General features: G+C 66.9%; 32 protein-coding genes, 3 tRNA genes and 1 other RNA gene. 16 read left to right on the top strand and 20 right to left on the bottom strand.

Annotated features, from left to right (window positions below; translation table 11 throughout):
* Positions 1-48: 48 nt before the first annotated feature.
* Entirely contained in the window at positions 49-1,056 is a 1,008-nt protein-coding gene (gene gap / locus AX708_RS08120; protein WP_066527904.1) for a type I glyceraldehyde-3-phosphate dehydrogenase, read from the bottom strand.
* 15 nt (positions 1,057-1,071) lie between these two features.
* Positions 1,072-3,051 carry a transketolase gene (gene tkt, locus AX708_RS08115; protein ID WP_066528012.1) on the bottom strand — a complete coding sequence of 660 codons (1,980 nt, stop codon included), beginning with the start codon at positions 3,049-3,051 and terminating at the stop codon, positions 1,072-1,074.
* A 201-nt stretch (positions 3,052-3,252) separates the two neighbouring features.
* On the opposite strand from tkt, the gene AX708_RS08110 reads away from it, so the two are divergent.
* The 5 genes from AX708_RS08110 to AX708_RS08090 all read left to right on the top strand — a co-directional run bounded on the left by AX708_RS08110 (position 3,253) and on the right by AX708_RS08090 (position 5,224).
* A complete protein-coding gene (locus AX708_RS08110) occupies positions 3,253-3,468 on the top strand; it encodes a hypothetical protein (protein WP_066527907.1) in 216 nt (71 codons plus the stop codon).
* A gap of 9 nt (positions 3,469-3,477) precedes the next feature.
* A complete protein-coding gene (locus AX708_RS08105) occupies positions 3,478-3,984 on the top strand; it encodes a cell division protein ZapA (RefSeq protein ID WP_066527917.1) in 507 nt (168 codons plus the stop codon).
* A gap of 11 nt (positions 3,985-3,995) precedes the next feature.
* A non-coding RNA gene (gene ssrS, locus AX708_RS08100) (6S RNA) lies at positions 3,996-4,168 on the top strand.
* A gap of 231 nt (positions 4,169-4,399) precedes the next feature.
* Positions 4,400-4,978, top strand: a complete 579-nt coding sequence (locus tag AX708_RS08095) for a 5-formyltetrahydrofolate cyclo-ligase (protein ID WP_066527923.1) — start codon at positions 4,400-4,402, stop codon at positions 4,976-4,978.
* Between the two features lie 3 nt (positions 4,979-4,981).
* A complete protein-coding gene (locus tag AX708_RS08090) occupies positions 4,982-5,224 on the top strand; it encodes a DUF2842 domain-containing protein (protein ID WP_066527924.1) in 243 nt (80 codons plus the stop codon).
* Between the two features lie 46 nt (positions 5,225-5,270).
* On the opposite strand, the gene AX708_RS08085 is transcribed toward AX708_RS08090, so the two are convergent.
* From AX708_RS08085 to thyA, 6 genes are all read right to left on the bottom strand, one after another.
* Positions 5,271-5,347: transfer RNA gene (locus tag AX708_RS08085), tRNA-Asp, on the bottom strand.
* A 120-nt stretch (positions 5,348-5,467) separates the two neighbouring features.
* Positions 5,468-6,034 (bottom strand): YdeI/OmpD-associated family protein, encoded by a 567-nt coding sequence (locus tag AX708_RS08080; protein ID WP_066527926.1) that lies wholly within the window; start codon positions 6,032-6,034, stop codon positions 5,468-5,470.
* Positions 6,035-6,067: 33 nt separating this feature from the next.
* A complete protein-coding gene (locus AX708_RS08075) occupies positions 6,068-7,351 on the bottom strand; it encodes a dihydrolipoamide acetyltransferase family protein (protein ID WP_066527928.1) in 1,284 nt (427 codons plus the stop codon).
* Positions 7,352-7,358: 7 nt separating this feature from the next.
* Positions 7,359-8,414 (bottom strand): alpha-ketoacid dehydrogenase subunit beta, encoded by a 1,056-nt coding sequence (locus AX708_RS08070; RefSeq protein ID WP_066527932.1) that lies wholly within the window; start codon positions 8,412-8,414, stop codon positions 7,359-7,361.
* The gene (locus tag AX708_RS08065) at positions 8,411-9,706 is read right to left on the bottom strand and encodes a thiamine pyrophosphate-dependent enzyme (RefSeq protein ID WP_066527935.1); all 1,296 of its coding nucleotides are present in this window, start codon (positions 9,704-9,706) and stop codon (positions 8,411-8,413) included. Before AX708_RS08065 ends, AX708_RS08070 begins: the two co-directional genes overlap by 4 nt.
* A 114-nt stretch (positions 9,707-9,820) precedes the next feature.
* A complete protein-coding gene (gene thyA / locus AX708_RS08060; protein WP_066527937.1) occupies positions 9,821-10,789 on the bottom strand; it encodes a thymidylate synthase in 969 nt (322 codons plus the stop codon).
* 111 nt (positions 10,790-10,900) lie between these two features.
* Between thyA and AX708_RS08055 the strand changes: the two genes are divergently transcribed.
* Positions 10,901-10,977: transfer RNA gene (locus tag AX708_RS08055), tRNA-Pro, on the top strand.
* A gap of 311 nt (positions 10,978-11,288) precedes the next feature.
* Here AX708_RS08055 and AX708_RS08050 read toward each other — a convergent pair.
* Together AX708_RS08050 and AX708_RS08045 are read right to left on the bottom strand one after the other, a co-directional pair.
* Complete coding sequence (locus tag AX708_RS08050; protein ID WP_197426363.1) at positions 11,289-13,652, bottom strand: EAL domain-containing protein; 2,364 nt, start codon at positions 13,650-13,652, stop codon at positions 11,289-11,291.
* Positions 13,653-13,751: 99 nt separating this feature from the next.
* Positions 13,752-14,234, bottom strand: a complete 483-nt coding sequence (locus tag AX708_RS08045) for a DUF3429 domain-containing protein (protein ID WP_082745510.1) — start codon at positions 14,232-14,234, stop codon at positions 13,752-13,754.
* Positions 14,235-14,310: 76 nt separating this feature from the next.
* On the opposite strand from AX708_RS08045, the gene AX708_RS08040 reads away from it, so the two are divergent.
* From AX708_RS08040 to AX708_RS08030, 3 genes are all read left to right on the top strand, one after another.
* Positions 14,311-15,084, top strand: coding sequence for an SDR family NAD(P)-dependent oxidoreductase (locus AX708_RS08040; protein WP_066527945.1), 774 nt, complete (start codon positions 14,311-14,313; stop codon positions 15,082-15,084).
* A 73-nt stretch (positions 15,085-15,157) separates the two neighbouring features.
* Positions 15,158-16,543 (top strand): AarF/ABC1/UbiB kinase family protein, encoded by a 1,386-nt coding sequence (locus AX708_RS08035; protein ID WP_066527948.1) that lies wholly within the window; start codon positions 15,158-15,160, stop codon positions 16,541-16,543.
* Positions 16,544-16,691: 148 nt separating this feature from the next.
* Complete coding sequence (locus tag AX708_RS08030) at positions 16,692-17,192, top strand: low molecular weight protein-tyrosine-phosphatase (protein WP_066527951.1); 501 nt, start codon at positions 16,692-16,694, stop codon at positions 17,190-17,192.
* Between the two features lie 15 nt (positions 17,193-17,207).
* Here AX708_RS08030 and AX708_RS08025 read toward each other — a convergent pair whose 3' ends face one another.
* The gene (locus AX708_RS08025) at positions 17,208-17,795 is read right to left on the bottom strand and encodes a hypothetical protein (protein WP_066527954.1); all 588 of its coding nucleotides are present in this window, start codon (positions 17,793-17,795) and stop codon (positions 17,208-17,210) included.
* A 76-nt stretch (positions 17,796-17,871) separates the two neighbouring features.
* Positions 17,872-19,947: an ATP-dependent DNA helicase RecG gene (gene recG, locus AX708_RS08020; RefSeq protein ID WP_066527958.1), complete on the bottom strand. Its 2,076-nt coding sequence runs from the start codon at positions 19,945-19,947 to the stop codon at positions 17,872-17,874.
* A 165-nt stretch (positions 19,948-20,112) separates the two neighbouring features.
* On the opposite strand from recG, the gene AX708_RS08015 reads away from it, so the two are divergent.
* The gene (locus tag AX708_RS08015) at positions 20,113-20,391 is read left to right on the top strand and encodes a succinate dehydrogenase assembly factor 2 (RefSeq protein WP_066528016.1); all 279 of its coding nucleotides are present in this window, start codon (positions 20,113-20,115) and stop codon (positions 20,389-20,391) included.
* A gap of 175 nt (positions 20,392-20,566) precedes the next feature.
* Positions 20,567-24,067: a transcription-repair coupling factor gene (mfd, locus tag AX708_RS08010; protein ID WP_066527965.1), complete on the top strand. Its 3,501-nt coding sequence runs from the start codon at positions 20,567-20,569 to the stop codon at positions 24,065-24,067.
* Here the strand turns inward: mfd and AX708_RS08005 are convergent.
* Positions 24,064-24,834 (bottom strand): transglutaminase family protein, encoded by a 771-nt coding sequence (locus tag AX708_RS08005; protein WP_066527967.1) that lies wholly within the window; start codon positions 24,832-24,834, stop codon positions 24,064-24,066. The two genes, mfd and AX708_RS08005, sit on opposite strands and share 4 nt — an antisense overlap.
* A 176-nt stretch (positions 24,835-25,010) precedes the next feature.
* Here AX708_RS08005 and AX708_RS08000 point away from each other — a divergent pair, with 176 nt between their 5' ends.
* Entirely contained in the window at positions 25,011-26,726 is a 1,716-nt protein-coding gene (locus AX708_RS08000) for an ankyrin repeat domain-containing protein (RefSeq protein WP_066527971.1), read from the top strand.
* A gap of 151 nt (positions 26,727-26,877) precedes the next feature.
* Positions 26,878-29,334 carry a PhoX family phosphatase gene (locus tag AX708_RS07995; RefSeq protein WP_067489908.1) on the top strand — a complete coding sequence of 819 codons (2,457 nt, stop codon included), beginning with the start codon at positions 26,878-26,880 and terminating at the stop codon, positions 29,332-29,334.
* A 124-nt stretch (positions 29,335-29,458) separates the two neighbouring features.
* Here AX708_RS07995 and AX708_RS07990 read toward each other — a convergent pair whose 3' ends face one another.
* A complete protein-coding gene (locus AX708_RS07990) occupies positions 29,459-30,292 on the bottom strand; it encodes an EAL domain-containing protein (RefSeq protein ID WP_066525471.1) in 834 nt (277 codons plus the stop codon).
* 32 nt (positions 30,293-30,324) lie between these two features.
* On the opposite strand from AX708_RS07990, the gene AX708_RS07985 reads away from it, so the two are divergent.
* Positions 30,325-31,242, top strand: coding sequence for an NAD kinase (locus tag AX708_RS07985; protein WP_255357984.1), 918 nt, complete (start codon positions 30,325-30,327; stop codon positions 31,240-31,242).
* Positions 31,243-31,400: 158 nt separating this feature from the next.
* Positions 31,401-31,475, top strand: a tRNA-Asn gene (locus AX708_RS07980).
* A gap of 175 nt (positions 31,476-31,650) precedes the next feature.
* Here the strand turns inward: AX708_RS07980 and AX708_RS07975 are convergent.
* The 3 genes from AX708_RS07975 to AX708_RS20825 form a co-directional block, all read right to left on the bottom strand.
* Positions 31,651-32,982, bottom strand: a complete 1,332-nt coding sequence (locus tag AX708_RS07975) for a surface lipoprotein assembly modifier (protein WP_066525465.1) — start codon at positions 32,980-32,982, stop codon at positions 31,651-31,653.
* Between the two features lie 34 nt (positions 32,983-33,016).
* Positions 33,017-35,683 (bottom strand): transferrin-binding protein-like solute binding protein, encoded by a 2,667-nt coding sequence (locus tag AX708_RS21305; RefSeq protein WP_197425855.1) that lies wholly within the window; start codon positions 35,681-35,683, stop codon positions 33,017-33,019.
* A 204-nt stretch (positions 35,684-35,887) separates the two neighbouring features.
* On the bottom strand, positions 35,888-36,325 hold the full coding sequence (locus AX708_RS20825; RefSeq protein WP_066525461.1) for a hypothetical protein: 438 nt from the start codon (positions 36,323-36,325) through the stop codon (positions 35,888-35,890).
* A 120-nt stretch (positions 36,326-36,445) separates the two neighbouring features.
* Here AX708_RS20825 and AX708_RS20820 point away from each other — a divergent pair, with 120 nt between their 5' ends.
* Positions 36,446-37,390: a YeeE/YedE thiosulfate transporter family protein gene (locus AX708_RS20820; protein ID WP_066525459.1), complete on the top strand. Its 945-nt coding sequence runs from the start codon at positions 36,446-36,448 to the stop codon at positions 37,388-37,390.
* Here the strand turns inward: AX708_RS20820 and AX708_RS07955 are convergent.
* From AX708_RS07955 to AX708_RS07945, 3 genes are all read right to left on the bottom strand, one after another.
* Complete coding sequence (locus tag AX708_RS07955; RefSeq protein WP_066525456.1) at positions 37,387-38,142, bottom strand: sulfite exporter TauE/SafE family protein; 756 nt, start codon at positions 38,140-38,142, stop codon at positions 37,387-37,389. The two genes, AX708_RS20820 and AX708_RS07955, sit on opposite strands and share 4 nt — an antisense overlap.
* Positions 38,143-38,182: 40 nt before the next feature.
* Positions 38,183-40,948: a preprotein translocase subunit SecA gene (gene secA, locus AX708_RS07950; protein WP_066525454.1), complete on the bottom strand. Its 2,766-nt coding sequence runs from the start codon at positions 40,946-40,948 to the stop codon at positions 38,183-38,185.
* 127 nt (positions 40,949-41,075) lie between these two features.
* The gene (locus tag AX708_RS07945) at positions 41,076-41,351 is read right to left on the bottom strand and encodes a hypothetical protein (protein WP_066525452.1); all 276 of its coding nucleotides are present in this window, start codon (positions 41,349-41,351) and stop codon (positions 41,076-41,078) included.
* Positions 41,352-41,509: the final 158 nt, after the last annotated feature.

Below are 41,509 nucleotides of genomic sequence, written 5' to 3'. Positions count from 1 at the left end.
CTCCACCATCCTGCGGATGGTCCCCCTCCCCTGAAGGGGAGGATCAGCTCACAAGAACTTCGCCACCACGCCGGCGGTGTCGATCATGCGGTTGGAGAAGCCCCACTCGTTGTCGTACCAGCTGACGACGCGGGCGAGCTTGCCTTCCATCACGCTGGTTTCCAGCGAATCGACGGTGGACGAGGCCGGGTAGTGATTGAAATCGCTCGAGACCAGCGGCTGGTCGGTGTAGTCGAGCACGCCCTTCATCGGGCCCTCGGCAGCGGCCTTCAATGCGGCGTTGATCTCCTCGGCGGTGGTCTCGCGCGAGGGCACGAAGACGAGGTCCACCATCGAGACATTCGGCGTCGGCACGCGGACGGACGAACCGTCGAGCTTGCCCTTCAGCTCGGGCAGCACCAGGCCGACCGCGCGCGCCGCGCCGGTGGTGGTGGGGATCATGTTGGTCGCCCCGGCGCGGGCGCGGCGCAGGTCCTTGTGGATCTGGTCGAGCATCCGCTGGTCGTTGGTGTAGGAGTGGATCGTGGTCATGAAGCCGCGCTCGATGCCGATGACATCGTTCAGGACCTTGGCGACCGGCGCGAGGCAGTTGGTGGTGCAGCTCGCGTTGGAGATGATCACGTCCTCGGCGGTCAGCGTTGCGTGGTTCACCCCGAAGACGATGGTCTTGGAGACGCCCGTCGCGGGCGCCGAGATGATCACGCGCTTGGCCCCGGCGGCGAGGTGCGGGCGCGAGGCCTCGTCCGACTGGAAGAAGCCGGTGCATTCGAGCACGATGTCGATACCCATTTCCCCGTGCGGGAGCTTGCCCGGGTCTTTCTCGGCGGTCACCGCGATGCGCTTGCCATTGACGAGGATCGCATCGCCCTCGGCCTTCACCTCGCCATTGAAGCGGCCATGGACCGAATCGTAGGCGAAGAGCAGCGCGTTAGAGGCGGCATCGGCAAGGTCGTTGATCGCGACGAGTTCGAGATCGTGATCTGTGCGCTCGAGAATGGCGCGGGCGACGAGGCGGCCGATGCGGCCGAAGCCGTTGATGGCGACTTTGGTAGCCATGAGAGGTACTCCTGCTTAGTTCTTGAGCTTGTTCATGATCTGGGGAACGATGGCCTCGGGGGTGAGGCCGAAATGGGCAAACAGGTCGTCCGCCGGGGCCGAGGCGCCGAAGCTGTCGATCCCGATGTTGAGCCCCGATGTGCCGGTGTAGCGCTGCCACCCGAAGGTGCTCGCCGCCTCGACCGAGACGATCAGTGCATCGGCGGGGAGGAGGTCGGCGCGGTATTCGGCCGGCTGCTCGTCGAACAGCTCGGTCGAGACCATCGAGACGACGTCGACGCCCACGCCCTGCGCTTCGAGCTGCACGGCGCACCTGGCGGCCAGCTCGACTTCCGATCCGGTCGCGAGGATCACCACCTTGCGCGCGGCCTCGGCGGATTTGATCCGGTAGCCGCCCTTGGCCGAGAGGTTCTCCGCCGCCGCCTCGAGCCGCAGCTGGGGCAGGTTCTGGCGGGTCAGCGCCAGCACGGAGGGGCGGTCCTTCTGCGCCAGCGCGATCTGCCAGCACTCCGCCGTCTCGACCACATCGGCCGGGCGCATGACCAGGAGGTTGGGCATCGCCCGCAGCGAAGCGAGGTGCTCGATCGGCTGGTGGGTCGGCCCGTCCTCGCCCAGCCCGATCGAATCATGCGTCATCACGTAGATCACGCGCGCGTGCTGGAGCGCCGACAAGCGGATCGCGCCGCGCGCATAGTCGGTGAAGACGAGGAAGGTGCCGCCATAGGGGATCACCCCGCCGTGCAGCGCCATCCCGTTCATCGCCGCCGCCATGCCGAATTCGCGAATGCCCCAATAGACGTAGCGGCCCGAATAGTCGTCCTTGGAGAAGGTCCCGATCCCGCCCGCGAGCGTGTTGTTCGAGCCGGTCAGGTCGGCGCTGCCGCCGATGGTGTCGGGCAGGCGCGGATTGATCTGGGCGAGCGCCATCTCGCTTGCCTTGCGGGTGGCGACCTTCTGGGGGTTGGCGATCAGCGAGGCGATATATTCGCCCGCCGCATCGCCATGCGGCAAGTCGCCCGCCATGCGGCGTTCGAAGTCGGCCTTGTGGGGGCTCGCTTCCAAGCGGCCCGCCCAGGCCCCGTGGGCGCTGCGCCCCGGCTCGCCCGCGCTGCGCCAGTCGGCGAGGATGTCGCTCGGCACCACGAAGGGCTCGTGCGACCAGCCCAGTTCCTCGCGCGCCGCGGCCACTTCCGCCGCGCCGAGTGCCGCGCCGTGGACGCCGCTGGTGCCCTGCTTGTTCGGCGCGCCTTTGCCGATCAGCGTGTGGCAGGCGATCAGCGAGGGGCGCGGATCGGCCTTGGCCTCGGTGAGCGCGCGGTCGATATCGGCGAAGTCGTGGCCGTCACAGGTGGTGACGTGCCAGCCCGTGGCCGCGAAGCGCGCCTTGATGTCCTCCGAGGTCGACAGGTCAGTCGCCCCGTCGATGGTGATGCGGTTGTCGTCCCACAGCACGTTGAGACGCCCCAGTCCGAGGTGGCCAGCAAGGCCGATCGCCTCGTGGTTGATGCCCTCCATCAGGCACCCGTCGCCAGCGATCACCCAGGTGCGGTGGTCGACGAGGTCATCGCCGTAGACCGCGTTCAAGTGCCGCTCGGCCATCGCCATGCCGACCGCCATCGCGAGGCCTTGCCCCAGCGGCCCGGTGGTGCATTCCACCCCGTCGAGCAGGAAGTTCTCAGGGTGGCCTGCGCAAGGCGAATTGAGCTTTCGGAAATTGCGGATGTCGTCGATCGTCGGCGCGGCATAGCCGGTGAGATACAGCAGGCTGTAGATCAGCATCGAACCGTGCCCGGCCGAGAGCACGAAGCGGTCACGGTCGGCCCAGTGGGGCGCGGTTGGATCGAACTTGAGATGGCGGGTAAAGAGCACGCTCGCCGCGTCGGCCATGCCCATCGGCATCCCCGGGTGCCCGGAGTTGGCCGCCTCGACCGCGTCCATCGAAAGGGCGCGGATGGCGTTGGCCATCGGCTGAAGGCGGGCGGCATCGAGGCTCATCGGCACGCTGTTCTCCTGCGGGAGCCGCCCGCGCACACCCGCGCGATTCGACCCCGGTTCCGGTCGGCGTGCCATTGCCGAGCCCGTGGGGGAGGTCAACCTTTGCCGCCGCCAATCCCCGCCTGCCGCCGGCGCGGCATTTATCAACAGCCCGCCCCAAGGCTTTGCGCGGGCCGCCTTCTGTTGGTATCGGTAATGCCCATGAGTGCCGACCGCATCGCATCCGCGCTGACCCGCATCGAAGCCGCGATGGCGCGCATCGAGGCCGCGCGCGAGGGCCTTGCGGGCGGGGACGGCAAGGCCGGCACCAGTTCGGCGCGGGTGGTCGAGCTGGTCAATGTCCATGAGAAACTGCGCGAGCAAGTGGCGGAAAGTCTTCGCGAACTTGACGATCTTCTGACAGCGCTCGAGGAATAGGCCGGCCCCGTGAGCACCGTCACTCTCAGCATCGGCCCCAAGAGCTACAACGTCGCCTGCGCCGATGGGCAGGAGGCGCATATCGCCGCGCTCGGGGCGATGATCGCCGAAAAATATGCCCAGCTGGGCAGCGCGCGGGCGCCGCTCGAGGCGCAGAACCTGGTCTTCGCCGCGCTGTTCCTCGCCGACGAACTGGCCGAGGCGCGGAAGCGGATCGCCGAGGTCCCCGAACCCGCGCCCGCGCCCGCGCCCGAACCCGACACGGCCGAATTGGATGCCGCGCGCGAGACCATCACCCGGCTCGAAGCCGAACTTGCCGCAGCGCGCGAAGACGCTGCCCGTCCGGCCCCCGCTGCGGAAGCACCCGCCCCAGTACCGGTCCCGCAATTCGACCTGTTCGGTGGCCCGCCTCCGGCCACCGCCACCGACGCAGAACTCGCCGCGCGCCTCGAAGCCCTCGCCGCCGCCGCCGAAGCCAGCGCCGACGCGCTTGAAGCTGCCGCTGCCAACGCCTAGATAGGCAGGTGGCGGGACTGCCCGGCACGAGCCGACTGAATATCCCTGAGGCTATAAGCAATCCAATGGGAGCTGTCCCTATCCGGGTCCACTGGTTCGTCCGGGGGTCTCGGGTATACGGCGCCCACCTGACGTTAAAGGCGTCAGAGGATTTCTAGCGCAAACGACCCATGGTGGTTCCGTCACTCTTTTTGTGTTCCGCGCGCCGTCCGGCGCGCGAAATCCTCGCTCACACGCCCTTTGGGCGCGTCGCTGCGGGCGGCCGGTCGGCCTTGCGGCCTGTGGCCGAACCAGTCCTCCCGTTGTCCCGTCGGCACAGCTGCGCTTCCAGGGGAGGAGGACCACCGAAGGTGGAGGAGGGGCGAGCAACCGCCGGACTTGAAGCCATCAGGCGCGGGGTCTACCGCTTGAAGCAATGACCGCCCCCACCAAATCCGAGCTTCGCCAAACCCTGCGCGCCGCGCGACGCGCCCATGTCGCGGCGCTGCCGGACGCCATCCGCGGCCTGCTGTTCCATCGCCCCCCTGCCCCGCTGCTTGCGCGGATCGGGGACGAGGCGGTGATCGGCCTCTACCACGCCGCCGCCTACGAGGCCCCCACGGGCGGCTATGCCCGTTTCTTCCACGAGGCCGGGCACACAATCGCCCTCCCCCGCTTTGCTGCGCGCGGCGCTGCGATGACCTTTGCCCGCCACACCGACCCCCATGCCGAAAGCGATCTCGAGGTCGGCCCCTTCGGCATGCTCCAGCCCGCCGCCGAGGCCGAGCCGTTGGTTCCCGATGTATTGTTCGTCCCGCTGGTGGGGTTCACCCCCGCGCTTGAGCGCCTCGGACAGGGCGGCGGGCATTACGACCGTTGGCTCGCGGAACATCCCCCCGCCCTCGCCGTTGGCCTCGCATGGGACGCGCAAGCCTGCGAGGCCCTGCCCACAGAACCCCACGACAAGCCGCTCGATGCGGTCGTCACCCCCACCCGGATCTACGGAAACCTCTGAGCCATGCGCGAGACACCGACCTGGCGAATTCCCTTCGGCATATTCGCGCTGTTCGTCGCCCTGATGATCTACGGCATCGTCATCGCGCGTTATGCGCCCGACATCATCGGCAGCTGGCCGGGCGCGGCGCAGACCGTGGTCTACGTGATCCTCGGCCTCGTCTGGCTGCTGCCCTTGCGGCGCTTCCTGATCTGGATGGAGACCGGCAGCTGGAGCCCGCCGGAGACAAAAGAAAAGGCGGACTGAACGCCCGCCTCTGCTTGGCCTTTTTCGGCCTTCCCAAAGGAACAAGTGGCGCGAGTGACGGGGCTCGAACCCGCGACCTCCGGCGTGACAGGCCGGCGCTCTAACCGACTGAGCTACACCCGCGCATCTTGTCCTTGCGAGCGTTCCGGCGATGCCGTCCCGCTCGTGGAGCAGCGCCATTAGGCTCGCGGCTTGGGGCTGTCAACGGCCATTACGGCAAATTTTGAGGGGTGCGCTGGCCGCTCAGCAATTCTCGTGCTTCCAGTTGCGCTTGCGGCCATCGGCAAGCCATCCCACCGCCTGCGCGATGCGCTTGGCCCGGGTGTCGTCGCGCTTGGCGTCGGCAATCCATTCGACATATTCCCGGCGGTGCGAGGGGGCGAAGGCGTCGAAACGCGCGCGGGCTGCCGGTGCTGCATCGAGCGCGGCCGCGAAGGCTGGCGGGACGGGCAACTCGGGCTTGGGCGCACGCTTGGGCTTGGGCTGCGCCAGCGCTGCCGGGCGGGCCTGAAAGCGGGCGACCAATTGCTCGTCGGGCGGCAGATCGGCGAGGCTTGTCAACTTGCCGAGTGCGCCCATCCCCTCGCCGGTGCGCTCCTCGTGATGGATCACCACCGAGGCGTGCGCCTTGAACGCCGCGAGCCCGACGAGGTTTTTTCCCCCCACCATGAAGTGCGGCATGCCCCACTTGATGGTCTCCTCGGCCTCCGGCAGCGCATGGTGCACCAGCGCGCGGACATGCGTGAGGATCGGCTGCGCGAAGGGCGCCGCCTTGGCGATGTAGTCGTCGATGCGCGGATCACGGGTCATGTCGGACACCTCCCGGCCCTGACATTAACCCAATCAGTCGACCAGCAGAAGCGCCGGCGTCTCGATCAGCTTCTTGATCGCCTGAATGAAGCTTGCCGCATCGTGCCCGTCGACCACGCGGTGATCGCAGGAGATCGAGATGTTCATCAGCTTGCGCTTAGCGATGCGCTCGCCGCCCATCCCGTCGGGGACGAACATCGGGCGCTCGACGATGCGGTTCGGGCCGATGATCGCGACCTCGGGGCGGTTGATGACGGGGGTTGTGGCGACGCCGCCGAGGGGCCCCAATGACGTAACCGTCAGGGTCGAGCCCGAAAGCTCCTCCGACGTGGCTTTGCCGCTGCGCGCAGCTTCAGCAAGCCGTCCGATCTCGCGCGCCAGCTGCCACAGGTTCTTGCCCTGCGCATCGCGAATCACCGGCACCATCAACCCGCTGTCCGTCTGCGCCGCCATGCCGAGATGCACCGCGCCGTAGCGGGTGACGACATTGGCCTCGTCGTCGAAGCGCGCGTTTATCATCGGGTATTGCGGGATCACCTTGCAAATCGCGGTGATCAGCAGCGGCAGCATCGTGAGCTTGGGCCTGTCGCCCCGCGCTGCGTTCAGCTGCGCGCGAAGTTCCTCAAGGTCGGTGACGTCGCACTCCTCGACATAGGTGAAGTGCGGGATGTGGCGCTTGGCCGCGGCCATATTCTGCGCGATGCGTTTCCTGAGGCCGATGACCTTGATCGTCTCGTCCGCGCGCGCCTTGCCCGCCGCGCCGAAGCCGCCATTATAGGCAAGGAAGGCGTCGAGATCGGCATGGCGCACGCGGCCATCGGCAGCGGGTTTCACCTGCGCGAGATCAATGCCGAGATCGCGTGCACGCTGGCGCACGGCGGGGCTGGCGAGGACCTTGGCTTCGCCCTTGTGTTCGGGCGCAGGTGCAGGCGCGGCAAGTGCCGTATCGTCAGCGTCCGGTGCGTCGGGGTTCTCGGCCTCGATCCGCTCTGCCACCTCTTCCGAGGTCGGCGCGTCGGACATATCGTCCTCGGCCTGTTCGGCAGCGGCCTCGGCTTCCTCTTCGGAAACCTCGCCCTCGGTCTCGATCACCAGCAGCATGGCGCCGATCGCGACCACATCGCCAACCTCGCCCGCGAGCGTCGTCACGACACCTGAAACGGGGCTTTCGATATCGATGGTCGCCTTGTCGGTCATCACGTCGACGATGTGCTGGTCTTCCTCGACCCGGTCGCCGACCTTCACGTGCCACTCGACGACTTCCGCCTCGGCCACGCCTTCGCCCACGTCGGGCATCTTGAAAATGAACTTGGCCATTGTCGGGTCAGTCCTTGAGAAGCTTGTCGATCGCCTCGCCGATGCGGACCGGGCCGGGGAAATAGGCCCATTCGAGGCTGTGGGGATAGGGCGTGTCGAAGCCGGTGACGCGTTCGACGGGCGCTTCGAGGTGGTAGAAGCAGCGTTCGGTGACGAGCGCGGATAGCTCCGCGCCGAAGCCGGACGTGCGGGTCGCCTCGTGGACGATCAGGCAGCGCCCGGTCTTTGCGACCGAAGCTTCAATGGCCTGAATATCGAGCGGCACCAGCGTGCGCAGGTCGAGGATTTCGGCATCGACGCCCTTCTCGCGGCACACCGCCTCGGCCACGTGGACCATCGTGCCATAGGCGAGCACGGTCAGCGCCTCGCCTTCGCGCACGGTGCGCGCCTTGCCGAGCGGGACCTTGTAATAGCCCTCCGGCACCACCGAATCCGGGTGCTTCTTCCACGGCTCGACCGGCTTGTCGTAATAGCCGGAGAACGGGCCGTTATAAATGCGCTTGGGCTCGAAGAAGATCACCGGATCATTGTCTTCGATGGCAGCAATCAGCAGCCCCTTGGCATCATGCGGGGTCGCCGGGATCACGGTCTTGAGGCCCGCCACATGGGTGAACAGCGCCTCGGGGCTCTGGCTGTGGGTCTGACCGCCGAAAATCCCGCCGCCGAAGGGCGAGCGCACGGTCATCGGCGCGATGTAGTCGCCCGCCGAGCGGTAGCGCAGGCGCGCCGCTTCCGAGATCAGCTGGTCAAGGCCGGGGTAAATGTAATCGGCGAACTGGATTTCGGGCACGGGGCGCAGGCCATATGCCCCCATCCCCACAGCAACCCCGATGATCCCGCATTCGCTGATCGGCGTGTCGAACACGCGGGTCTTGCCGTGCTTGGCCTGAAGGCCCGCCGTGGCGCGGAACACACCGCCAAAATAGCCGACATCCTCGCCCATGATGATCACGTCGGGATCGCGGGTGAGCATGATGTCGAGCGCTTCGTTGATCGCCTCGATCATGTTGAGGCGGCGCTCCTCGAGCACGGCGTCACCGACGGAAGGGATAAGGTCGCTCATCCGAAGGGCCTTTCGGTGCCGAACTTGGCGATGCGTTCGCGGATGGCCTGTTCGGCCTGTTCCTCGAGGTGCCAGGGCAGCTCTTCGTAGACATCCTCGAACATGGTGTGGAACGGGTGGTGGAGGCCATGGCCAAGGATGCCGTTCTTCTCGGCCTCCTTGGTCGTCGCCTTGACGCGCTCGGCACATTCGAGGTCCATCGCCGCGTGGCGATCCTCGTCCCACTCGCCGATGGCGATAAGGTGGTTCTTGAGCCGCGTGACGGGGTCGCCGAGCGGCCATTCCTCGCGCTCCTGCGCGCTGCGGTAGCCCGAAGGGTCGTCCGAGGTGGAATGCCCTTCGGCGCGATAGGTGAAATATTCGATCAGCGTCGGCCCGTGATTGCCGCGCGCGCGGGTTGCGGCCCATTCGGCTGCGGCATAACAGGCCAGCGCGTCATTGCCGTCAACGCGCAGGGCCGCGATTCCGTAACCAAGGCCGCGCGCGGCAAAGGTGGTCCGCTCGGCCCCGGCGAACCCGCTGAAGCTGCTGATCGCCCACTGGTTGTTGACCACGTTGAGGATCACCGGCGCGTTGTAAACGGCGGCAAAGGTGCAGGCCGAGTGGAAATCGCCTTCCGCCGTGGAGCCCTCGCCTACCCAGCTTGCCGCGATGCGGCTGTCGCCCTTGACCGCCGAGGCCATCGCCCAGCCCACCGCCTGCGGGCACTGGGTGGCAAGGTTGCCCGAGATCGAGAAGAAGCTGTGCTCGCGGCTCGAATACATGATCGGCAGCTGGCGGCCCTTCAGCTTGTCCGCCTTGTTCGAGTAGATCTGGTTGATCATCTCGATCAGCGGATAGCCGCGCGCGATCAGGATGCCCTGTTGGCGGTAGGAGGGGAAGATCATGTCGTCGCTGGCGAGCGCCATCGCGGGAGCGATCGAGGTCGCCTCCTCGCCGGTGCACTTCATGTAGAAACTGGTCTTGCCCTGCCGCTGGCCGCGGAACATGCGCTCATCGAAGGCGCGCACCAGCGCCATGTGACCAAGCATGGCGCGCAACGTTTCGGGGCTGAGGCGCGGGTTCCACGGGCCGTGGGCAAGGTTGTCGTCGCCCAGCACGCGCACGAGGCCATAGGCAAGGCCTGCCATCTGCGAGGGGTGAATACCCTCGTCCGGGCGCGGCTGGTCGCCGGGGGCGCCGATGTCGATATGCGAGAAATCGGCCTTGTCGCCGGGACGATACTTGGGCTCGGGCACATGCAGCGCGAGCGCCGGACGATTGCCCTCGCCGCCTGTCGCTGGATCAGCCATCAGTCGCGCTCTCCCCGTGTGATCGACCACGCGCCGGGCGAGTGGGATCATTGCTTGAATACGTATTTTTATTTCACCGCTACGCAGCGGTCAAGCACGGCGAACCCGGAGCCTTCACACCGCAACAGGTGCGCTGATCGGCGGCAGCGGCGCGTAATCATGCACCACGAAGTCCTCGATCCGATATCCAAATATTGTTTCGGGCTTGCGGATGATCTCGAGCCGCGGGTGCCCCTGCGGCTGGCGGGCAAGCTGCTCCTCGATGAGGTGAGCGTGGTTGAGATAAAGGTGCACGTCGCCCCCCATCCAAACCAGCTCGCCCGGCTCCATGCCGACCTGCTGTGCGATCATCGCGGTTAGCAGCGCCGCCGACCAGAGGTTGAACGGCAGGCCGAGCGCAACATCGCAGCTGCGCTGGTAGAGCAGGCAATTGAGCCGTGCCTCGCCACCATCCCCCACGACATGGAACTGGTAGGTCTTGTGGCAAGGGGGAAGCGCCATGCGATCGAGCTCGGCGACGTTCCAGCCTTCGATGATGTGGCGGCGGCTGCCGGGGCTGGTGCGCAGCGAATCGATCACCTGCGCGATCTGGTTGATGCCCTCGCCCTTCTCGTAGAGGCCGTCCGGGCGATAGCGGTAGGTCGGCCAGTCGACCCACTGCTTGCCATAGACCGGGCCGAGGTCGCCCCAGCGGTGGGCGAATTGTTCGTCATCGGCGATTCGCTGGACGAAATCCTCGAGGCTGACCTGCTCGCCCGCCTCGCGGACATAGCGCGCATGGGGCCATTCGTTCCAGATCTTCACGCCCTGCAACACCAGCGGACGGATGTTGGTCTCGCCGGTCAGGAACCACAGCAGCTCGCGGGTCGCGGTCTTCCAGTAGACCCGCTTGGTGGTGAGCAGCGGCATGGCGCCGTCGCCGAGGTCGAATCGCAGCATCGCCCCGCAGACCGATCGGGTGCCGACGCCGGTGCGGTCGATCCGCTCGCTGCCGGTCTCCCAGATCTGACGCATCAGATCGAGATATTGCTGCTCGGGATGCGCTTGAGGAGTGCCGGAATGGGGAATCGCGCTCGTGGCCATGGCTGTGACTATAGGCTGCAATTGCCCGCTTGCCACCATGCCCATCCACACCTATAGGGCGCGCCTTGCCTCGACCCGCAGGGCCTTCCGGCCGCGCGGGAACGACACGGTCGGGGAGTAGCTCAGCCTGGTAGAGCACTGTCTTCGGGAGGCAGGGGCCGGAGGTTCGAATCCTCTCTCCCCGACCAATTTCCTTTGCATTCTTGCTGTCAAACAAAGGCGCGGGACCTCGTTCCAAGCCTTTTGGCGCTTTTGGGCGGTGCGCATTAACCCTGATTCGCAAGGACTTGGCGATCCGCTCTGGCGGTTAAGCGGCCTCTCGCGACGCCTTCTAAACGCCCCCAGAAACGAAAAAAGCCCCGGTTTCCCGGGGCTTTAACTCAATTATGAGGCAACCTCTTAGCGGGTGCCCAAGCACTCATAAAACCATGCCCACATAAAGGCCTCCGTTGCATCGATTAACCCGATGCTCGAAGGTTTAACACATTATTAACCCTAATCAACCGTTAATTGCTGCCCTGCCACCGCCCATCATCGCCAGCAGCTCGGGCATTCCGATCGCCTGCGAGAACAGGAAGCCTTGAGCCTGGTCGCAGCCCATCGCGCGGAGGGTCGCGGCCACCTCGAGGTCCTCGACCCCTTCGGCGACCACAACCTTGCCCAGCGAATGGGCAATCTCGATCGTCGCGCGCACCACGGCGCGGCTTTCCTCGGATCGCGCCATTTGCTGCACGAACTTCTTGTCGATCTTGAGCTCCGAGCTCGGCAGCTTCTCGATGTATTCGAGGTTCGATTCGCCGGTGCCGAAATCGTCGATCGACAGGCAGATCCCGCGCGCCTTCAAGGCCGCAATCTGGGGCGCGATCCGGTGGTCTTCGAGCTTGGCGGTCTCGGTCAGCTCGAGCGTCAGGTTCTCGGGCGGGAAATTGTAGCGTCCGAGCAGCGTCATGATGTCGAACATGAGGTGCGTGTCGGAGAGGCTCTTGGCCGACATGTTGACCGCCAGCTTGAAGCGCGGATCGAGCGCGATCGCCTGCTTGCCGTCGACCAGCGCGGTCTCCATTACCACCACGGTCAGCTCGTTGATCCGGTCGCCGGCTTCGGCAGCCAGAACGAGATCCTGCGGATTGATGAGTTCGCCGCCGTCCGGGCGCCAGCGGATCAGTGTTTCGGCGCCGACGATCCGGCCCGATGCGAGATCGATCTTGGGCTGGTAGGCCACGCCGATGTTGCGATCGCGCAGGCCTTTTTCGAGCACGCGGATCAGCTCGAGCCGCTGGGTGCGCGCTTCGAGATGCGCGGCGTCGTTGATGATGAAGCGCACACCGCGGGTCGCAGCCTCGTCCGCCGCCTGCATCGCCTTCTTGATGCGCAGGGAAACGGGCAGGTCGTAATTGGTGTCGACCCCGATCGCCGGCGCGCCATGGGAGGATTGCCAGTCATGACTGATCGCGGTCTTCAGCATCAGTGCGAGGCCATCGGTGTGGCGTTCGAGCTCGACATTCTCCATGCGCGGCGCAAGCCAGATCAGCACATCGCGCTCGAAGGCGATGTCGCTGATTTCGCCGGGGCCCTTCACATAGCCGATCAGCGTGTTGACGAAATCGCCGATGTCGCGCGAGCTCCATTCCTCGGATAGCTCGGACAGATTGGCGATCTTGAGCGCGAACACGTCCCAATCGGCATTGGCCTGCTCCGAGCTGATAGCCGTAGTCGTCATCGCGTCGATACCGGCGCTGAAATACTTGCTGTTGATGCGGCTGAACCCGATCGCGGCAAACAGGAGCGCGAGAAAGGCCGAGACCATGCCGAAGTTGATCGTAAACTCATCGAGCACGAAGGCGACCGGGGGAAGGACTATGACGGGCAACCACAGCAGACCCATCGAACGACGCTGGCCGAGCGCTTGGACAAGGATGACGATCGCCGCAAGCAGCAGCGCCGGGATCGCCCACAGATCCAAAGGCTGATCGCGCAATAGCGTGCCGGCACCGAGGATCTGGACATAGGTTCCGGAAATCTTGCCGTAGAGCGGGTGCCGGTACATGTCCGGCGAATTGATGAAGGTATTGCCGATGATCACGCTCTTGCCCGCGAGCTGCTCGGCACCGACCCGCCCATTGAGGACATCGACGTAGCGGAAGGTCGGAACCGTCATCGGATTGAACGCGAAATCGGGCCGGTAATGCACCGCAGGCCCTTCGTAACCCGCAAGCACCGCAGAGATCGTCGGGTATCTCACGCCTTCGTACTCGATCTCCGTAGGAAGCCGCCAGGACAGGCCGAGCGGGCTGAGGAACCCGCCCATCGAGGCTTGCGGAGCGACCTTGCGAAACTCCTCCAGCGGTACGAAGGGATCCGCCTTCTGGAACCTGATGGAGTGGCTGGCCAGCATTCCCAACCAAACCCGTCCGCGGTGCTTGGCAAGCGTTCGCGCGAATTCTGCATCGCTCGCCGGGGTATCCGGGTCGGCGTGCGCCCGGTCGAACACGATCCGTTTAACCCCGGCATCGACAAGGCGGTCGATGACCGCGCTGTCTTGATGCCGGTTCGTCATTGGCTGGCCAAGTTGGTTGAGCGTTTCGTCATCGATCGCGATCATCGCGATTTCCTGCGGCGCCGGGCGTGCGCGCAGTTGCACGCGCGCCAGCCGCAGCGCATCCTCGGCCGGTAGCGGCAGGTCAATTGCCGCCGATACCACCCCGAACAGGATCGCCATCACCGCCACTTTCATGCGCTTGCGACGCAGCAGGTCGGCGCCCGAGCGGCGGTCCAGTTTTGCCTTGAGAACAGCCTCGTGACCGCCCGGAGAGCCGAGCGCGCGCCGCATCCTGTCGGCCAGTGACTTGAGCGATGCGATCATCAAACGCGCCATCCCGTGGGAAAACCCAAGCTTCTCCCTAGGCCGCGTTGGTTAATTCATTGCAAACGGGTTCGCCTCAGCCTCCAGGCATCCGCCGGATCAGATCGTCTGCGGCGCAATCAGGCCGAGCGCGATGGTCAGCAGGCCGAGCCCGATCGACAGGTGCCAGCGCAGCCGCAGGAAATCGGGCGCCGCAAATCCCAGCGCGCGGTCGACCAGAGGCGATGCGAGGATCAGCGCGCCGAGATAGAGCATCGCGGGTCCGGGCCATTCCCATGCGAAGTTCCAGGGCATGAACAGCGCCACCGCGATCAGGCTCGGCATGACTGCGAGAAGATAGGCGCCTGCGCCCACCGGCTTGCCGGTCCCGGCGCTCGCGACCGCCTGACCCCACCACACCCCGCCCAGGAAGCTGAAGATCGCCGCCGCATAGGCAAACCCGCCGGCAAGCGCGGCAAAGCGCCACTCGTGTTGGGCGAGGACCATCGCGAGGCAGATGATCTGCGGCAGCAGCCCGGCATATCCGAGCACGCGCGCAGGCGTGGTGAGCGAGGGGCGAGAGCCCGTTTCTTGTCCGTCCATGGCGCCACAAAGCTTGCCGGGCGCGGCGGTTCCCATGCGGCTTGCCCGACCGAAGCGATTGCGCCACTTGAAGGCCATGAACCTGTTCGATCTTACCGGCCGCACGGCCATCATCACCGGCGGCAATGGCGGACTGGGCCTCGCGATGGCGCGCGGGCTCGCAAAGGCCGGCGCGAAAGTCGCGATCTGGGCGCGCAATGCGGAAAAGAACGCAGCCGCGTTCGAAGAACTGACCGCGCTCGGTTCCGGCAATGTCCTTACCCGGGTGTGCGACGTTTCGGACGACGTCGAAGTCGCAGAGGCGATGCGCATGACGCTCGGCGCATTCGGCAGGGTCGACATCTGCTTTGCCAATGCCGGCATCTCGGGCGCTGGCACCGCGATCCCCGACATCACCGCCGAGTGCTGGGACCATACGCTCGCGGTCAACACCCGCGGCGCGGCGCTGGTGTACAAGCATGTGACGCGCCACATGATCGCGCGCGCCAAGGACGGGGAGCCCGGCGGCAAGCTGATCGCGACCTCCTCCGGCCAATCGATCATGGGGGTCAACCGCTCGTCGGACTACGCCGCCTCCAAAGCCGCCCTCAACGGCCTCACCCGCGCGGCCGCCTTCGAACTCGCGCGGTATCAGATAACCGCCAATGCGCTGCTTTTCGGCTTCTACGAGACCGACATCACCGCCAAGGCCGACCCGAAATTCGCCGAATGGATGAGCCGCCGCATCCCGCTGCGCCGTCCGGGGGATCACGCGGGGCTCGAGGGCCTCGCGGTGTTCTTCGCCTCGTCCCATTCGGACTACATCACCGGGCAGTGCCTGCCGGTTGACGGGGGCCTGTGCATCTCCTGAGAGGGGAACGACGAACCTGCCCGACCGTTAGCGTTCAAAACCCTACTCTGCCCTCCGGAAAGCCCCCTCCCCCGTGTCCGACGACGACCAGACCCCCGAATTCGCCGACCGCAAGGAAGACCGCGCCCGCCAGCGCGCCGTGCCGGCGGGGCGCGTCGCGCGGCTGGGCACCTTCGGGCGGCTGGTGGGCGGCGTTGCCGGCGGGATGGTGGCCGAAGGCGCGCGGCGGCTCGCCAGCGGCGAGGGCATTTCGGCGCGCGACCTGATCCTCACCCCCGGAAATGTCCAGCGCATGACCGACCGCCTCTCGCACCTGCGCGGCGCGGCGATGAAGATGGGGCAGATGATCAGCCTCGACGCGGGCGACTTTCTGCCCGAGGAGCTCTCGAAGATCCTCGCCAGCTTGCGCGATCAGGCCAATTTCATGCCGACCAGACAGCTCGACCAGGTGCTCCGCAGCGAATGGGGGCCGGAGTGGCGCAAGCAGTTCCGCTGGTTCAACCCACGCCCGATCGCTGCCGCAAGCATCGGGCAAGTCCACAAGGCCCTCACCCGCGATGGCGAGGAGCTGGCGATCAAGGTGCAATATCCCGGCGTCGCCAAGTCGATCGACAGCGATGTCGACAACGTGATGACCCTGCTCAAGATCGGCGGCTTTGCCCCGCCCGAGCTCGAGATGGACAAGCTCATGGCCGCCGCCAAGCAGCAGCTCCACGAGGAGGCCGATTACCAGCGCGAAGGCGCGCAGATGGCGATGTATCGCGGAATGCTCGCCGACACGCCGGGCTTCGTCGTCCCGCGCCTGCACGAAGGCCTGACCCGTGGCTCGATCCTCGCGATGAGTTTCGAGGAGGGCGTGAGCATCGAGGAGCTCGGCAACGAGCCGCCCGAACGCCGCGACGAGGTCTTCGCCCGCCTCATCCGCCTCGTCGCGCGCGAGCTGTTCGATCTCGGCGTCATGCAGACCGACCCCAACTTCGCCAATTTCCGCTACCGGCGCGAGACCGGCGAGATCGTGCTGCTCGATTTCGGCGCCTGCCGTCCGGTCGATCCTGCCGTGGCGAACGGCTATCGCAAGATGCTGCTCGCCGGGTTGCAGGGGAATGCGCAGGACGTGCTCAAGGCCACGATCGAGGCCGGGTTCATGATGCCGATCGTCGCCGAAAAGCACCCCGAGCGGGTGAACCGGATGATCGACATCGTCATCAACGAGATGCGGGCCGACGCGCCCTTCGACTTCGGCGACCGCGCCTTCATCCCGCTCCTGCGCGAGGAAGGCTGGGCGATCGCGCAGGACAAGGACACCTGGGCCTTCCCGCCGATCGAGACCCTGTTCGTGCAGCGCAAGGTGAGCGGCACGGCGCTGCTCGGCGCGCGGCTGAAGGCCAAGGTCAACATCCGCCGCATCACCGAGGAGGTGCTGGCGAGCACCACGCCGAAGGGCGAGGCCGCCGCCTGATCCGGGTTCACCTTGCGCCCTCCTGCTGCGCGCAGGCACCGTCTTGGGGGCGAAATGTGACAGCCGTCACACTTCTGCCGTGATGTTTCATGTGAAACCAACAAGATAGGCGGTAGACACCTCGCAATATATGTAATAACGCGCCGCCATGCATGGGGGGATCGATCACAAGATTGGTGTGCTGTTCGTGTGTCTCGGCAATATCTGCCGGTCACCGATGGCCGAAGGCGCGTTCCGCGTGGCGGCGCAGGAGCGCGGTCTTGCGGTGCTGGTCGATTCGGCGGGAACAGCTTCCTACCATCTCGGCCAGGAGCCCGATCCGCGCGCGATTGCAGCCGCGCGGGGGCACGGTGTCGACATAGCGGGCCAATCCGCGCGCCAGATCGAGCGGGACGATTTCTACCGCTTCACCCACATCATCGCGATGGACCGCGCCAATCTCGAAAACCTGCGCGCCAAGGCTCCGCGCGATGCGACGGCGCGCCTCGCAATGCTGCTCGATGCGGTGGAGGGGCGGCGCGGCGAGCCTGTCGCCGATCCCTATTACGGCGATGCCGCTGCCTTCGAGGCAGCCTGGCAGGTGATCAAGCGCGGGACCCAGGCCTGGGCCGACAAATTGCTGCGCGAGGCTGCGCAGCAATCTGCCTGACCTGAACCGGAAAGTTTAAAGTCCCTTGCGCCCGAACCCGCCGGCCCGCGCCGGGGCTGCGGGCGGTGCGGAGGGCTGAGCACCGCGCTCGTGCCAGCCGGCAGGCGCTGCCGACGGCGGCGCCGGTGCGCGGCGCGGAAGCGGGAACGGCTCGGGATCGGGCTGCGGCGCGCCGTTGGCGATAAGATCGGCGACGCCGTCGCACCCGCCGAAACGCCCCTCGAGCAGGGTTGCCGCAAACTTGATGTTCCGGCCATAGCGCTGATGGGGCTCGATGACGAGATAGCGGGTGGTGAAGAAGTTGATGGTCTGGGTCTCGACCCGCATCAGCGCAATATGATCGAGCTTCAGGCGGCGGGTCGAGGCCATGCCGTGGAATTCGAGCTCGCTCGCCCCGACCGACAGGATGCGGTTATCGAGCAAGTAGCGCGCAAAATAGAGCATCGCGAAGGCGATGACGAGCGCGGCAAAGCCGCCGCACAGCGCGGCCTTCGGGCCGCCGCTCATCGCCACCCACAGGCAGAGCCAGAACACGCCTGCACTGACAATCAGTGCCAGACCGAGCTTGATGCGCGAAAAATAGACGTCCGACACCTTGTTCACCCCCTTCGACAGTGTGAGGCAAGGATACGCGCCAAGTTCCAAACATCTGTTTAACGCAGCAATTTTTCGAAAGTCGTCACCCTCCGCGCAGCAGTTGCACGCCCCAGTCGCGTTCGAACAGGTAGAGCAGGATCCGCGCCGCCTCGCCCCTTGGGGAGGTCAGCCCGCCGTCGCGCTCCATCAGCAGGCGCGCGTCGCCGTGGGCGATGGGGAGCAGGCGCTGGGTCTGTTCGAGATCGGCGATCCGGAACCCCGCCTCCCCCGATTGCCGCGTGCCGAGCAGTTCGCCCCCGCCCCGCAATTCGAGGTCTTCCTCGGCGATGCGGAACCCGTCCTGCGTCTCGCGCATCAGGGCGAGGCGGCGCTTGCCGGTCTCGGAAAGTTCATCCCCGCGCAGCAGCACGCAGCGGCTTTTCTGCGACCCGCGCCCCACCCGTCCGCGCAATTGGTGCAGCTGGGCAAGCCCGAAGCGCTCGGCCTGTTCGATCACCATCAGAGTTGCGGTCGGCACGTCGACCCCGACTTCGATTACCGTGGTCGCGATCAGCAGGCGGGCATCGCCGGTGACAAAGCGCTCCATCGCCGCGTCCTTGACCTCGGGGCGCAACTGGCCGTGAACCATGACGACCGCATCGCCGAACCGCTCGCGCAGCGCGGCATAACGCGCCTCGGCAGCGGCGATGTCGGCAAGGTCGGGGACGCCGTCGACCTCGCGCACCATCGGGCAGACCCAGTAAGCCTGTTGCCCGCTGGCAAGGTGCCGCTCGACCCCGGCAACCATCTCGTCCATGCGCGCCTGCGGGAAGACCAGCGTCTCGATCGCCTGCCGCCCCGGCGGGAGCTCGTCGAGGCGGCTCACGTCCATCTCGCCATATTGCGCCAGCGTCAGCGAGCGCGGGATCGGGGTCGCGGTCATGGCGAGGGTATGCGGCGCGCGGCGGCCCTTGCCCGCCAGCGCCAGCCGCTGCGCGACGCCGAAGCGGTGCTGCTCGTCGATCACCACCAGGCCGAGGTCGCGGTAATTCACGGTGTCCTGAAAGATCGCGTGCGTGCCGACCAGCAGCTGGATCGACCCGTCGAGCAGCCCCATCAGGATCGACTCGCGCTCCCTCCCCTTGGCGCGGCCGGTGAGCAGCGCGATCTCCACCCCCGTGGGGCCGAGCATCTTGCGCAGCGTCTCGAAATGCTGGCGCGCGAGGATTTCGGTCGGCGCGAGCAGTGCGGCCTGCTTGCCCGCCTCGACCGCGATCAGCATGGCATTCAAAGCTACCACGGTCTTGCCCGCGCCGACATCGCCCTGCAACAGGCGGAGCATCGGAGCCTCCTGCGCCATGTCGCCCGCGATCTCGGCTATGGAACGGGTCTGCGCCCCGGTGAGCCCAAAGGGCAGTTGCAGCTTCGCCCTGAGGCCCCCGTCTCCCACCAGCGCCTGCCCCCGCCGCTTGCGCCCGTCGGCCTTGACCAGCAGCAGCGCGAGGGAGTTGGCCAGCAGTTCGTCATACGCCAGCCGGTCGCGCGCCTTGGCATCGGTGCTCTCGTGCCCGAGCCGCAGCGCCGCTGCCCACGATGGCCACCCGGCACGCTCCAGCTGGCCGGGCTCGATCCATTCGGGCAGGTCGGGCAGCCGCGCCAATGCCTGCGCGGCGAAATCGGCGATGCGCGGCTGGGTGAGGCCTTCCGAGAGGCGATAGACCGGTTCGGACAGGCGCCCCATATGCGCGGCGCTGGCCTCCTCGATATGGTCGGGGTGGACGATCTGGAGCATGTCGCCATAGCGGTCGAGGCGGCCTGCAACCCAGCGCGTCTCGCCCACCGGCACCAGCTTCTTCGCGGTATAGGCGGCCTTGCCGAACCAGTTCAGCGAGCACACGTTGCCCGCCGCATCCTGCGCCAACACGCGGTAGGGGCCACGGCTGCCCGCACGCGGCGCGCGGTGCTCGATCGCGGTCAGCGCAATGATGACCTGCTCGCCCTCGGAGGCCGAATCGAGATCGGCCACCGCGCGGCGGCTGACGAAACGCTCGGGCAGGTGATATGCGAGGTCTTTTACGCGCGTCAGGCCGAGCTTCTCCAGCGGCTTCATCAGCTTGGGGCCGACGCCTTCGAGCGTTTCGACCTCGGCGAAGAGCGGATTGAGAGCCTCGGGGCGCATGGATGATGCGCTACCACCCTATTCTCGTCATTGCGAGGAGCCGGAGGCGACGCAGCAATCCAAGATCCACCATCGCGTCGGGCGACAGGTCCGTTCATGGATTGCCTCGCCTTCGGCTCGCAAAGACGAGTTGATGGGACGGAGGCGCGAGGCTAGGTGATCGGCATGACCGATGCCCCCTCCTTCGACACCCGCCTCGCCCGCGCCAAATTCCGCGCCTGGCACCGCGGCACGCGCGAGGCCGATTACATGATCGGCGGCTTCTACGATCGCTACCACACCGAATGGGGCGAGCCGGAACTGGCGTGGTTCGAGGCGCTGCTTGACGAGGACGATGTCGACGTGATGGCATGGGCGCTGCGAACGCAAGAGGCGCCCGATGCCTTCGCGGGCGATCTGCTGGCGACCATGCAAAAGCTCGATTACGTCGATATTCCGCGCTGAACGGCCCAAGCGACCGGCGCAAATCGACAAGCGGCCCGAGCCAGTCTAAGGCCCGGAACAATTTCCGCGCCCGCGCTGTTTGGCTTGGGCGCCCCGCCTCCCATGTGACCCCCTCCTCTTTTCGAGTTGGGGGCATTCCTGCGTCGCCCCCCTTTGGCTGAAGTGAAGTGACCCCATGCCCGATCTGAACCGCATCCTTGCGGCCCGCGAACCGCTGACCCTCGCCTCGCTTCCGCGCGGGAGCGTGCCGCTGGTGCTCGCCGATCTGGCGCGGGCGGCGAAGCGCCGGGCGGTGTTCATCGCATCGGACGAGGCCGCGATGCGTGCCGCTGCCGAGGCCGCGCGCTTCTTCGCGCCCGAGGTCGAGGTCGTCACCTTCCCCGCGTGGGACTGCCTGCCCTACGACCGCGCCAGCCCCGCCTTGTCGATCAGCGCGGAGCGGCTCGCAGCGCTCCACGCCTTGCAGCAACCAGGCGGGGCGCAGCAATTGCTGGTGACCACGGTCAACGCCGTGCTCCAGCGGGTGCTCACCCCCTTCCGGGTGCGCGAGTCCGTACGCGAGTTCAAGGTCGGCACGCGGATCGGGCAGGAGAGCCTGACCGCGCTGCTCGTGCGGCAGGGCTACAGCCGCACCGACACGGTGATCGACCACGGCGAATTTGCCGTACGCGGGTCGATCGTCGACATCTTCCCGTCCTCGCTCGAGAGCGGCCTCAGGCTCGACTTCTTCGGTGACGAGCTGGAAAGCTTGCGCCTGTTCGATCCCGCCACCCAGCGCACCGTCGAGCGGATCGACAGCCACCTGCTGCTCCCCGCCTCCGAAGCGCTGCTCGACGAGGACAGCATCAAGCGCTTCCGCACCCGCTACCGCGAATTGTTCGGGGCGAACGCGACGCAGGACCCGCTTTACGAGGCGGTAACCGACGGGCGCAGGCTGGCGGGTATGGAGCACTGGCTGCCGCTGTTCGAGGCCAAACTGGCCAGCCTGTTCGACCACCTCGGCAAGGACGATGTGGTGGTAATCGACCAGGGCGCGCTCGGAGCCGCCGAGGAGCGCTTGACCGACATCGCCGATTATCACGAACAGCGCGGGCGGATCGCTGGGGAGAAAAAGGGTTCCTATCGCCCGCTCGCCCCCGATGCGCTTTACCTTTCGCGCGCCGAATTCGACGCCGCGCTCGCTGCCATGCCTGCCCACCGAGCAACCGGCTTTGCCTCGGAGGAGAGCGCCGGCGTGGTCGATTTCGGCTTCCGCTCGGCCCGCGACTTCTCGCCCGAGCGCGGGCGTGGTGAGAATGTTTACGAGGCTGCCGCCGCGCACCTCAAGAGCGTCGGCAAGTCGGCGCGCAAATCATTGGTCGCGGCCTATTCCACCGGCAGCGCGCGCCGCATCGCCGCGATCATCGACGAGGCAGGCGCGCCCACTGCGCTCGCCGATAGCTGGCAACAGGCCTTGGGGCTGGCGGCGAAGAAGACCACCGCCGTGGTCGTCCTGCCGCTCGAAACGGGCTTTGCCTCCGACGCCCTCGAAATCCTAACCGAGGCCGACATCCTCGGCGACCGGCTGGTGCGGCGCAAGAAGAAGCGCAAGGATTCCGACGCCTTCCTCGCCGAGCTTCAGGCGCTCTCGCAGGGCGATCTGGTCGTGCATATCGAGCACGGGATCGGCAAATATCTCGGGCTCGAGGCGATCCCCGTCGGCAAGAGCAAGCACGATTGCGTAGCGCTCGAATATGCGGGCGGGGACAAGCTGTTCATTCCGGTCGAGAATATCGACGTCCTCACTCGCTACGGCTCGTCAGAACAGGCGGTCGCGCTCGACAAATTGGGCGGCGAGGCGTGGCAGCGCCGCCGCGCGAAGCTCAAGGAGCGGATCACCGCCATCGCAGGCGAGCTGATGCAGGTCGCCGCCGCGCGCGCGCTCAGGCAGGCACCCGCCCTCCCCGCCGATCCCGCGAGCCTCGGCCAGTTCACCGACCGCTTCCCCTGGTCCGAGACCGAGGATCAGGAACGCGCCATCGCAGATGTGCTCGCGGACCTCGAAAGCGGAAGGCCGATGGACCGGCTGGTGTGCGGCGATGTCGGCTTTGGCAAGACCGAGGTGGCCCTGCGCGCCGCCTTCGTCGCGGCGATGAACGGACAACAGGTGGCCGTCGTCGCGCCAACCACCCTGCTGGCCCGTCAGCACTACCAGAAATTCGCCGAGCGCTTCGCCGGCTTCCCCCTCGAAGTCGGCCGCCTTTCGCGCCTCGTCACCGCCAAGGAAGCCGCCGAGACGCGCGAGGGGCTGGAAAGCGGCCAGATCGACCTTGTGGTGGGCACACACGCGATCCTGTCCAAGTCCACCAAATTCAAGAATCTGGGCCTCGTGATCGTCGATGAAGAGCAGCGGTTCGGGGTGACGCATAAGGAACGCCTCAAGCAGCTGCGCGCCGATGTCCACGTGCTCACGCTCACCGCCACCCCGATCCCGCGCACCCTCCAGATGGCGATGAGCGGCCTGCGCGAGCTTTCCACCATCCAGACACCGCCGGTCGACCGTCTCGCGGTGCGCACCTACGTCATGGAGTGGGACGACATGGTGATGCGCGAGGCCCTGCTGCGCGAACATCATCGCGGCGGACAGAGCTTCATCGTCGTGCCCCGCATCTCGGACATGACCGATATCGAGGAATGGCTGCGCGCCAACGTGCCCGAGGTGAAGACCGTCTCCGCACACGGCCAGATGAGCCCCGGCGAGGTCGAGGAGCGGATGGGCGCCTTCTACGACGGCAAGTATGACGTGTTGCTTTCGACCACGATCGTCGAAAGCGGGCTCGACATCCCCTCCGCCAACACCATCATCATCCACCGCGCCGACCGCTTCGGCCTCGCCCAGCTGTATCAGCTGCGCGGGCGCGTCGGGCGGGCCAAGCTGCGCGCCTATGCCTATCTGACCCACGAAGCGGGCGTCGCCCTGTCCGAGATCGCGCAGAAGCGGCTGAAGGTGCTGGGCGATCTCGACACGCTCGGCGCAGGGTTCCAGCTCGCCAGCCACGATCTCGACATCCGCGGCGCGGGCAACCTGCTGGGCGACGAGCAGTCGGGCCATATCCGCGAAGTCGGCTTCGAGCTATATCAGGCGATGCTGGAGGAGGCGATCCTCGCCGCAAAGGCGGGCGACATGGGTCTCGAGCGGCCGCGCGACAAGCTGACCCCGCAGATCACGGTCGATGCGCCGATCATGATCCCCGAGGACTACGTCCCCGACCTCGCGGTACGCATGGCGCTCTACCGCCGCCTCAACCAGGCCGAGGGTCAGCACGAGATCGAAAGCCTCGCCGCCGAGATGATCGACCGCTTCGGCGACCTGCCGCAGCCGACCAAGAACCTCATCCGACTGATCGAGGTCAAGCATCAGGCCATCGCCGCCAACATCGCCAAGATCGACGTCGGCGCGCGCGGGACGCTCGTCACCTTCCACAATGACGATTTCCCCGATCCGGCGGGCCTCATCGCCTATGTCGCCCGCCTCAACGAGGGCGGAAAGGAAACCGCCAAGCTGCGCCCCGACATGAAGCTGGTGATCAACCGCGCGTGGAGCGATCCGCTTAGCCGGATGAACGGATTGTTTCAGCTCACCAAGGGCTTGTCGGGGATCGTGAAGAAGGCGGCGAAGGCGAAGAAGGCGGCCTAGAGCGCCATCACCGAGACGCTCTGGCTGTTCATCACCAGCGGGCCGAACGCTGTCAGGAAGGCGACGTCACCCGCGTCACGGCCGATACCGATGATCGCGCAATCGGCGGCGCTCGCCATGCCGGTGGGGTCGATAATGTGCCATTCCCCGGCGAGGAACACTTCGGCCACCGCGTGGAAATCGGGCGGATCGGCGCGCAGGGCATAGACACTGGCGTAGCGCGCGGGGATGTCGGCGGCGCGGGCCAGCGCGATCATCAGATGGGCGTAGTCGCGGCACACGCCCTTGCGATCGTGGAAGGTGTCGAGCGCGGTGGTTTCGGCGGTGCTGGCACCGCGCACATAGGCGAGGTGCCCCGCGATCCAGTCGGCCATCGCCGCGGCCCGCGCGCCGCCCGCAAGCCCCGCAAAGCGCGCATCGACGAGATCGAAGAAGCGCTCGGACGGGCAATAGCGCGAGGGCAGCAGATATTGCACCGCCTCGCCCGGCAGCAGATCGAGCGCGGTGGCAGGCAGGCTCGCCAGATCGCGCGCGGGACGAGCGATGGTCACCTGCGCCGCGTAATCGACCAGCATACGCCCCTCGGCCGCCAGCCACGCCCGCGTCCCCACCCCATCCTGCGCCGGAACCCGGGTGAGCGCTGCACCCGCAGCCAGTTCGGAGGCTTCGATCGCCTGCCCCGCAAGCGGCGCAACCTCGACATGCAGCAGCACGTCGCAGGGCTGTTCGAACCAGTAATCGAGCTGGACGTCGATCCGGAGCTTCACGGGCAAGAGGGATTCCGTTCGGAGTGAGAGGCTGGGGCTGTGAGACCCGCACCTAGACGGGAATGCGCCAGGGCGCGCCTTGTTTCTTGCACGACCGCGCTCGTGGTTCTTCCGGATTAAATGTCCCGAAACGCGCCCGGTGCTATCGCGCCATGCGGTTGGCAGGGAGCAGCGCCGTGGCATCGATCAATGACCTCACCCGGGCCATCCGCGCGGGCGATACCCCCCGCGCGCTCGCCATGATCGCGTCGGGCGCCTGGCTCGACGAGCGCGACGCCGCGCCGGGCGAAACGCCGCTGTGCGCCGCTGCCGGGCTGGGCAATGACGCGGTGGTGCGCGCACTTCTCTCCGCCGGTGCCGATCCGGAAGTACCGGGCCGCTTCGGCGACCGCCCGCTCCACCTCGCCTGCCGGGCCGGAAACGAGGCGGCGGCGCGCGCGCTGATCGAGGGCGGCGCCGACGTAAATGCGAAGACGATAAGCAATCCCAATAATGCCGAAAGCGGCCAGACGGTGCTGATCACCGCGCTCGCCAGCCGGAAACTGCCGTTGATCGCCATGCTGGTCGAGCACGGCGCTGATCCGCTGGGAACCGACGACCACGGCGGGAGCGCGCTTTCCTATGCGCAGTCCTCCGGAGGCAAGCGCATCGCCGATGTCCTCGCCAAGGCCGTCGCCGCGCGAGCCGAGGCCGCAACGATCGGGGTGCACGACGCGGTGCGCGCGCGGGCGCTGGGAGCACTGCGCGCGCATGCAGCGAGGGGTTCGCGGTTCGATGAACACGAAAGCGACGATGGCCTCACGATGCTCTCGGGCCTCACCCCGCTGCACATCGCCGCCAGCATGGCCTGGCGCGAGGGGGTGGACTTCCTGCTCACTCAGGGTGTGCCCGCCGATGTGCGCAGCCGCCACGGCCTCACTGCGCTGATGTGCTTAGGCTCGGGCAAGCAGGCCGCTGCCGTCGCCCGCGCGCTGATCGCGGCGGGTGCGGACGGCGAAGCCCAGAGCCCCGCGGGCATGTGCCCGCTCTACGCCGCGGAGGATATCGCGGTGGTCGAGGTGCTGCTCGCGGCGGGGGCCGATCCCGACCTGCGCCATCCGGACACGGGGGCGACGGTGCTGCTTTACCACTGCCAGACCGCCAAGGCCCCCATCATCGCCGCGCTGATCGCCGCCGGCGCTGACCTCGATGCGCGCGACCATGCGGGCAAGGGCATCGAATTCTACGCCAGGTCCAACCACCGCGCCCGGGCGGTGATCGCTGAACGCAGGGGCCTGCCGCCGCGTCCGGCCGATGCCCTGCGCGCCGCCTTCAGGGAACTACCCGCGCGCGCGGCCGAACCGGATTTCGCAGGCTATGCTCAAAGCCTCGGGGCGGCATTCAACCGGCAGCCTTCCGCCTGGAAGCGGCGCAAGGGCGGGCTCTATTTCCACAATGTCTCGGCTACGCGGATTCATGCGCACCTTGGCGAGTCACTGCCCACGGGCGATGACGCGCGCCGCCACGATGCCGCCCTCGCTCGGCTCGCCGCCGAAGCGCGCACGAAGGGGGCGCTGCTGTTTCATCTCGACCATGCCGATCCGGCGCGGGTCCCGCTGGTGCTGCTGCCACTGGACGCGGCGCTTGCGCCCTTGATCGCCTGCGGCACCAATGCCAACGCCCGCGGCGGCGTCGACCACGTGTTCGAAGGGCTTGCCAACATCGCCGCCCTCGCCCCCTTCGACATCTACGGCTGCGGCTTCGATTTCGTTCGCGCGGCCTTGCGCGAGGTGCCGCCGGACCCGATGCCGCTTGCGCAGGCGCTCGCCGCCCTTTGCCCCGCTGTCGGCGACCCCGCGGAGCTTGCCGCAGAGCTGGCCGCGACCGGGCGTTTCACGCTTTGGTGGGACTGATCGGGCTACACTGGCCGTGCTCGATCCCGCGCGGGAAAGATGACAAACATCACAGAACTATCATTAATCTTTCGCAAAACTGACGCTGCTTTGACGCCTCGGCGATGCATTACAGCCGCAGCGGGGGTGGTCCCCGTGGGGGATGTTTTCCATGGCTTCGTCAATCAAGGATCACGCTTACACCGACGGTGACGTCGACACCAATTTCAGCAATGCCCTGACTTTGAACGAGATCGCAGATCAGCGCTTTTCGCGCCGTCAGACGGTCCTGGGCGGCATGACCGCTTCGCTCTCGGCATTCTTCGGGACTTCGCTGCTGACCGCTTGCAGCAGTGACGATGCCGGGACATTCCCGTCCCAGACCACTGTCAACGCCGGGCAAGACGCCGTCACCAGCGCGGGCCGCCTGGTCACGCTCGCCCCGACCATCACCAATGCGGGCGCCTTCTCGGTCGATCAGATCGCGGGCCCGGCGGTGACCTTGACGAACAACGGCACGACCCGCAGCTTCTTTGCGCCCGGCGTCAGCCAGCCGACCGTGCTCACCTTCCGCATCGGTTCCAACAACCAGTTCGATGACATCAACATCACGGTCAACCCCGCGCAGCTCGGCTTCACCGCCGTGGCGCGCAACCGCGACGATCGCGTCACCGTGCCGGCCGGCCACACCGTCACCGTGCTGACCCGTCTCGGCGACCCGATCCTGCCGGGCGCCGGAGCCTTCCGCAATGACGGCACCGACACCAATTATGCCGCCCGCATCGGCGACCATGGCGACGCGCTCTATTACTACGGCCTGTCCGCCGCCGGCGTGCGCGACGACAACAGCTCGATCCGCGGGCTGATCGTGCAGAACCACGAGAACCTCAGCGTCCAGTATCTCCACCCCAACGGCCCGACCAACCTCGGCGCAGGACAGGTGCGCACGGCCGAAGAATCGATCAAGGAGATCGAGGCGCACGGCGTGTCGATCACCGAGATCCAGGACACCGGCAACCGCAACTGGGTGGTGATCCCGAACAGTGCCCTCAACCGCCGCATCACTCCCAACACCCCGATGCAGATCAATGGTCCGGCGCGCGGCAGCACCTATATGCAGACCGTCGCCTCGCCGACCGGTACCACCTGCACCGGCACCATCAACAACTGCGCCAACGGCTACACCGAATGGGGCACCAACCTCACCTGCGAGGAAAACTGGGCGGGCTACTTCCGCCGGGACAATACCGGCCCGGGCGCCGACACCGCCAACCGCACCGCGCGCGACCTGACCGCGCTGCGCCGCTACGGCGTCACCAGCAACCGCGGCAATTACAACTGGGCCTCGGTCTCGACCACCGATCCCGTGTACCGCCGCTGGGACGCGCGGGCCGGCACCGGCGCGGCGACCACCGACTACCGCAACGAGCCCAACACCTTCGGCTGGGTGGTCGAGATCGATCCCTTCAACCCCGCCTCCACCCCTCGCAAGCGCACCGCGCTGGGCCGCATGGGCCATGAGGGTGCCTGGATCAGCAACCTCGTCGAAGGGCAGCGCATCGCGGTTTACATGGGCGACGATGCGCGGCGCGAATATCTCTATAAGTTCGTCTCCAACGCGGCCTGGACCGAAGCCGACCGCAACCGCAGCGACCGCCTTGCGGTGGGCGACAAGTATCTCGACGCAGGCACGCTCTACGTCGCGCGCTTCAACGCCGACGGCACCGGCACCTGGCTGCCGCTGGTGTTCGGGCAGGTGCCGACCCGTCCGGCGGCGGGCGGCGAACCGGCCTACACCTTCGAGAGCCAGGCCGACATCCTCGTCAACACCCGCCTGGCCGCCGATGCGGTGGGCGCGACCCCGATGGACCGTCCGGAATGGACCGCGGTCAATCCGGCCAATGGCGAAGTCTACCTGACCCTCACCAACAACAACGCCGCCGGGCGCCCGATCACCGGCACCGATGCCGCCAATCCGCGCTCCTATGTCGAGCCGGTCGGCACCGGCACCAGCGCGGGCAACCCCAACGGCCACATCATCCGCCTGCGCGAGAACGGCAACTCGCCGGCGGCAACCACCTTCGTCTGGGACATTTACCTGTTCGGCGCGGACTCGACCGACGCGAGCGCGCAGGTCAACCTCTCGGGCCTCAATGCGGACAACGACTTCTCCAGCCCCGACGGGCTGTGGTTCGCCCGCCCGCAGAACCCCTCGGGCGTGGGCCGTCCGCTGCTGTGGATCCAGACCGACGACGGCGCCTTCACCGATCGCACCAACAACCAGATGCTCGCCGCGCTTCCGGGCCGGGTGGGCGACGGGGCGGCGCGCACCATCACCAACACCAACGGCACCACCGCCACGCAGGCGACCTTCATCGGCACGGCGGCGACCGCGGCCAACCTGCGGCGCTTCCTGACCGGCCCGATCGGCTGCGAGATCACCGGGGTCGACACCACCCCGGACGGCCGCACGCTGTTCGTCGGCATCCAGCACCCGGGCGAGGACGGCGCCCCGACCGCGCCGGACAGCAACTGGCCCGCCAGCCAGACCGGCGCCGCACCGGGCGTGCGTCCGCGCTCGGCGGTGGTCGCGGTGACCCGCGCTGATGGCGGCATCGTCGGGGTGTAAGCTCGCCCCTTGTCGAACTGATCCGCATTCGGGGGCGGGCTGGCATGGCGCCGGTCCGCCCCTCGCCTTTTGCGACGCGGGCAGCTCAGGCGCACGTGACCGAAAAATGGCGCGAGGCCTGCCGCTAACCGTGCCCCATGCCCCGCGCGGTCCGGGCGAGCGCGACCACGCTCTCGCTCGGCATGGGCTGGGCGCGCAGGAAGCCCTGCCAGTAATCGCAGCCTTCCGCGGTGATCGCGGCCCGCTGGATCTCGTCCTCGATCCCCTCGGCATAGACCACAAGGCCAAGCGCGCGGGCGAGCGCGATGATCGCGCGCAGCACCGCAAGCGCGGTCGCATCGGCGGGCACGCCCTCGACCATCGCCTTGTCGAGCTTCAGGGCATCGAGAGGAAGCTCGCGCAAATAGCGGAAATTGCAGAAGCCCGCGCCGAAATCGTCCAATGCGGTGCGGAAGCCGAGCCCGCGCAACGCCTTCAATGCGCTGGCCGCCTGGGCGAGGTTCCTGAGCAACAGGTCCTCGGTGATCTCCAGCATCAGCCGCTGCGGTGCGATGTCCGACTGGCCGATCAGCGCCGCGAATTCGGCGGCAAACCGGGGGTCGCCCAGTTCTTCGGGCGTGATGTTCAGGGACAAGGTGAGATTGGCGGGCCAGGTCGCCGCATCCTCCAGCGCGCGCGCGACCACGTGGCGCGAGAGCGGCGCGACCAGCGCGGCGCGCTCGGCCACCGCGAACAGATCGCGCGCGCCGATCGGGCCCAGCGTCGGGTGGCGCCAGCGCGCCAGCGCCTCCGCTCCCGTCAAGGCCCCGGTCACGCAGGAAAATTGCGGCTGGAACAGCACCTCGATCTCGCGCTGGTCAAGCGCGCGCAGCAGGTCGGCCTCGAGCACGCCCGGCCGCACGCCGGGCAGATGCCCGCGCACGCCAGGCCTGCGCAACGATGTCGGACCCTGTTCCATTGCCTTCCTCTTTGCCCCGGTCCCCTTAACCCTTGATCGCGAAGCTGCCTCGCATCAATTGCAATCCGAGCCGATATGGCACATCAGGGCAAGCGCCTAGGATCGGGCGGTGGATAAGTGACAATCGAGCCGCTTTTGCTGCCGGAGGGGGAAGAATGGCGAGCCAGATCCAGACCTACCAGCGGCTCGCGCTGCTGGCATCCGAGACAGAGCGCGCGCAGGAAGCACGCGCCGCGCTGCTTGCGCAGGGCGAATGGGTTCCTCTGGCCGAGGCTGACGCCGTGGTGGTCCTGGGCGGCGATGGCTACATGCTCCAGGTGCTGCACGCGATGCTCGATGCCGGCCGCGTCATTCCCGCCTACGGGATGAACCTCGGCACGGTCGGCTTCCTGATGAACCGCTATGACAAGCGCGCAGCGATCGCCGCCCGGGTGAACAAGGCGCGCCACTGGACCATCTCGCCCCTACGCGTCGAGGCGCTGACGCAGGACGGGGAAACCCACGTGCTTTCGGCGATCAACGAGATCTCGCTGCTGCGCGAAACCCGCCAGACCGCCAAGATCGAAGTCACCGTGGGTGACCGCGTGCGCATCCGCGAGCTGGTGTGCGACGGGGTGCTGGTGGCGACGCCCGCCGGCTCCACCGCCTACAACCTCTCCGCACAAGGGCCGATCCTGCCCTTGGACAGCAAGATGCTGGCGCTGACCCCGATCAGCCCCTTCCGCCCGCGGCGCTGGCGCGGGGCGATCCTGCCCGACCGGATGAAGATCATCCTGAAGGTGCTCGAGCCGGTGAAGCGCCCGGTCGCGGCGGTCGCCGACCAGAAGGAGCTGCGCGACATCGCCGAGGTGCGCCTCGAGATCGCGCGCGACTGCGATCTGACGCTGCTGTTCGATCCCGGCCAGAGCCTCGAGGAGCGGATCGTGGCCGAACAGTTCGTCACGGCGTGATATGTTCCGCGCGCCCGCCGGCGCGCGGGCGCGCTTGCGGTAGCTTTGCGACCGTTCGGAGGATGATGCCGAAGGTCGCTCAAAACCCCCTTGCAATCCCCCGTCCTGCCCAATATAGGCGCGCTTCCGCTCTTCCTTAGACCGCTTGGAAGAGTTGCTCCCCGATAGCTCAGCGGTAGAGTAGGTGACTGTTAATCACTTGGCCGTAGGTTCGAATCCTACTCGGGGAGCCATTTTACCAGCTAGCAACAAAGACCACGGCGTCTTGTTCTGCCAACTGCGGGGCTCTCCCCACACCATTCCCCACATCGCGATCGAAATGGCGGGCTTGAGCTTGCTGAGCCCTCAGCACTTGCGGCTGCTTTTGCTCCGAGAGAACCACCAATGCCTACGTAGCGGCAGAGTTTGTCAGAATGCCGCGGTGATCCCCACTTCCGCACCGATTCGGTCGAAGTCGAAGATCCCCACGCTCGACCAGTTTCGCTCGTAGCGAACTCTGACCAGCGGCGCGAAGCGGCCAACGCGGAGCGACCGCAAGGTCGCCGAGGCAAGAACATCGAGCCGGTCATCAATGCGCCTTCGCGGGAAGAGGAACAGGCGCGCATCGGCTTCGAGATGCTGGTAACCGGCTGAGACCAGCAGCGTTGTCGAACCCAATTCGCGAAAGGCATAGGCGGATACCCCGCCTGCCGCGATCGAGAAGCCGGGATCGCGTGCCGCTTGCCGCTGACCTGTGAGGCGCAGCCCGCCGCCCCAGCGGGCCGAGAAGGACTTGTCCAGCCCCACCGTGGCAATCGCAATATCGGCATCGCGCAGGCTGTTAAGCCGGTCCTCGCTCCGCAGCAGAGTGACATCGGCAGAGAATTGCGCGGTCTTGCCGAGCGGGTGCTGAAAGCTCGACTCCAACCCGTAATTGAAGGTGAAGGGTTCGCCCCCGAACCAGCGCCACGATGCGGTCGCAGCAACCGACAGCACATCGCTGCCCAGCCGGATGCGCGGGCCGATCTGGACGCCGGTGGACAGGTCGTTGAACTGATCTTCAAGGTAGAAATTGCCGCCGGCATTGGCGCGGGCCTGGAGATCGACCGTCTTGCTCAAAGGCAGGCGGGCCCACAGGTTGGTGCGCGCGAACAGGCCGATCCCCGATTGCGCCTGCGCGTCCTCGTCCAGCGTGAAGTCGCCGATCACCGTGCCGAGCGTGTCGGAACGGGTGGCGCGGTTGATGTTGCTGTCGGGCGCCAGCGCCAGCTCGAGATTGGCGCCGAAGGGACGGTTGGCGTTGATCGCGGTGCGGAAGAACTGCACCATCTGCTCGACCTCCGGCGGCAGGCCCGACGCGCTGGCGGCGCGCAATTCGCGCTCGGCCGCGCGCATGTTGCCCATCATCGCCTGCACCCGTGCAAGCTCCAACCGCACCCTCCCGATACCGGGCTCCTCGTCGAGGATCTGGCGCAGCAGCACGGCAGCATCGGCATAGCGCTGCAAGCCATCGGCCAGCATCAGCGCGAGGCGGAAGCGCGCTTCGTTGCGCACCGCGATGTCGGGATCGGCGAAGAGCGCGCGGTAGGCGGTCTCGGCGGTGGCGTAGTCCTTGCGAGCCTCGGCCTCGGCTGCAATCTGGAACACCTGCGCGGCGGACAACTGAACCTCGCCCGCCGGCTGCGCCTCTTGTGCGGCGAGCGGCGCGGCGCACAGCGCCAGCGCCGCGGCGGCCATCCGCCGCGCAAGAACAGCCCTCATGCCCGCATCCGATCCGGCGCCGCGCGAAATCCCGTCAAGGCGCCTTCTTGCCGAGAAACAGCCCGTTGAGTTCGATCCGCTCGTTGGTACCCGGGATTGGCGTAGCGAAATCGATAATGTTGAACAGCGCCGCCAGTTCGGCCGCCTCGGGCCCGTAGAAGGTTCCCACCAGCGACCGGCCATTGGTGGGCTGATTGAAGACGTTGCCGGTGATGGTGCCGTTCAGGACGAAATCACCGAAATTGCGCTGGCTGCTATCGGTCCGACTGCGGCCGGTGATCGACAGGGTGGAGGCAAAGCTCGCATCGCCGAAATTGGCGGTCAGCCGGCCGGTGCCGCCCAGATCGTAGAGTGTCTGGGTGAAGGAACCGCCCGACAGATCGGACACGCCCTGCCCGATGATAACCCCGTTGTAGGTGCCGGTGCCCGAGCGCGGCATGGCCAGCACCGGGGTCGCCAACCCGTGGTGGTTGTAATAGTTCACCCGCCCGTCACGCACCGCGAAGGTGCTGTAGGACAGGTAAGTCAGCGCGATCCGCGGATTGCTGCTGCCGGGCTGAGAGATGAAGGCGACATAGTCCAGCCCCGCAAAGGTGCCGCGATAGACCGATCCTTCCGCTGTGCTGGCGCCGACATCGCGATTGGCGAAAGCCAGTGTCAGATCGGTGGTCGGCCCGTCCCCGGTGGTGTTGGGATTGAACCGCATGATGTAGCGATTGGCGACCGGATCGAAGTTCACCGATTGCAGGAAGCCGATATTCGCCCCCGAGCCCGCCTGGCGGCTGGCGGTGGCAAGCTCGGTCGGTCCGGGCAGCGACAGGAGCGGGACAACGGCGCCCGGCAGAACGGCATTGGGGTCCTTGACCCCCACCAGCGTGCCCGCCCCGATCCCGCCTGCGGTGCTGGCAAGGCTGAAGCTGGCGCCCAGCTCATCGGCAGCCGGCCCGAACAACCGGCCGCTCAGCGCGCCGCTGTAGGGACCGAAACCGGTGAAGTTGATGGTGCCGGTAAAGCCGTTGGCCGCGCTGGCGAGCGCAGCGGTGAGGTCGAAATTGCCGCGCCCGCTGAACCGCGACACGCCGGACAAGGTCTGGTCCTCGCCATAGTTGACGGTGCCCAGCCCGCGGATCGCGCCGGTGCCGAAATTGATCTCGAGCACGCCCGCACCATTGGCTCCGATGAAGTTGGCATAGCCCGGATCCGCCAGCGTCGCCGCCAGCCGGACCGCGTAATTGGCCGATCCGGTCCGCGGCACGGCGCTGTTCGCGGTGGGGAAGCCGTAGACGAAATGCTCCACCCGCTCACGAACGCCGCCCGTTGTCGGGGTGTTGTAGCGCCAGGACCCGGCCCGGGTGTAGGTCAGATTGATGTCCGGATTGAGATCGGCCCGCACCGTGCCGACGCCCGGGGCGAATTCCTCGATATCCGTGGCATTGGTATTGCGGAACGGGGGCAAGAAGGTGGTCGAACGGTCCGGCGCGATCACGGTGTAGCCATTGGCGCCGCGATCGTAGAGCAGACGCATGTTGCCCGCTTCGCGACTGCCATTGCTGGCCCCGCCCGACGTATTGCCTCCCGATCGGCCCGGCAGCGTCACGAAGATGCGCGCTGAATCGCTGGTGAAGAAATCGCTCGAGGCGAGCGGACGCCCGTCAGGCTGGCTGGCCTCGCTGTCGCTGTTGAAGCGGGTGTTGGCCTGCGCGCCGGTCCCGCGGCGGCCGAGCAGGGCGGCGACCAGCACATCGGTGCCGAGCGTCGCACGGATCGCCGCGCCGATTTCCTCGGCGCCGGGTCCGTAGAAGCGCCCGTTCAGCGTGCCGGTGAACTTGCCGAAGTCATCGAGCGTGAAGTCACCCGAAAACGCATTGCCGCTGGACGAGAGTTTCGCGATCGAGGTGAAGGCGTTGTTGCCCGTGCCCCCCGTCACGCCGCCAGCGACGAGGCGGCCGGTGGTAATCACATCGAGATTGGCGAAGTCGACAAAGGTCGTGCCCGCGCCGGTGATCGGGGCGAGGCCCGTTCCCACCGAGCGTGCGCCGATCAGGTCGACCGCAAAGCTCGCCGTGCCGGTGCGCGGCAGTGCCGTGTTGAGCGTCGGAATGCCGTAGGCGACGGCATCGAGCGCGACCGTGCCGCTGGTCGCGCTGGTCTGCACGGTGCGCTGCCAGAAAGCGCCCCCGACATAGCGATAGGTGACGGCTCCGCTGGTGCCCGGACGGGTGAGTGTCAGGGTGTCGGTCGTGTTGCCATTGGTCTTGGTGTAGACGACCGCGCCGGCGTTGGAGTTGGCGTTGTCGATGTCGCCGGGCAGAAAGGCGATGGTGCCGGTCGGCGTGGTCAGGTTGTAACTCTGGTTCGAAGCGTCGTAGCGCAGCGTTACCGCAGGGCTGCTGACCGTGCCGGTCGAGCCCGAGGCATTGAGCGAGATCTGCGCGCGGGCGGCGTCATTCGAGAACGACTGGGTGGCCAGTGGCCCCAGAAGATCGGCGTTGCCGGTCGGGGTCGGAGTGGGCGTAGGCGTAGGCGTAGGCGTAGGCGTTGGTGTCGGCGCCGGCGTGGGCGTGGGCGTGGGGGTCGGAGTGGGTGAAACGGGCGGCGGCGGGGTGCTCGAAACGCTCTGCCCGCTACCGCCGCAGGCAGTCAGCCCGAAGCCGGCAAAGATCAACGGCAGAGCTGCAAGACGCGCACGAGAGATATGCATGAACCTTCCCCAAGGACATGAAGATGGCTCCCGAACCCCTCGGCGCCCCCTGTCCATCGCGTTGATTAGCAGGCGAAAGTCATTGCGCAACAGCGCAAGACTTGGTCAGCCTAGATTTTCCGCAAATACGCAGAAGCTTCCTCGGCTGCTCCCCACCCCGACATGGCGGGAGCCACACTTTGCCGACCTTGGCCGGGGCCAGCGCTAGTCGGGGAACGGGAACGGCGGCAGGCTGCCGAATTCGTCCGCGCCGCGCCCGGCGCGTGCCAGGCGGCGGCTCAGCCGGGCGTAGAGCGATTTGGTCACGAGGCTTCGCACCGTCACCGGATCGAGCGGGGTGGCGAACGTAAGGCCCACATCCTCCCCGCTCGCCCAGACGACATAGGCGCCGAGCGGCTCGAGCCCGGTGACCTTGATTGTGTGGAGCTGGTCGCGGTCCAGCACGGGCGCGTCATAGGTGCAAAGCCTGCACCCTTCCTCCGAAATCTCGACGATCCGGGCAGGGAAGCTGAAGCCGGAGGAATCGGTCACATCGGCGGCAAGCTCGATCCCGCGCCGCAAGGCCCAGCGACGGTGCGCCCGCTGCGCGCTTTCGGATGTCCCGGGTGCAGCCTCTGCACCGCGCTGCTCCTCGCTCTCCATCTGCTATCCCCCACCCCGCTTTTGTCGGATAGCTGTCACACAGGCGATCTCAGGACACTTAAGTATGATAATCTATTCGCCCGATTGCGCTGGTTGCATCATTCGCTACAGCTTCATGGCGTGACGCTCGCACTCACCACTGCGCTGATGTTCCTGATCGGCTATGCCAGCCAGCGCGCGGGCGTGTGCATGGTGCGGGCGATGCGCGAGGTGATGGACAAGCGTCGCTTTCACCGGATCGCGGGCTTCGCGCTGGCGGCCGCGGCGGCGATGGTGGTGATGGGGTTGGCCGAATGGGTCGGCGCCGACCCCTTCATGACCCTCCAGGGCACAGCGCCAGACCCGCTCAGCGTGGCAGGCGGCGTGCTGTTCGGGCTCGGCTCGATCCTCGCCGGAAACTGCGCGATGGGCACGTTGGCCGCGCTCACCACCGGCGACCTGCCGCGTGCCGGCACGATCGCGGCGATGTTCGTGGCGGCGCTGCTGCTGGGCCCGAGCATGTCGAGCGCGGCGCTGATGCTCCCGCCGCGCGCGCCCGTGCCCTCGCCGCTCACCGGCCATGTCGTGCTGGCGCTGACGCTCGGCGGCACCGTGGGCGCGGCGGCCGCGACCTATCTCTACCGGCGTCTCGGCTGGCACCGACCGAAAGGCGGCTGGTCGCCGCTGATCGCAATGGGTCTGATCGGCACCGCATCGGGCCTGCTCTTCGCGCTCGACCGGCAGTGGGTCTACACCAGTCGCATCGCCGAGATCGCCTATGGCAAGAGCTGGGCGTCAGGAGCGCTGTTCGGCCTCGCGGCGCTACTCGCGGGGATGACCGGCGCGACGATCATCGGCCGCACCTTCGCCTGGCGCGCGGGGAGCGGGAGGCAATGGCTGCGCGCCGTCGCGGGCGGCCTCCTGATGGGCGCGGGCGCGACGCTGGTGCCGGGGGGCAATGACGCGATGCTGTTCACCGGCGTGCCGCTGCTCCTCCCCAACCTCCTGGCGGGCTATGCGAGCTTTGCCGCGACGCTGGCGCTGGCGCTGCTGATCCGACGGCAGGCCGTGCCGATGGGGGCTTAGACCCCCGCCAGCAACCGTACGCCCACCACGCCGACCAAGAGCGCGGTCAGCCAGCGGATCCAGCGGGGCGGCAGCAGGCGCGCGGCGAAGAGGCTGCCGATCTGCCCACCGACCACCACCGCGATCAGCAGCGGCAGGCTTGCCCCGAGTGCAGCGCCCAGCAGGCCGGGGCCGTTCTTCACCATCTGGCCGGCGAGGCCGAATAGCGAGTTGACGAGGATGAAAAGGCTCGCGGTCGACGCGATCCCGCGCGCCTCGTGCCAGCGCGCAAGGTGCAGCAGGGGCGCGAGGAAGATCCCCCCGCCGATCCCCACTAGCCCGGCGAAATAGCCGAGCGGCGCGGCAGCGAGCGGCATGAAGCGCGCGGCGCGGGTGGGCGCGCCCTCGGTGTCTTCCTTCACGGGGACAAACATTGTCAGCGCGGTCAGCATCAGGCTCGCGCCGAGCAGCGTGAGGAAGGTCGCCTCCCTGATCGGAGTCAGCCCGCCGAGAAAGCTCATCGGCGCTCCCAGCGCGACGATAACGCCTGCCTTCTTCCACGGGGTCAGCCCGGCTCGGGCGAAGCGGATGCTCGATCCGCTGACCACCACGATGTTGCAGGCAAGGCTCACCAGCGGCAGCAGGCGATAATCGAGCCCCGACAGCGCCAGCAGCGCCGAATAGGTCGACCCGCCCCCGAAACCGACGCTGGCATAGAGCAGCGCCGTCACCGCGAAGGCGAGCGCCAGCAGCACGGGCACCGCGCCGATCATCGCTCAGTCCCGCCGCGCCCCCGGCCCCCGCGCGGCCGGATCAGACCAGCGCGCGCGACGGCAGGGCGCCGTGGCAGTGCTTGTACTTCTGCCCGCTGCCGCAGGGGCAGGTCGCGTTGCGGCTGAGGCCGAGATTGGCGTAAGGATCGGTCCCCGCCGCCGCCCCGCCGGGGCCGAATTCCGCCCCCGGCGCGCCCGCCAGCGAGCCGAACAGCTGTGGGCGGCTTTCCGACCCGTCGCCATCGGCGCTGTCGTCAAGGCCGGTGAGCGGATCGATATGCCCGGTCAGGAAGGCCGGCAGATCGGGCAGCGCCTGCGGGGCGGGCTCCTCGAAACGCAGCTCGGCGCGGAACAGGATCCTGGTCACTTCCTCGCGCAGGGTATCGAGCATCGTCTCGAACAGCGCGAAGGCTTCCTGCTTGTATTCGTTGATCGGCTGCTTCTGCGCCATGCCGCGCATCCAGATCACCTGGCGCAGCGCATCGAGGGTGGACAGGTGCTCCTTCCAGTGGTGGTCAAGCTGGCGCAGCAGCACGTCCTTTTCGACCATGCGCCAGATCCCGGCATCCTGGGCCCCCATCTTGGCGTCCATCATCTGATCGGTCAGCGCGCGCAGCTTTTCCTCGAGCAGTTCGGGCTCGACCTCCTCTTCGGCGAGCCACGCGTCGAACGGGGGCTGGAAGCCGAAGATTTCCTCGGCACGCGCCTTGAGGCCGTCTACATCCCACTGCTCGGGGTAGGAGCCCGGCGGGCACGAGGCGCCGACCAGCGCGTTGATCGTGTCGTGGCGCATGTCGACGACCACGTCGTCGACCGCCTCTGAATCCATGATCTCGGCGCGCTGTTCGTAGACCACCTTGCGCTGGTCGTTCATCACGTCGTCATATTGCACGACCTGCTTGCGCATGTCGTAATTGCGTGCCTCGACCTTCTTCTGCGCGGTCTCGATCGCCTTGGACAGCCACTTGGAGCCGATCGCCTCGCCATCCGCGAGGTTCGATCTCATCATCTTGGAAAACAGCGTGTCGGGGCCGAAGATGCGCAGCAGATCGTCCTCGAGGCACAGGTAGAAGCGCGACAGGCCCGGGTCGCCCTGACGGCCCGAGCGCCCGCGAAGCTGGTTGTCGATGCGGCGGCTCTCGTGGCGTTCGGTGCCGAGCACGAACAGCCCGCCGGCTGCCTTCACGCGCTCCTTCTCCTCGGCGACTTCGGCGCGGATAGCGGCTATGGCGGCGTCGCGCTCGGGACCCTCGGGCATATCGGCAAGTTCGTCGCGGATGCGGTATTCGACGTTGCCGCCGAGCTGGATGTCGGTGCCGCGGCCGGCCATGTTGGTGGCGATGGTGACCGCGCCGTAGCGACCGGCCTGTGCCACGATATGCGCTTCCTGTTCGTGGAAGCGGGCGTTGAGGACCGCGTGGCGGACGCCTTCCTTGTCGAGATATTCGCTGAGCAGCTCCGACTTCTCGATCGAGACCGTGCCGACCAGCACCGGTTGGCCGATCTCCTGCTTTTCCTTGATCGCGCGGGCAATGGCGCCGAACTTGTCGGCGGTGTTCTTGTAGAACTCGTCCTCCTCGTCGATCCGTGCGACGGGCAGGTTGGTGGGGATTTCGACCACGCCGACCTTGTAGATGTCCCAGAATTCCGCCGCTTCGGTCGCCGCGGTGCCGGTCATGCCGGAGAGCTTGGGATACATGCGGAAGTAGTTCTGGAAGGTGATCGAGGCGAGCGTCTGGTTTTCCGGCTCGATCCGCACGCCTTCCTTGGCCTCGACCGCCTGGTGCAGGCCATTGGACCAGCGGCGGCCATCCATCATGCGGCCGGTGAACTCGTCGATGATGATGACCTTGCCGTCCTTGACGATGTAATCGGTGTCGCGCTTGCGGGCGAAGTTGGCGACCAGCGCCTGGTCGAGGTGGTGGACGACCTGGGTGTTCTGCGCATCGTAAAGGTTTTCCGAAGCGAGCAGGCCCTTCTCGATCAGCAACTTCTCGACCTCTTCAAGGCCATCCTCGGTCAGCTGGACGCGCTTGGTCTTCTCGTCGATGTCGAGCCATTCTTGGGGGATGTCGCGCGCCACCTGATCGAGCAGGACGTAGAGCTCGGACTTGTCCTCGGTCGGCCCGGAGATGATCAGCGGGGTGCGCGCCTCGTCGATCAGGATCGAGTCCACCTCGTCGACGATCGCGAAGTTGAAGGGCCGCTGCGCCATCTCGCTGCGCGAGTGCTTCATGTTGTCGCGCAGGTAATCGAACCCGAATTCGTTGTTCGTCCCGTAGGTGATGTCGGCGTTGTAGGCGCCGCGCTTCATCTCCTCGGGCATGCCGGGGACGATCACGCCGACCGACAGCCCGAGCCAGTTGTAGAGCTTGCCCATCTCTTCGGCATCGCGCCGGGCGAGGTAATCGTTCACGGTGACGACGTGGACGCCCTTGCCCTCGAGCGCGTTCAAATAGACCGCCAGCGTCGCCATCAGGGTCTTGCCCTCGCCGGTGCGCATTTCGGCGATCTCGCCGCGGTGGAGCACGAGGCCGCCGATCAGCTGGACATCGAAGTGGCGCATGCCGAAGACGCGCACCGAGGCCTCGCGCACCGTGGCGAAGGCTTCCGGCAGAATGTCGTCGAGCTTGGCGCCTCCATCGATCAGGCCGCGCAGCTTGTTGGTCTGGCCCTGCAGCTCTTCATCGCTGAGCGCCTGGATCTGCGGCTCCAAATCATTGATCTGCGCGACGATCTTGCGCGCGGCCTTGATGTAACGCTCGTTGGCCGAGCCGAAGACGGATTTGATGACGGAACTGAACATGGGTCTAAGCCTTTGATTCGGTTGCAACCGCCCTGATGCGGGGCGGCATGCACATCTGTTCTGGGGATGGCGCGCGGACCCATCCGGGGCGCGGCGCGCGGGAATTCGGGTGTGGGCGGGCGCGCGCCTATTCGAAGGAGCGCTCGATCCCCATCAGAACCGGCAGGCGAAGCGATGCCGGAACCGGCGGCGGCGGACATTCGCACTCGGCCGCGCGGGTGGCGCTGATCGTGGCGGGCGCAGGCTGCGCCGCCACGCTCTCGCTTGCGACACGTTCGTCCCCGCTCGCCGCAGCGACGCTCGCCGAGCACGCCAGCGCTTCGGCCAGCGACGCCTGGGCCGTGCCGCCAAGAGCGACAAGGCCGGTAAGCAGGGCCAGCAGAGCAAGAAAACGCCGGGTCATGATGCCTTCAGATAGAACCTAAGGGCCAATTCGTCCACCGCCATAGCGCGATTAGCTGTGCGAGAGCTTAATCGGCCCGCGCGAAACCACGCGATTGCAGCGCTCCCGATTGCCCATTACGGGCGCATCCCATGCAGATCGATCCCTCCCCCCTCGCC

The sequence above is a fragment of the Erythrobacter sp. CCH5-A1 genome (assembly GCF_001557115.1).
Classification (GTDB): Bacteria; Pseudomonadota; Alphaproteobacteria; order Sphingomonadales; family Sphingomonadaceae; genus Erythrobacter.
This window is presented reverse-complemented; position numbering and strand designations above follow the sequence as displayed.

Coding starts and splice junctions, on each gene's coding strand:
- gap (WP_066527904.1), bottom strand. CDS start 1,056: ATGGCTACCAAAGTCGCCATCAACGGCTTCGGCCGCATCGGCCGCCTC.
- tkt (WP_066528012.1), bottom strand. CDS start 3,051: ATGAGCCTCGATGCCGCCCGCCTTCAGCCGATGGCCAACGCCATCCGC.
- AX708_RS08110 (WP_066527907.1), top strand. CDS start 3,253: ATGAGTGCCGACCGCATCGCATCCGCGCTGACCCGCATCGAAGCCGCG.
- AX708_RS08095 (WP_066527923.1), top strand. CDS start 4,400: ATGACCGCCCCCACCAAATCCGAGCTTCGCCAAACCCTGCGCGCCGCG.
- AX708_RS08090 (WP_066527924.1), top strand. CDS start 4,982: ATGCGCGAGACACCGACCTGGCGAATTCCCTTCGGCATATTCGCGCTG.
- AX708_RS08080 (WP_066527926.1), bottom strand. CDS start 6,034: ATGACCCGTGATCCGCGCATCGACGACTACATCGCCAAGGCGGCGCCC.
- AX708_RS08075 (WP_066527928.1), bottom strand. CDS start 7,351: ATGGCCAAGTTCATTTTCAAGATGCCCGACGTGGGCGAAGGCGTGGCC.
- AX708_RS08070 (WP_066527932.1), bottom strand. CDS start 8,414: ATGAGCGACCTTATCCCTTCCGTCGGTGACGCCGTGCTCGAGGAGCGC.
- AX708_RS08065 (WP_066527935.1), bottom strand. CDS start 9,706: ATGGCTGATCCAGCGACAGGCGGCGAGGGCAATCGTCCGGCGCTCGCG.
- thyA (WP_066527937.1), bottom strand. CDS start 10,789: ATGGCCACGAGCGCGATTCCCCATTCCGGCACTCCTCAAGCGCATCCC.
- AX708_RS08050 (WP_197426363.1), bottom strand. CDS start 13,652: ATGATCGCATCGCTCAAGTCACTGGCCGACAGGATGCGGCGCGCGCTC.
- AX708_RS08045 (WP_082745510.1), bottom strand. CDS start 14,234: ATGGACGGACAAGAAACGGGCTCTCGCCCCTCGCTCACCACGCCTGCG.
- AX708_RS08040 (WP_066527945.1), top strand. CDS start 14,311: ATGAACCTGTTCGATCTTACCGGCCGCACGGCCATCATCACCGGCGGC.
- AX708_RS08030 (WP_066527951.1), top strand. CDS start 16,692: ATGCATGGGGGGATCGATCACAAGATTGGTGTGCTGTTCGTGTGTCTC.
- recG (WP_066527958.1), bottom strand. CDS start 19,947: ATGCGCCCCGAGGCTCTCAATCCGCTCTTCGCCGAGGTCGAAACGCTC.
- AX708_RS08015 (WP_066528016.1), top strand. CDS start 20,113: ATGACCGATGCCCCCTCCTTCGACACCCGCCTCGCCCGCGCCAAATTC.
- mfd (WP_066527965.1), top strand. CDS start 20,567: ATGCCCGATCTGAACCGCATCCTTGCGGCCCGCGAACCGCTGACCCTC.
- AX708_RS07995 (WP_067489908.1), top strand. CDS start 26,878: ATGGCTTCGTCAATCAAGGATCACGCTTACACCGACGGTGACGTCGAC.
- AX708_RS07990 (WP_066525471.1), bottom strand. CDS start 30,292: ATGGAACAGGGTCCGACATCGTTGCGCAGGCCTGGCGTGCGCGGGCAT.
- AX708_RS07975 (WP_066525465.1), bottom strand. CDS start 32,982: ATGAGGGCTGTTCTTGCGCGGCGGATGGCCGCCGCGGCGCTGGCGCTG.
- AX708_RS21305 (WP_197425855.1), bottom strand. CDS start 35,683: ATGCATATCTCTCGTGCGCGTCTTGCAGCTCTGCCGTTGATCTTTGCC.
- AX708_RS20825 (WP_066525461.1), bottom strand. CDS start 36,325: ATGGAGAGCGAGGAGCAGCGCGGTGCAGAGGCTGCACCCGGGACATCC.
- AX708_RS07955 (WP_066525456.1), bottom strand. CDS start 38,142: ATGATCGGCGCGGTGCCCGTGCTGCTGGCGCTCGCCTTCGCGGTGACG.
- secA (WP_066525454.1), bottom strand. CDS start 40,948: ATGTTCAGTTCCGTCATCAAATCCGTCTTCGGCTCGGCCAACGAGCGT.
- AX708_RS07945 (WP_066525452.1), bottom strand. CDS start 41,351: ATGACCCGGCGTTTTCTTGCTCTGCTGGCCCTGCTTACCGGCCTTGTC.